The organism is Allofournierella sp. CML151, assembly GCF_027853465.1.
Classification (GTDB): domain Bacteria; phylum Bacillota; class Clostridia; order Oscillospirales; family Ruminococcaceae; genus Allofournierella.
The window spans coordinates 1-57671 of record NZ_JAPNNW010000011.1; the positions used below are offsets into that span (position 1 = coordinate 1).

49 protein-coding genes and 1 tRNA gene (1 of these 50 running past the window's edge) are annotated in these 57671 nt (G+C 53.1%); 30 read left to right on the top strand and 20 right to left on the bottom strand.

Features of this window, described 5'->3' with window-relative positions; translation table 11 throughout:
• Nucleotides 1–286: 286 nt before the first annotated feature.
• From kdpF to PH256_RS09160, 5 genes are read left to right on the top strand one after another with little or no spacing between them, the layout of a single operon-like run.
• Nucleotides 287–364 carry a K(+)-transporting ATPase subunit F gene (gene kdpF, locus PH256_RS15325; RefSeq protein ID WP_143424560.1) on the top strand — a complete coding sequence of 26 codons (78 nt, stop codon included), beginning with the start codon at nt 287–289 and terminating at the stop codon, nt 362–364.
• 21 nt (nt 365–385) lie between these two features.
• A complete protein-coding gene (locus PH256_RS09145) occupies nt 386–2128 on the top strand; it encodes a potassium-transporting ATPase subunit KdpA (RefSeq protein WP_270913885.1) in 1743 nt (580 codons plus the stop codon).
• 12 nt (nt 2129–2140) lie between these two features.
• Nucleotides 2141–4201: a potassium-transporting ATPase subunit KdpB gene (gene kdpB, locus PH256_RS09150; protein WP_270913886.1), complete on the top strand. Its 2061-nt coding sequence runs from the start codon at nt 2141–2143 to the stop codon at nt 4199–4201.
• Nucleotides 4202–4219: 18 nt separating this feature from the next.
• Entirely contained in the window at nt 4220–4861 is a 642-nt protein-coding gene (gene kdpC / locus PH256_RS09155) for a potassium-transporting ATPase subunit KdpC (protein WP_270913887.1), read from the top strand.
• Nucleotides 4862–4881: 20 nt separating this feature from the next.
• Nucleotides 4882–5871 carry a hypothetical protein gene (locus PH256_RS09160; protein ID WP_270913888.1) on the top strand — a complete coding sequence of 330 codons (990 nt, stop codon included), beginning with the start codon at nt 4882–4884 and terminating at the stop codon, nt 5869–5871.
• A gap of 250 nt (nt 5872–6121) precedes the next feature.
• Here the strand turns inward: PH256_RS09160 and PH256_RS09165 are convergent, their stop codons facing one another.
• The 3 genes from PH256_RS09165 to PH256_RS09175 all read right to left on the bottom strand — a co-directional run bounded on the left by PH256_RS09165 (nt 6122) and on the right by PH256_RS09175 (nt 9060).
• Entirely contained in the window at nt 6122–6982 is an 861-nt protein-coding gene (locus tag PH256_RS09165) for a hypothetical protein (protein ID WP_270913889.1), read from the bottom strand.
• Between the two features lie 219 nt (nt 6983–7201).
• Nucleotides 7202–7501: a DUF6809 family protein gene (locus PH256_RS09170; protein ID WP_270913890.1), complete on the bottom strand. Its 300-nt coding sequence runs from the start codon at nt 7499–7501 to the stop codon at nt 7202–7204.
• Between the two features lie 17 nt (nt 7502–7518).
• Nucleotides 7519–9060, bottom strand: coding sequence for a hypothetical protein (locus PH256_RS09175; RefSeq protein WP_270913892.1), 1542 nt, complete (start codon nt 9058–9060; stop codon nt 7519–7521).
• A 499-nt stretch (nt 9061–9559) separates the two neighbouring features.
• Between PH256_RS09175 and PH256_RS09180 the strand changes: the two genes are divergently transcribed.
• Nucleotides 9560–9751 (top strand): antitoxin, encoded by a 192-nt coding sequence (locus PH256_RS09180; RefSeq protein WP_270913893.1) that lies wholly within the window; start codon nt 9560–9562, stop codon nt 9749–9751.
• Nucleotides 9752–9838: 87 nt separating this feature from the next.
• On the opposite strand, the gene PH256_RS09185 is transcribed toward PH256_RS09180, so the two are convergent.
• The 6 genes from PH256_RS09185 to PH256_RS09210 are packed head-to-tail and all read right to left on the bottom strand — an operon-like array spanning nt 9839 to nt 17581.
• Complete coding sequence (locus PH256_RS09185) at nt 9839–13216, bottom strand: DEAD/DEAH box helicase family protein (RefSeq protein WP_270913895.1); 3378 nt, start codon at nt 13214–13216, stop codon at nt 9839–9841.
• Between the two features lie 14 nt (nt 13217–13230).
• Nucleotides 13231–14037, bottom strand: coding sequence for a DUF4393 domain-containing protein (locus tag PH256_RS09190; RefSeq protein ID WP_270913896.1), 807 nt, complete (start codon nt 14035–14037; stop codon nt 13231–13233).
• 3 nt (nt 14038–14040) lie between these two features.
• A complete protein-coding gene (locus PH256_RS09195) occupies nt 14041–14262 on the bottom strand; it encodes a hypothetical protein (RefSeq protein WP_270913897.1) in 222 nt (73 codons plus the stop codon).
• Complete coding sequence (locus tag PH256_RS09200) at nt 14256–15374, bottom strand: restriction endonuclease subunit S (RefSeq protein ID WP_270913898.1); 1119 nt, start codon at nt 15372–15374, stop codon at nt 14256–14258. Before PH256_RS09200 ends, PH256_RS09195 begins: the two co-directional genes overlap by 7 nt.
• 54 nt (nt 15375–15428) lie before the next feature.
• Nucleotides 15429–16052: a hypothetical protein gene (locus PH256_RS09205; RefSeq protein WP_270913899.1), complete on the bottom strand. Its 624-nt coding sequence runs from the start codon at nt 16050–16052 to the stop codon at nt 15429–15431.
• Nucleotides 16049–17581 carry a type I restriction-modification system subunit M gene (locus PH256_RS09210; RefSeq protein WP_270913900.1) on the bottom strand — a complete coding sequence of 511 codons (1533 nt, stop codon included), beginning with the start codon at nt 17579–17581 and terminating at the stop codon, nt 16049–16051. The genes PH256_RS09205 and PH256_RS09210 overlap by 4 nt, the downstream gene beginning before the upstream one ends.
• 520 nt (nt 17582–18101) lie before the next feature.
• Here PH256_RS09210 and PH256_RS09215 point away from each other — a divergent pair.
• Together PH256_RS09215 and PH256_RS09220 are read left to right on the top strand one after the other, a co-directional pair.
• The gene (locus PH256_RS09215) at nt 18102–20204 is read left to right on the top strand and encodes an AAA family ATPase (protein WP_270913901.1); all 2103 of its coding nucleotides are present in this window, start codon (nt 18102–18104) and stop codon (nt 20202–20204) included.
• Entirely contained in the window at nt 20185–21507 is a 1323-nt protein-coding gene (locus PH256_RS09220; RefSeq protein WP_270913902.1) for a 5-methylcytosine restriction system specificity protein McrC, read from the top strand. The genes PH256_RS09215 and PH256_RS09220 overlap by 20 nt, the downstream gene beginning before the upstream one ends.
• A 393-nt stretch (nt 21508–21900) precedes the next feature.
• Here PH256_RS09220 and PH256_RS09225 read toward each other — a convergent pair whose 3' ends face one another.
• Nucleotides 21901–22983 carry a HipA protein gene (locus tag PH256_RS09225; protein ID WP_270913903.1) on the bottom strand — a complete coding sequence of 361 codons (1083 nt, stop codon included), beginning with the start codon at nt 22981–22983 and terminating at the stop codon, nt 21901–21903.
• 168 nt (nt 22984–23151) lie between these two features.
• Here PH256_RS09225 and PH256_RS09230 point away from each other — a divergent pair, with 168 nt between their 5' ends.
• Both PH256_RS09230 and PH256_RS09235 read left to right on the top strand, forming a co-directional pair.
• The gene (locus PH256_RS09230) at nt 23152–23700 is read left to right on the top strand and encodes an AbrB/MazE/SpoVT family DNA-binding domain-containing protein (protein ID WP_270913904.1); all 549 of its coding nucleotides are present in this window, start codon (nt 23152–23154) and stop codon (nt 23698–23700) included.
• A 1-nt stretch (nt 23701) separates the two neighbouring features.
• Entirely contained in the window at nt 23702–24508 is an 807-nt protein-coding gene (locus tag PH256_RS09235; RefSeq protein ID WP_270913905.1) for a hypothetical protein, read from the top strand.
• A gap of 406 nt (nt 24509–24914) precedes the next feature.
• Here the strand turns inward: PH256_RS09235 and PH256_RS09240 are convergent, their stop codons facing one another.
• Both PH256_RS09240 and PH256_RS09245 read right to left on the bottom strand, forming a co-directional pair.
• Nucleotides 24915–25052, bottom strand: a complete 138-nt coding sequence (locus PH256_RS09240) for a hypothetical protein (RefSeq protein ID WP_270913906.1) — start codon at nt 25050–25052, stop codon at nt 24915–24917.
• A 56-nt stretch (nt 25053–25108) separates the two neighbouring features.
• Nucleotides 25109–26848 carry a hypothetical protein gene (locus tag PH256_RS09245; protein WP_270913907.1) on the bottom strand — a complete coding sequence of 580 codons (1740 nt, stop codon included), beginning with the start codon at nt 26846–26848 and terminating at the stop codon, nt 25109–25111.
• 342 nt (nt 26849–27190) lie between these two features.
• Here PH256_RS09245 and PH256_RS09250 point away from each other — a divergent pair, with 342 nt between their 5' ends.
• From PH256_RS09250 to PH256_RS09305, 12 genes are all read left to right on the top strand, one after another.
• On the top strand, nt 27191–27826 hold the full coding sequence (locus tag PH256_RS09250; RefSeq protein WP_270913908.1) for a TetR/AcrR family transcriptional regulator: 636 nt from the start codon (nt 27191–27193) through the stop codon (nt 27824–27826).
• A 170-nt stretch (nt 27827–27996) separates the two neighbouring features.
• Nucleotides 27997–29451 (top strand): DUF6138 family protein, encoded by a 1455-nt coding sequence (locus PH256_RS09255; protein WP_270913909.1) that lies wholly within the window; start codon nt 27997–27999, stop codon nt 29449–29451.
• An 11-nt stretch (nt 29452–29462) separates the two neighbouring features.
• The gene (locus PH256_RS09260; RefSeq protein ID WP_270913910.1) at nt 29463–30845 is read left to right on the top strand and encodes a DUF6138 family protein; all 1383 of its coding nucleotides are present in this window, start codon (nt 29463–29465) and stop codon (nt 30843–30845) included.
• Nucleotides 30846–30863: 18 nt separating this feature from the next.
• Complete coding sequence (locus PH256_RS09265; RefSeq protein WP_270913911.1) at nt 30864–31955, top strand: ankyrin repeat domain-containing protein; 1092 nt, start codon at nt 30864–30866, stop codon at nt 31953–31955.
• A 13-nt stretch (nt 31956–31968) separates the two neighbouring features.
• Entirely contained in the window at nt 31969–32409 is a 441-nt protein-coding gene (locus PH256_RS09270) for a hypothetical protein (protein ID WP_270913912.1), read from the top strand.
• A 96-nt stretch (nt 32410–32505) separates the two neighbouring features.
• On the top strand, nt 32506–32724 hold the full coding sequence (locus PH256_RS09275) for a hypothetical protein (RefSeq protein ID WP_270913913.1): 219 nt from the start codon (nt 32506–32508) through the stop codon (nt 32722–32724).
• Nucleotides 32725–32748: 24 nt separating this feature from the next.
• On the top strand, nt 32749–33213 hold the full coding sequence (locus tag PH256_RS09280; protein ID WP_087296255.1) for a hypothetical protein: 465 nt from the start codon (nt 32749–32751) through the stop codon (nt 33211–33213).
• 19 nt (nt 33214–33232) lie between these two features.
• Nucleotides 33233–33907, top strand: a complete 675-nt coding sequence (locus tag PH256_RS09285) for a hypothetical protein (protein ID WP_025543808.1) — start codon at nt 33233–33235, stop codon at nt 33905–33907.
• Between the two features lie 23 nt (nt 33908–33930).
• On the top strand, nt 33931–36363 hold the full coding sequence (locus tag PH256_RS09290) for a DUF6892 domain-containing protein (protein WP_270913914.1): 2433 nt from the start codon (nt 33931–33933) through the stop codon (nt 36361–36363).
• An 11-nt stretch (nt 36364–36374) separates the two neighbouring features.
• Nucleotides 36375–37379, top strand: coding sequence for a hypothetical protein (locus PH256_RS09295; RefSeq protein WP_270913915.1), 1005 nt, complete (start codon nt 36375–36377; stop codon nt 37377–37379).
• 9 nt (nt 37380–37388) lie between these two features.
• Nucleotides 37389–37637 carry a hypothetical protein gene (locus PH256_RS09300; RefSeq protein WP_270913916.1) on the top strand — a complete coding sequence of 83 codons (249 nt, stop codon included), beginning with the start codon at nt 37389–37391 and terminating at the stop codon, nt 37635–37637.
• 59 nt (nt 37638–37696) lie between these two features.
• Nucleotides 37697–42127 (top strand): suppressor of fused domain protein, encoded by a 4431-nt coding sequence (locus PH256_RS09305; RefSeq protein ID WP_270913917.1) that lies wholly within the window; start codon nt 37697–37699, stop codon nt 42125–42127.
• 207 nt (nt 42128–42334) lie between these two features.
• Here the strand turns inward: PH256_RS09305 and PH256_RS15330 are convergent, their stop codons facing one another.
• From PH256_RS15330 to PH256_RS09330, 6 genes are all read right to left on the bottom strand, one after another.
• Nucleotides 42335–42487, bottom strand: a complete 153-nt coding sequence (locus tag PH256_RS15330; RefSeq protein WP_082669600.1) for an HNH endonuclease — start codon at nt 42485–42487, stop codon at nt 42335–42337.
• 30 nt (nt 42488–42517) lie between these two features.
• Nucleotides 42518–42584: transfer RNA gene (locus PH256_RS09310), tRNA-Pro, on the bottom strand.
• 190 nt (nt 42585–42774) lie between these two features.
• Nucleotides 42775–44439: a hypothetical protein gene (locus tag PH256_RS09315; protein ID WP_270913918.1), complete on the bottom strand. Its 1665-nt coding sequence runs from the start codon at nt 44437–44439 to the stop codon at nt 42775–42777.
• Nucleotides 44439–45998 carry a hypothetical protein gene (locus tag PH256_RS09320; protein ID WP_270913919.1) on the bottom strand — a complete coding sequence of 520 codons (1560 nt, stop codon included), beginning with the start codon at nt 45996–45998 and terminating at the stop codon, nt 44439–44441. Before PH256_RS09320 ends, PH256_RS09315 begins: the two co-directional genes overlap by 1 nt.
• A gap of 577 nt (nt 45999–46575) precedes the next feature.
• Nucleotides 46576–47004: a cupin domain-containing protein gene (locus PH256_RS09325; protein WP_270913920.1), complete on the bottom strand. Its 429-nt coding sequence runs from the start codon at nt 47002–47004 to the stop codon at nt 46576–46578.
• A gap of 253 nt (nt 47005–47257) precedes the next feature.
• Nucleotides 47258–47482, bottom strand: coding sequence for a hypothetical protein (locus PH256_RS09330; RefSeq protein WP_270913921.1), 225 nt, complete (start codon nt 47480–47482; stop codon nt 47258–47260).
• A 290-nt stretch (nt 47483–47772) separates the two neighbouring features.
• Here PH256_RS09330 and PH256_RS09335 point away from each other — a divergent pair, with 290 nt between their 5' ends.
• The 8 genes from PH256_RS09335 to PH256_RS09370 all read left to right on the top strand — a co-directional run bounded on the left by PH256_RS09335 (nt 47773) and on the right by PH256_RS09370 (nt 55907).
• Nucleotides 47773–48630 (top strand): NAD(P)/FAD-dependent oxidoreductase, encoded by an 858-nt coding sequence (locus tag PH256_RS09335; RefSeq protein WP_087296246.1) that lies wholly within the window; start codon nt 47773–47775, stop codon nt 48628–48630.
• Nucleotides 48627–49502, top strand: a complete 876-nt coding sequence (locus tag PH256_RS09340) for a YitT family protein (protein WP_087296245.1) — start codon at nt 48627–48629, stop codon at nt 49500–49502. Before PH256_RS09335 ends, PH256_RS09340 begins: the two co-directional genes overlap by 4 nt.
• A 10-nt stretch (nt 49503–49512) precedes the next feature.
• Nucleotides 49513–50457: a hypothetical protein gene (locus PH256_RS09345; RefSeq protein ID WP_270913923.1), complete on the top strand. Its 945-nt coding sequence runs from the start codon at nt 49513–49515 to the stop codon at nt 50455–50457.
• Nucleotides 50458–50491: 34 nt separating this feature from the next.
• Nucleotides 50492–50806 carry a thioredoxin family protein gene (locus tag PH256_RS09350; RefSeq protein ID WP_087296243.1) on the top strand — a complete coding sequence of 105 codons (315 nt, stop codon included), beginning with the start codon at nt 50492–50494 and terminating at the stop codon, nt 50804–50806.
• A 351-nt stretch (nt 50807–51157) separates the two neighbouring features.
• Nucleotides 51158–52900, top strand: a complete 1743-nt coding sequence (locus PH256_RS09355; RefSeq protein WP_270913924.1) for an ABC transporter ATP-binding protein — start codon at nt 51158–51160, stop codon at nt 52898–52900.
• Complete coding sequence (locus PH256_RS09360) at nt 52897–54651, top strand: ABC transporter ATP-binding protein (protein ID WP_270913925.1); 1755 nt, start codon at nt 52897–52899, stop codon at nt 54649–54651. Before PH256_RS09355 ends, PH256_RS09360 begins: the two co-directional genes overlap by 4 nt.
• A gap of 37 nt (nt 54652–54688) precedes the next feature.
• Complete coding sequence (locus tag PH256_RS09365) at nt 54689–55138, top strand: hypothetical protein (RefSeq protein WP_270913926.1); 450 nt, start codon at nt 54689–54691, stop codon at nt 55136–55138.
• Between the two features lie 73 nt (nt 55139–55211).
• On the top strand, nt 55212–55907 hold the full coding sequence (locus PH256_RS09370; protein WP_158098472.1) for a LytR/AlgR family response regulator transcription factor: 696 nt from the start codon (nt 55212–55214) through the stop codon (nt 55905–55907).
• Nucleotides 55908–56011: 104 nt separating this feature from the next.
• Here the strand turns inward: PH256_RS09370 and PH256_RS09375 are convergent, their stop codons facing one another.
• Both PH256_RS09375 and PH256_RS09380 read right to left on the bottom strand, forming a co-directional pair.
• Nucleotides 56012–57289 (bottom strand): L-cysteine desulfidase family protein, encoded by a 1278-nt coding sequence (locus PH256_RS09375; protein ID WP_270913927.1) that lies wholly within the window; start codon nt 57287–57289, stop codon nt 56012–56014.
• A gap of 21 nt (nt 57290–57310) precedes the next feature.
• Nucleotides 57311–57671: the final stretch of an insulinase family protein gene (locus PH256_RS09380; protein WP_270913928.1), read on the bottom strand. The gene runs 2522 nt beyond the window's last position; only the last 361 of its 2883 coding nucleotides appear in the window; its start codon lies beyond the right edge, outside the window; the stop codon is at nt 57311–57313.

Below are 57671 nucleotides of genomic sequence, written 5' to 3' on the forward strand. Positions count from 1 at the left end.
GGCAGCTCTGGTTTCAGAGCTGCCTTTTTGTTTCAAAAGGCCTGGAGAGCGCTTTTACAAAGCGGCGGGATCGTCTTAACAGAACCTTTATACGGTGCATGAAACGCTAAGACCAATTTCACAAAGAAGTTGGTAAAATGATTTTGCAAAAACGAAAACAGGAGGATACCGTTATGATGGATCTTATTATGATCGCGGTTTTAGCGGGCTCTGTGGGTCTCATTTATTTGCTGATTGGCTGGTGCCAGAAGCAGGTAGACCGGAGCGAGTAAGGAGGAGTGAAGCCATGATTGTTCTTGGTGTAGTTGTTGTGTTCCTGGGTTGCTATTTGGTCTATGCTCTGGTACACCCGGAAAATTTTTAATACTTGCAGGAGGAATTGAGTATGCTGCAAATCATCTTGACCATTATCCTTTATTTGATAATGGTAGTTCCGGTGGGTACTTATGTCTATCATATTGCAGCCGGGAAACACACCTTTGCCGATCCGGTGTTTGACCGTGTGGACAGCGTTATCTTCAAAATTAGCGGCGTAGATCCCGCCAGCGGGATGAACTGGAAACGCTATGCGGCAGCACTGGTGGGAACCAATGCTGTGATGATCCTTCTGGGATATATTGTTCTCCGCATTCAGAGTATTCCGCTGTTCAACCCCAATGGAATCGGGGGAATGGAGGAGTCGCTTTCGTTCAATACCATCATCAGCTTTATGACCAATACCAACCTGCAGCACTATTCCGGTGAATCCGGTTTGTCGTACCTGTCGCAGATGCTGGTGATCATCTTCATGATGTTTGTTTCCGCTGCCACCGGTTACGCGGCCTGCATCGCGTTCATCCGTGGTCTGGCTGGGAAATCCAAGGACAATGTGGGAAACTTTTTTGTGGACCTGGTGCGAATCATCACCCGTGTGCTGCTGCCGTTTTCCATCGTTGGAGGACTTTTGCTGGTATGGCAGGGCGTTCCTCAGAATTTCTCCGGCAATGTTGTCGTGGATACCATTGAAGGAACCAAACAGGTCATTGCCATGGGCCCCGTTGCTGCCTTGGAGATCATCAAGCATTTGGGAACCAATGGCGGTGGTTTCCTGGGCGCCAACTCCAGTACACCCATTGAGAACCCGACAATCCTTTCCAACCTGATTGAACTGTATTCGATGATGCTGCTTCCCGGTGCCTGTGTAATCACCTTCGGCAAAATGGTTCGTGACCGCAAGAAGCTGAAGGAACAGCCGGAAAAGACCGCACATAAGAGCCTGAGCGTTTGGGTGTATGGACGGGAAGGCCGCAGCATCTTTGCTGCCATGGGGATTCTTTTTGTGATTGGTTTAAGCGTGTGTTTCTGGGCGGAATCGCAGGGTAATCCCGCTCTGGCAGATGTAGGCTTGAGCCAGTCCATGGGAAGCATGGAAGGGAAGGAAGTGCGCTTTGGCATTGCGCAGTCCGCCTTGTTTACCACGACGACCACGTCGTTCACCACCGGCACGGTAAACAACATGCATGACACGCTCACCCCTCTGGGCGGTATGATCCCGATGCTGCACATGATGCTGAATGTGGTGTTTGGCGGTAAGGGCGTCGGCCTGATGAACATGATTCTGTATGCGATTCTGGCCGTGTTTATCTGTGGCCTGATGATCGGCCGGACTCCGGAATATCTGGGCAAAAAGATCGAGGGCCGTGAGATGAAGCTCACCGCTCTGTGCATCATCATTCATCCGCTGCTGATCCTTGCATTTTCTGCACTGGCGGTGGGAACACAGGCGGGCCAGGCGGGCATCACAAACCCTGGATTCCACGGGCTTTCACAGGTGCTGTACGAATATGCTTCCTCTGCCGCAAACAACGGCTCCGGTTTTGAAGGCCTAGCGGATAACACCCTGTTTTGGAATATCACGACCGGTCTTGCAATGTTCTTCGGCAGGTATCTGTCCATCGTAATCCAACTGGCGATTGCGGGCTCTCTGATGAAAAAGCGGTTTGTCAATGAATCCGCCGGTACGCTGCACACCGATACGATGAGCTTTGCAGTGATTCTGGTGTTTGTGGTCTATATCTTTGCAGCGCTCACATTTTTCCCGGTGCTTGCACTTGGCCCCATTGCGGAGCATCTGACCCTTTGGGCGTAAGGAGGAACCCCTATGAGCAAAAAAAATCAGAAGCTGGTCACGCCGGATATATTCCGGCAGGCGCTGATCGGCTCCTTTGTAAAATTGAATCCCGTATACATGATGAAAAATCCTGTCATGTTCGTGGTAGAGGTCGGCTGTTTTATTACACTGCTGCTGTCCTTCTTCCCGGGGCTGTTCGGAGATGTAAGCACTGGCACAAACCTGCGGCTGTATAATATCATCGTTTGCGTGGTGCTGTTTATCACGGTTCTGTTTGCAAACTTCGCCGAGTCTGTTGCCGAAGGCCGGGGCAAGGCACAGGCCGCAAGTTTGAAGAAGACGCAGAAGGATACAAAAGCCCGGCTGCTGCTGCCGGATGGCACCGAAAAAGAGGTGCTGTCCAGCGAGCTGAAAAAGGGCGATGTGGTCATGGTCTGCGCCGGTGAAGTGATTCCCGGCGATGGCGAAGTGATTGAAGGCATTGCATCGGTGGACGAATCCGCAATCACCGGCGAATCTGCGCCTGTAGTTCGGGAGTCTGGCGGCGACTTCTGCTCGGTGACCGGCGGCACGACTGTTGTATCGGACTGGCTGAAGATCCGCATCACTTCGGATGCCGGCAACAGTTTTCTGGATCGTATGATCGCACTGGTGGAAGGAGCTTCCCGTAAAAAGACCCCCAACGAGATTGCGCTGAATACGCTGCTGGTTTCCCTGACGATCATTTTCCTGATCGTTATTGTTACGCTTTATCCCATCGGCATTTATTCCGGCGTTCAGCTGCAGACTTCTACTCTGATCGCGCTGGCGGTTTGCCTGATTCCCACCACGATCGGTGGTTTGCTCTCCGCCATTGGCATCGCGGGTATGGACCGCGTTACCCGGTTCAATGTGATCGCCATGTCCGGTAAGGCGGTGGAAGCCTGCGGCGATGTGGACACCATGATTCTGGACAAAACCGGTACCATTACTTATGGCAACCGTCTGGCCGCCGATTTCTTCCCGGTAGGCAGTGCGAACCGCAGTAATCTGATCCGCTGCGCAGCACTGACCAGTCTGCATGACGATACTCCGGAAGGCAAGTCCACGTTGGAACTGGCGCGTCACCTGGGAGATGACAGCCAGGAGACCAGCGGCTCGGAGTTCATCGAGTTTACAGCCCAGACACGGATGAGCGGCGTTGATCTGCCGAATGGTACGAAGGTGCGCAAAGGCGCGGCAGAAGCAATCGAGAAGTATGTGAAAGCGCTGGGCGGCACGATTCCTTCGGACCTGCATGAGCAGGTGGATAAGATTTCCAGCCTGGGTGGTACGCCGCTGACGGTATGTGAGAATGACCGTATTCTGGGCGTGATTTATCTGAAAGATACGGTAAAACCCGGCATGGTAGAACGCTTTGAGCGGCTGCGTGCGATTGGTATCAAAACCATTATGTGCACCGGTGATAATCCACTTACCGCGGCTACCATTGCAAAAGAAGCAGGTGTTGACGGCTTCATTGCCGAGTGCAAACCTGAGGATAAGATCGATGTGATCAAAAAGGAGCAGGCGGAAGGCAAGATCGTCGCCATGACCGGCGACGGCACCAACGATGCTCCCGCGCTGGCGCAGGCAAATGTGGGCCTGGCCATGAATTCCGGTACAACCGCGGCCAAGGAAGCTGCCAACATGGTGGACCTTGACAGCGACCCGACCAAAATTCTGGAAGTGGTTGAAATCGGCAAGCAGCTGCTGATCACTCGCGGCAGCCTGACCACCTTCTCGATTGCGAACGATATTGCCAAATACTTTGCGATTATCCCTGCGATGTTCATGATTTCCATCCCTCAGCTGAAGGTGCTGAATATCATGAATCTGGCTACACCGAACAGTGCGATTCTGTCTGCATTGATTTTCAATGCAATCATTATCCCTTGCCTGATTCCTCTGGCGATGAAGGGTGTAAAGTACCGGCCCATGTCTTCCGGCAAAATGTTGGCCCGGAACATGCTGATCTACGGTTTGGGCGGTGTTGTTACGCCTTTTGTGGGAATTAAAATCATCGATACCTTGATTGCCCCTCTGCTCAACGCCATCGGCCTTGGGCTCTAAGAAAGGATGCGAACCCCTATGAAAGAATTTTTACACGGCACACGTCAGGCGGTTAGTGTGACAGTTGTTTTGATGCTTATCTGTGGCCTGCTTTTTCCCTGCCTGCTCACCGGTTTGTCCTCGGTGCTCTTTCCGCACCAGGCGGGCGGCAGCCTGATTAGCGTAAACGGAACGGCGGTTGGTGCGGAACATGTGGGCCAGGAATTCACGCAGGACTGCTATATGTGGAGCCGTCCGTCTGCCTACCACTACAATGTTTATACCGAGAGCGAAGACGGCAGGAAATACTATAACGACGGCACAGAATTCGGCGGCCTTGCTTCCGGCTCCAACAACTACGCCCCTTCCAATCCGGCGCTTGTTGAGCGCGTGGAAGCTGACATGGAGGCATTTCTGGCAAAAAATCCTGACGTTGAGCGGGAAGATATCCCAACCGACCTTCTCACGGCATCCGGCTCCGGTCTGGATCCACACATTTCTCCCGAATCCGCTCAGATTCAGCTTCCCCGCATTGCACAGGCCTCTGGCTTGAGCGAGGAAAGCCTGCAGGAGATTGTGAATCGCAATACAACGGGAAAACTGCTTGGCGTGTTCGGTGAGGAAACGGTGAATGTGCTGAAGGTAAACATTGAAATCGCGCAGGCCATGGGAACTCTGTAAAAAGGAAGGAGCGGCCCATTATGATGGAGATGCATGCGTTCCAGAACGCGAAACAGCTTGAGATTCCATCCCTAGTTGGGCCTGAAAAGCCCGCTGCACAAGAGCTTCTTGCGTTTTTGTTTGACATGACCGCATGGACAAAGGCCAGCCCGCAGATCGTTTTTGGCGGGCAGGGAGAAAGCAATGTGCTCTATGCGCTGTTTCGCGGCGTTGCATTTGTCGAGCTGGATTTTTGGCAGGTATTTGGCCCGGAACTGGCGGTGCTGATGCCGCGATGGAAAATAGATGCATTTACCAATGTCGATTCAACCCAGGAAAGCGTATGGCTTGCCCTGGAACGACAAGGTGAAGTGTTGTATGGTGTGCAGAAGACGCTTTCCGGTCGAGCATCGGAAACGATGCAGTCGCTATGTCTGAGGATTGTCTGCGAATCGCCAGACCAGGCCAGGACATTAAGAAGTTTGTTTCAATCAACGGATTGGAACAATGGGATTGCAGCGCTGGAATGGGAGCATCATGCGTTTTTGGAACAGGAGAAGATCCCAACCATTTGGCAAAATTGCTGCTTCTGTTATGGCGGCATACTGGAGATGCTGAAATATTCCGATTGTGTCCAGGCGCTTGATTTTCAGCAGAAGAAAACACTGTGGTCAGGTTTTTTGAGAGATCGGTTTGATTATGCGGAATTTGAGTGGGTTTATCAACTGATTTGTCAGAATCGCCTGAACGACCGTGTTGAATGGGAGCTTTCTCTGCACGCAGCATTGCAGGATCAGGGGTACACAGTTGATTTTGCTGAATCCGAGTTTAAACTGTATAATGGTCAAAAAAGACCTTGTTACTTCAATTTCGACAGCCATCAGTATGCGCAGCGTGCGCTGCTGAAAATTATTTTCCGCTTAATTTTTAAAAGAAACAGCAAAGGGGGACGCATGAGATACATGCGTCCCTTCAAGCTGTGTAAAAGTAGGAATAAAAATCGTGGCCCGATTCTGTTGCATGCAAATTAAGGAATAAAGAAACACGGCAGCAAGACCTTAATTTCCGCCAGGAGCTGTTGGAAAGACGAAATAAAAACGCCTGAATCATTCACACTGGATAGAATGTGCTGGCGTGGACGATAACGCAAAATGTAAGCTCTCTGAGTAAACGATAGCGGTATGCTCAGAACAAAAGAGGGCCGGCGGGGTTATACACCCGCTGGCCCTCTTTATGCTGCTTGCATCGTCCTTTCGATTTGTGAACAGTGTATTCTTTGAATCAGTAACTCGTACACCAAAAGTCCTGCAGGGATGTGTAACGGTCATGAATCAGAAGGTGATTCTGATCCGGACCAATACCACACAAAAGCTTTGCTCGTTCCATCATCGAAAGAGGAGGAAGACCTTGTGCTGCTCGATAGCCAATAAGCTCGCAGGGAGTACCGCTCCGGAACACAAAAACACCTGCCGGCTTATCCGCGAAACCGTGCCAATCCAGCGCCGGGCTATCCGGTGTATCACGGATTCCTTGCTGGAAGAAATCCAGATCCGCTGCATCAGCGGAATCTTCTTCAGCAGGCATTTCCTTTTCCGCTTCGAAATCCCACAAGCCCATTGCATCCATTTCATCAAGTTCATACAGGAATTCCTCATCCGGAACAGAACGGATCCCGCAGACCAGTCCTTCTTCCTCATCAGGAGCTTCTACATCCTCCCATTCAGGCGAATCTGCCCAATCCTCTGTTACTTTTCCATTCTCAGCATGCGCACTCATGTTGATGCCCAGCAAATATTCCACTGCGCTCATGTCAATTGTGAGCCGCGGATACATTGCGGCCACCTTATACAACCAGTGCAGCGGAGGGGCATTGAGGGTTTGAAATTCAAATACAACAGACTCGCATCCTTCTGTCCACTCCATATCCTGCAATGTTACATCGTCCAGCACATCTCCATAACAGCCCCAGCATTCGTAAGGGTCTTCATCCACATCACAAGGCACAAGTGCTTCCAATGTAAAGCAAAGCTTCGGAGACTGTTTCTGCCCATTGGTCCGGTGTTTCAGCGTGGCATAAATGAATGTTTTCAGCTCTTCGCTGGGACCAGACACTTTCATCGAGACACTGCATTTGTTTGCCATTGTTTTTTACTCCTTTTCTTTTTAAAAATCATATAAAAAAGCCATTCCATGACAGTCCGGCAATGCCGGCGCAATCACAGAATGGCTTTTTATCATAATATTGCAAGCTCCAAAGGGCGCACTTAGAGCGGGTAGTTTCGTTGCTCAAAATTCGCGTTGGATTCCTGCTTACCTGTATTATATGAATTGCATCTGCAGATATCAATCTTCTGAAAAATTCTAGAAGATATCATGTGCAGCTGCATCAATCCGCTTGCGGAGAATTTCTTGAACCTCCTGCATCAGCAGCAGTCCTGTGGAAAACCCGTATTGAAATGCATCGCTGCATTCCGTATCGCAGATAATCAGTGTCTGTTCCAGCATCTGGTCCACCAGTGCCATATCCTCCTCGCTCAGATTGTTCCGCAGGTCTTTCAGGAGCTGTTCAATCTCCTTGCCCGCCTGTTTGTGCCGACCGTTTCCTTCCATGTTGTTTTCACAGGGAAGCAACTCTCCCCGGTAGATTGCATCCAATACCATGCGGATTTCCTCCTTTATCACAGAAGCTGCTTTTCTTTGTGGGTGGCCAGCGAGAAGTTGTAGGGCGCACTGGGCCGTCCGTCCGGGAAATTGGGCGTGGGCAGGGTGTTCAGAATGCGCACCATCTCCTGCAGTCTGTCAGAATAGCCGTTTGTCAGCAGGATTCCCCGGGTGGGCTGAATTCCTTCCAGAACCAGACCGTCCCAGTACATCCGCAACTGGTACAGATCCTTCGGCTCTGCCTTTCGAGTCTTCAGCTCATAGATATCGCATTTTCCGTTTTCACCTTTGTCCACCACATCCACGCGGGTACCGGTGGGCCAGACACAAATTTCGCTGGTTACCTCATCCTCCGGGTTTGCTGCCTTGAGAATTTTCATCCACTTCTTTTTCAGTTCATCTTCGCTAAATGTGGCGGCGTTTTTCTGCGGCGGGAACTCGGCCAGCGCTTCAAAGACCTTGTCCCAGTCCGGGTCGTTGCGGTCGATACCGGTCTTGTTGTTCAGGGTGGCAAGAACACCACGGGGCAGCTCCGGCAGGATCAGCTCGCCCACAAAATCGTTGTAGCTGTTGTGCCGGGAAATGGGCGTGCCGTCTTCCTTGTGCCAGATTTCGCCCAGCTGAGCAGTGGCAATCACCCGCTTGCCCAGCCGGATATCGATGCCCTGCGTGGGCTGGGTTCCCTGATAGTAATACCGGGACTTGCCGCCCAGTACCAGATGATCCCGCTTGGATTTATCGAGGGTACCGTGGACGTAAATCACCGGTACAATCTGGCCACCCAGTTCCACTTCCAGCTTTTCGGTGCGGGCCATCATCATGGGAACCTGGATGGGCGGAACCAGCATGCTGCTCTGGCCTACCGTTACCGCGATCTTGGCGCTGGGCTCCAGCGTGACCGGATCCAGTTCCAGGTAGCCCCGGTAGGCAACGCCCAGATGCTCGATCAGCCACAGCCGGAGAGTGGCCAGATCGCTGAGCTTCCGGTTGCCCTGCCGCTGCAGGGTGCGGGCAATAGCCATCGGCACCCGCACATAGATAACCGTGGAGGGATCAGGCCACTGAAGATTCAGGCCCTCGGGCAGCTGAAGATTGTTTTCCTCGGTTACGGTCATCTTCAGGTCAAAGGGGCCGCTCACTTTGTAATAAGGGCCGGGCTGACTGCGGGTGTAGATGCACCAGTCACCGGTGCCGCCGGACAGACAGGCCAGCGCATTGTTGAGACCATATCCGTGCTCATTCAGGCGGCTGTTGGTCAGCGGAGCACTGCCCAGCTGAAGCGCATTGGTGAGTGCGGCAAGATCCATGCCGCAGCCCCAGTCGGCCACTGCCAGGTGAATATAGTTCTTGTCCGCATCAGGGGCCAGCGCCACACAGATCCGGGCTTTTTCACCTGCCAGTGCGGCGGCAAGAGCATCATCGCACCCCTCGAGGATACCCTGATGGAAGAGCATTCCCTGACGGGCCAGCCCGACAAAAGCCTTGCGGGTGATGTTGATGGCGATTTCGTGGCTCTCGTTGGTGCAAGCGGTGATGTTGTTCATGTTCTGGTTGTTCATATTGAATCCTCTCTTTCTTATTTATAAGGAATGTGGTTGGTTGACTGCCCTTTCCCGGCTTGTTTTGTTGCAGCCGGCATGTTATGATGAGAGGGCAGAATGGACTTATTTAACAGTGGGTTGGTTTTGCATTTGCCGTGTCTGAGTTGCCGCTCAGATACGGCTTTTTTGTTAGAAGGGCAGGGGACTTTATCACGGCCAGCAGGCAGGGACAATGGCCGAACTGCCTGCTTCGGTGATCCGGGATGTTGTCCACCTCATAGATGAAGTGGGTGCGGATGTGTTTCATGTTGATACCTCACGTTATTTTGATTAGCAAGAGCGTGTCTCCTGTCTATGGTTAAATTATAACATACTGGTACCACCATGTATATTCGCTGATTCCACAAATAATACTGGTACCACTATGCGGGCATTTGTGCATATTGCATACTGGTACCATCAAAAACGGTGTGTTATACTTAATTAAATATATTTTTAGAAAAGGAAGTGATTATCTGTGGGGAAAACCTCTGCTGAAGTAAAGGATCGCTATAACAAAAAAGCATACGATGATGTCCGGGTTCGGGTGAAGAAAGGGCAGAAAGAAATCATTCAGAAGCGGGCAGAACAGCTGAACAAGAGTGTGAACGGCTATATTACGGACCTGATTGAAGAGGATCTGGCCGGCAGCGATTTGCTGGAAGAGTAAATCGAAAAAGCACAGCCATACATATTAATAAAAAACCAGGCACAGAGTCACCTGTTGAGGTGAATCTCTGCGCCTGGTTTTCTGTTTTTATGATGCCGTGATCTGAACGGCGTTTTCACGAACCTGATTGATTGTTTCCAGCAAGGAGGTTCTGGTTTTTGCGTCAAACAGCTTGATGAAGCTGACCGGCTTGTCAAAGGGCGGCCTTGTCAGCTCTGCCACATTCTCCATGTATCCGTTCAGTTCAATGTGATGGATGATTTTGTTTACAAACGCAATCTGCTGCTGATTCAACGACTGGTCATTGATGAAGGAGGAAAACGCCTGCATTGCCGCTTCATGGTCCAGCTTGGCGATTTTACGAATCAGCAAACCGAAGGGCGTATCACCAAACTCGCGGGCATAGTCTTCTTTGCTGCCCAGCTCACTGGTCAATATCCGCTCCAGCTCCTGATAATCGCCCAGCGTCAACGGAATGTTGTGCGTCAGCTTGTGAATTGCCAGCGTGTCGCCATGCTCGTTGACATACCGGTTGACCTTTAACCGGTAATCCTCGAAGTCATAGGCGGCGTCCAACTGGATGCCCTCCTGACTGTCGATGATCGGGTCGGTCAGTTTGGTGACAATGCGCTTTTGTTCTCCGCCACCCTCGTCCAAAAAGCGAATCAACTCCCGTAGCTCTTCCCGGACCCGCTCAAACAACAGCACATCGCCGGCATCCCAGAACCCATCGGTCTGGATTTCTCGCAGCAGCGGCAGTTTTTCCTGAATCTGCGGAATGCTGGCTTTGCGTTCCAGCAGGGAAGCGGTGTCACACAGCTGCTTTTTGGCATACTTGAACGCGGGCATCTGTTCGATGTGCGCCAGTATCAGGCCATACATGAAGTTGTCAAACCGTTTTGCAAACTCGTCCGCTTCTTCAGAGCGCACCAGCGGTGCAATCTGCGTCAGAAGTTCGCCCTTGTCGCCCTCGCTGATGGACACAAGCGATTCCGGTTTTTTGTATTTCTCCACCGACTTCATCCGCAGTTTTACCGCAATCAGATCGGGGCTGAGGGCCAGAATCTGCCGGTGACAGGTGTTGACAATCTCCTTACGCCATGCCTGATAATCCTCCCCTGAAAAGGCGCTTTCCTGCAGCGCCATGGCGATTTTGATTTGCTTGCCGAAGATGTTTTCCGACAGCGTTTTGGTTTCTCTGGTTTCGTAGCCTTCTTTGTGTTGCCGGAAGTATTCAAAGTTGCCGCAGTAGTCAAAAATCAGAAAGCGCCGCTTGTCAGTATAGGTTCCGTCGATCTGGTCCACGCAGGCCAGCCCTTTGCACAGCCGGGTGCCGCGGCCAATCATTTGCCAGAACTTTGCCTTTGACCGAACCTTTTTGAAAAACACCAGATTGACGCATTCCGGCACGTCGATGCCGGTGTCCATCATGTCCACCGATACGGCGATGTGCGGTTCTTTTTCCGGCTGCTTGAAATCGTCGATGATGGTCTGAGCATAGGCATCGTCGCAAATCACCCGCTGGGCAAAGCTGCCCCGGTACTGGGGGTACAGCTTATTGAACCGCTCCAGAATAAACTCCGCGTGTCGCTTGTTCTGGGCAAACAGGATGGTTTTCCCCAGACGGTCGCCGCCCGCCACCTTGATGCCCCGGTCCATCAGGTCCTGCAGCACGATGTCCACGGTGGTTTCGTTGAACACAAATTTATTGAGAGCAGCGGAGGGGATAAAGTCCGGCAGCTGACCGTCCTCGATGAAATCATCCTCATATCGCTCTTTGTCCTCTTCGGACAAATCATCGTAGGAGATGCCTTCCTCCAGAAAACGGGTCTTGACCTCGTAGTTGTAATAGGGCACCAACACATGGTCCTGCTGCACTGCCGTTTCATAATCATAAGCATAGGTGGGCACACCGTGTTCCATATCGAAAAAATCGTAGGTGTTCCGATCCACATCGGTTTTCGGCGTGGCGGTCAGGCCCACCATGAAGGCGTCAAAATATTCAAAGATGGCCCGGTACTTTTTGAAGATGCTCCGGTGGCTTTCGTCAATAATAATCAGGTCGAAGTGCGCCGGAGTAAACAGCTGCCGCCCGTCCTTGGATTTGGTATCGTCAATGGCGTTGAGGATGGTGGGGTAGGTGGAGAACACAATGCGGGCGTTCCGGTCATCCTTGTTAGAGCAGAGGTTGCACAGGGACATATCCGGCAGATAGTTCTTGAAATCGTCCTTTGCCTGTTTCACCAGCGCAGTGCGGTCGGCCAGAAACAGAATATTGGTTACCCATTTGCCGCGGCTGAGCACATCGGTCAGGCTGGACGCGGTTCTGGTCTTGCCGGTGCCGGTGGCCATCACTAGAAGGTGCTTGCGGAATCCCATGGTCATCTGTTCGCACACCGCCCGGATGGCTTCTTTCTGGTAATACCGGTCGGTGATTTTGTCATCAATGGAAACGCCCATTAAATCCATCCGCTCGGTGCGGCGGTTCATCAGCTTTTGCAGGTCGTCCTTGCTGTAAATGCCGCTGACCTTCCGCTGCGGGGCGGTCCGGTCGTCCCAGAAATAGGTTTCAAAGCCGTTGGTGGTGAACATCATGGGGCGGCGGCCAAATTTCCGTTCCAGACAATCCGCATACAAAACCGCCTGCTTGCGCCCGATGTTGGGGTCCTTGCTGGTGCGCTTGGCTTCCACCACCGCCAGGGGCAGGCCGTCCTTTCCAAACAACACATAGTCGCAGAAGCCCGGCTGACCGGGTACTCCGGCCATATCCTCCACGCGATACTCCTCCTGCACGTCCGCATCCGGGCCGGTGAACTTCCAGCCCATCAACTTCAGATCCACGTCGATGTAGATTTTGCGGGTCTTGAATTCCGAGAGGTCCTCCGGCTGGAAGGTGCGTTCCTTCTGGTGTTGCTCCTTTTCGGCGGTGTACCGGGCGGACATCTGCTCGATTTGCTTGCGCAGCGCCTCGATCTCCGCGTCTTTCTGGTCCAGCAGGCTTTCCTGTTCCTTGATTTTTCGGGTGTCCACCGCCACCTTTGCGGTGGGGACAAGGTTCTCGTCAAAGGTGCGCTCCTGATAGTCCGCGCCATAGCAATAGTCAATCCACTGCACAAACTCAAACAGACCGCGCAGGGAAGCAAGCGCATCGCTCGGCTGAACGCTGCGCTCAGTATGTACCGCCAGATTGCCCAATTTGATGATAAACGGCATCTTGCCCCAGGTGTCGGAATCCACAGCGAAGCGGAAGGTCGGCTCGTGAATGAGGGATTGCAGATTGTCCTTGTAGGGCATTTTCATGGACTTGTCCGCCGCATAGACCCACTTCACCGCCAGCTCCAGCGCCTTGCGGCAGCCCACCGCACACATGGCCGGGGCAGAAGAATAGATTTTCTCGGCTTCCATGCAGGCGGGGGCGAAGAGGAAGTATTCTGGTCTTAACTGAAGAAAGGAGAAATTGAACATAAAACACCTCAAACTCAAAAATGAATTTGAACAGTATTTACGGGTGATGGGGGCACACAAACTCTGCAAAAAGATTTTCCAAAATCTGTTATCCTTATATAACCCTCAATGACTTTTGTTTCTTTGTACCCATTTGATACTGCAAGAGACTGCTTATTCTTTGAAGCAATATACTCATTTTTCTTTAATACACCATACTCGAATTCTGCCTGTAAGTGTTGGCCCACAATGGATTTTTCTAACAATCCAAGTCTAGCCAAATTATCAAAATACTGATTGGTGTTATAAGGATATTCGCAATGAGTAAATACCCCTACATCAGAAAAAAACTTTACAGCATCTATTCCGTATCCGTTCCCACTTTCGTAACGCAATGTAATAGTTGGAATAGCTTCGTAGGACATTAAGTGCCTAAGTATTTTGGCTTCATCAGTGCATAACTGAGAAATGATCTCAACATAACTTGGATGCACAAATCTTTTCTGTTGACTATCCATAGAACTAGCTAGTAACCGTGCATAATATTCTCTCAGTTCAGTTTCCTCAGTGATGCTGGCGTTTTGTAATACTGGAACTGCAATTTTTGGTGTCGGAGGTATTATATTTTCTTGCGGAATGTCGCGCAAAAAAGCAGATAACATTTGTGATACTTCATCCAGAGCTTCCTTCCGCAATTGCGGATAATACTCTCGAAACATTGAAAATGCCATCTGAGTTACATCTGCTATGGAGAGTCCTGTATAATTATGTTGTTCAGCGATAAAAGTGTTTCCTTGCGAACCTAGTGTAGCGTTTTGATGTATAGTGATTTCATTATCCATTCTCTAACCTTCCTTGTTGTTTTGTACTCCAATAAAAGTATTATTGTTTCCGCTGGTTGACTGAGTAATATTAATACTGGAGTTTTTTTCGTTACCTTTTTTCTTTGCATTTAAAAGTTCCAGAAATTTAGGAACACATGAAATCAAAATACCGATAATGCCTGCACATCCAGTAATTATTGCCGCTTTTACAGCGGGGTCCTGTTGTGAAAACCAGTTTAACATATTTTTTCACCAAAATGTTCTTGCATCAGCGCCTTTTTCAGTGTTTCAAGCTGTTCAAGGCTACGACTGATAGTAGTTTTTGTTTTTTCGACTTGCTCAACAAAGGCGGAAAACTGTTGCTGTAGATTAAAAGCAGGAATATGAATATAGATTTGTTTCAGCTTCGTTACATTGATTCCCGCCATTACAGCACCAGAACTAACCATTTCTATTTGGTGTGTCACAGCTTTACTAAAATGAAGCTGATACATCAAAAAACAAGGATTTACTCTGCTATTATCTACCCTGATACGCAAAACGTCGGAGTGAATGATGCCTGGAGCAAAACCTTTTGGAAACAAAGCACAGCGCCCTACATTGCCTTTTCGAGACATTGCAATGTCTCCAGGTATTAATGAATAAGCATCCAGCTGCTTTGCCTTTTCACTAGTCAAAAAATGTGTAGGAAGAATTTTAAATTCGCTATTGATTTGTGGTATCTCCCATACTGCGATCCCATGCTCTTGATACTCGTTTTTGTTTAATTGTGTGCCAAACGGACCACACTTAATATCATCTGAACTTATACATATTTCTTCTAATTTGTATCGCATATATTTGCAGTCTGGGTCAGCTAAATCCCCAAACATTTCCACAAACCTTGACTTAACCATCTCATCCAGCTTATCCAGCTGCTGGCGGCGTTTGGCAATCAGGTCGCTGACTTTATCCAGCACCGCCGCAATTTTACGCTGTTCGTCAAGAGAAGGGAGTGGAAGTTCTTCTTTTTGATAGTCTTTAAAATAGATATGCGGAATAGTTGCCCCAGTAAAATACTTGGAGAGATTCATGTGTTCCATTGCATAAGCCAAATAGCTAATGTCTACCGCATCGTTTGGAATAATGTACTGCATGGTTCCGATCACAGATGATTTTGCAGGTAGCTTCATAACACGCCCAATTCCTGCACCATCTTTTACGACTGCGATATAAGGGGATTCTTGTTGGTAAAAATCAACGTTTTTTATAAAACCACTGGCCCCATAGATAGGATAATCGCCATTATGTTCTGCTAAATCTTTTTGTGCTATATTGGAAGTTGCTTTTTTACATACATCCTCTAATCTCGCCATTAGGGAATCTGCTCCTGTTCTGTTAATTTGAGAGATATACTAAATGCGGAAAAATTATTTTGCTTTTTTAGTCCGCTTCTTATTTTTAATATTGGATTTGTTGCTCTTTTTGCTGTTTTTTAATTCCTGTGGGGAACTATTAAAATAGTCTATCCACTTTAGCAGTGTTGTTTCTTTTAATCGGATACGTGCATAAATCTTGCCTTTCCGTGTGCTCTCAAAATAGTAAATCTTTTGTCTGGAACTTAAAACTTGACAAAAAGAGCCGTGAGCAAGAGCGTTCCTTATATAATAGAAAACGGAACTGGTTTTATTCATGTCAGACCTTTCGGCCATAACGACCATCTCAAAATGTTGATCGGATAAGGAACATTCCTTTTCTATAGTATCTGTTTTCGCAGAAATATCTTCTCCAACCGAAAAAACGTGGTATTTCAAAGGTCCGTTGTCTGTTTTTTTCATAGCAGAAAGCAGCGTATTGAGATTTCCACCAGTCCATCCTTTTTGACGGAAAGTAGTACCTCGTTTAGAAACTGCAGTATAGCGCTTATTCCCTTTGCTTTCAGAGCCTTGTTCTATTTCGCAAGGACACTCAAACAGATAGAAGTTTATGATTTTTTGAAAATTGGCTTCATTCAACGGATTAGTGTCAGCTTTTTTCCACCAAGTCGCCATCACAGCATCCCCTCCAATTCCGCCAGCCCTGCAGTGATTTCCATTTCCAGCTCGTGCAGGTCGGCCATCAGTTCCGTGGTCGAGGGGTACTCCACCGGCACATACTCTACCTTTTTATATTTGTTGATGGACAGGTCATAGTCATTGTCCGCAATTTCCTGCTTCGGCACAAAGAAGCTCTGCTCGGTGCGCTGGCGGTCGGTTTCCTTGTCCAGATGGTGGAACCGCTCGATGATGTCGGGAATATCGTTCTCCGCAACCTCGCTGCGCTTGTCATCCAGAGAAAAACCATCGGCCTTCATATCGTAAAACCAGACGTTTTCGGTGCCGCCCGCGCCGGTCTTTGTGAACACCAGCACCGCCGTGGATACGCCCGCATAGGGCTTGAACACGCCGGAGGGCATGGAAATCACCGCCCGCAGCTGATGGTTTTCCACCAGCTCCTTGCGGATGGCCTTGTGCGCCTTGGAAGAGCCGAACAGAACGCCGTCCGGCACGATACAAGCACAGCGCCCGCCCTTTTTCAGCATCCGCAAAAACAGCGCTAGGAACAGCAGCTCGGTCTTTTTGGTGTTGGTCACGGCTTTCAGGTTGTCGTGGATGCTCTCCGCGTCCACAGTACCCTTGAAGGGGGGATTCGCCAGGCAGATGGTGAACCGGTCGCTGATCTGGTTCTGCTTGGAAACGCTGTCGCTGTAATCAATTTCCGGGTGGCTGATGGAGTGGAGCATCAGGTTCATGGCAGAGATCCGCAGCATGGTGCGGTCGGTGTCAAAGCCGGTGAAGGCGTCTCCGGCAAAATGCTCCCACTGCTCGGCGGTCATGGTGTCCTCGTAATGCTTGCGGATGTATTCCGCGGTCGAGACCAGAAAGCCCGCCGTGCCACAGGCCGGATCGCAGATGGTATCGTCCGGCGTGGGCTGCAACAGCTCCACCATCATCTCCCGGATGTGCTTGGGGGTGCGGAACTGGCCGTTCTGCCCGGCGGTGGCCAGCTTGCCCAGCATATACTCGTACAAATCGCCCTGCATATCCCGGTCGGCAATGTCATGCTCATACAAATCATCCAGCCCGGTGATGATTTTTTGCAGCACCTGGGGCGTGGGAATCAGAAACATGGCGTCGCTCATGTAGCGGGCGAAGGCGGTCTCGTTCTGCACGTCGCTGGCGGAATCGTCGCCGGCCTCCACCAGCCCGCCCTGCTCGTTGAAGTCCGGCAGACGGCCGTGCTTCATGCTCTTGATTGCAGGAAATACCCGCCGGGAAATCACATCGTAAATCTCCCGGGGGTCGTTGTTCTTGAATTTGCTCCACCGCATGGACTGCCCCACAGCGGACTGGGGGAAAATCTTGTCCATCTTCTCGCCGGTCATATTCTCGAACTCTTCGGTTTCCAGCTCTTTCTCATCCAGAGAACGGATGAACATGAGATAGGTCAGCTGTTCAATGACGGTGAGGGGATTGGTGATACCGCCCGCCCAGATGTCAGTCCATATTTTGTCAACCTTATTTTTAATCACGCCTGTTATCATGCGTTTGTTCCTCCGTTTCCTGGCCGGGAGTAAAATCCCACTGAATGAACCATGGGCAATGTCCGCAAAAGTGGCCCATCCATATTGTTTTATAAGTTTAATTATAATATATCGCGCTTCGATTAACAAATGAATTTTTACTTTTTATAACAGGCTGAGGTGCAGGTAGAATACCCGCATTGGGTGGAAGCTGAAAACGTTTTTTTGTGAAGCGTATATGCGACTAAAACGAATAAGCGCGTTTTTCTAGTGAAAATGTGCATTTTATTGTATAATAAAGATATTTCAGAGGTGGATTTATAGAGTTCTGTGAGGAATTTTCTTGAAGGCAAGAAGCCTTTTATGGGCCGAAGCGAATGTGTAATAAGGGCGAACGATTATCCGCTAATCAAGTTGACAAAGAGAATGAATTCTGCACCTTCTATTCTCAAAAAGATGAACCTTAAAACGTAATTGCATCCAAACTTTTTGAGAAGGCTGAAAATATTCTTGAGACAGAATCACATAGGAGGAGACAACAATGGCGATTCCAAAAGTGAGCCGGGAAGATATTCTAAGAGCACTCGAATTTATAGATGAAAATGGGGTTCCCTATCATAATCAGAGTATGCGGTATTTCCTGCTGGGCGAGAACGGAAAATTCTATCCGCCCAAGTATGTCATTGCCGTTGCAAACCATCTTGCAAACGAAGTTGCCATTGATACCTCTGGTTACAATGCGATAGAAGCGAAAAACTATCTCAAAAATAAAGGATTTACTATTACCGGCAACCAGGAAAAGTATGAGCTGACGATCACAGCTGAACAAGTCACATCAACGGACGAGTGCTTTGACAAAGACAGCTTAGGATTGGGAGATAACTTTGTCCCACTTGGCGTGTATTTTCAAGGTGCGAACGGGCAAACAATCAAGCGAAACTACGCCAAAGGTGAGCGAAGAAACTCCAATCAGACGATGCCAAAGCTGGCCTTCCAGATTTACGAAAAGCAAATCCGGGCGTTGTCTGTAGAAGAAAAGGAGAATTTTCCGGTATGTCAGTATAGCCCGGATAGTGGAGTGATTCGAGGAATTTTTTCAAGTGCAGAGGAATATCGAAAATACCACAATTCAATTGAGTATCTTACTTACAGTTATGACAATGATCGCAAATTCGTGATATATTCCTGGAACATTTTCTCCACCATTGTATTTGTTCAGGAATGTCTGAAGCGGTTTGGTGAACCCGGTGACCGATTTGTACTTACCTATCGAGAGAAGCAGGATAAGGAGGAAAAAGTCTCTGAGCAAAACAGCACAGAAACTCTCTCTCCGCAGCAATCGGAGAAGGAATGTGTTTTCAATGGTTACCGCAATCCGTATTCGGATAAGCTGATTGAGTCCAGAAATATCATTTTCCGTGGTGCGCCGGGAACCGGTAAGACTTACCTTGCAAGAGAAATCGCCGCTGATATCATCAGCGATGGATATTTCGACGATTTTTCTATGCTCACGGATGAACAAAAGGAGCAGGTGGAGTTTGTGCAATTCCATCCCAGCTACGACTATTCAGATTTTGTGGAAGGCCTGCGCCCTAAAATCAATGCGGATGGTTCCATGGGGTTTGAGTTGAAGGACGGCATTTTCAAACGGTTTGTTGAGCGGGCCAGAAAGAATTACGAGAATTCGCAAAAATCCCAGGAGACAGTCGAAAAAGAAACATCTGCACAGGAAAGCATTGCAGACTTTTTCTCCTCTATAGAATTTGGCGTAGATACATTTGAAACCGTCAATAAGAATGTGTTTGCCGTCACAAGCGCCGACGATGAGCATATTGAGGTTGCGATTCCGGGCAATGCTACGGTAAATAAACTACGTCTTAACACCGACGAACTTCGTCAGATGCTGGAGTCTGATACAACATTTACGAAGGTAAGAGATGTCACGGCTTTCTTCGGTAAAAAGTTCGCAACACAGGCATACTCTTATGACTTTGCATTGTACAAGGAAATCATCAAAAAGAAGCCAGCTCCTGTTTCACGGCAGGCGATTGCACCGGAGAAACTGAAGAAGTATATTTTCATCATTGATGAAATCAATCGTGGCGAGATCTCCAAAATATTCGGCGAGCTGTTCTTCGCACTCGACCCTGGATACAGAGGCCCGGCGGGTGCGGTGTCCACCCAGTATGCCAATCTGCACACAGATCCCAGTAAGAAATTTTACATCCCTGAAAATGTCTATATCATAGGCACGATGAATGATATTGACAAATCCGTAGATAGTTTTGATTTCGCGATGCGGCGCCGGTTCCGATTCATCGAAATCAGAGCGGACGAGCGTCTGGAAATGCTTGCTGCGCTGGATGATGAACTGGAATCCGAAGCAATCCGCAGGATGACCGCACTGAATCAGGAAATTCTTAAGACGGAAGAACTGAATGAGAATTACCAGATTGGTGGGTCGTATTTCTTGAAACTGAAGGAACTCAACTTTGACCAACTCTGGACGGATTACTTGTGCCCCCTGCTGCAGGAATACATTCGGGGAATGTACGATGAGGCTGCTATTATGAACCGGTTTGCCCAGGCATATGGGTACAGCAGCGACAACCAAGAGGTCGAAAATGAAACTGCTCAGAGTTAAGGACAATCGCTTGATGCTCAAAAGCGATTTTGCTCCGATCCAGCGTGTTGTGGATAAAATTGCTGATAAAACCTTGAGTGAACTGGAAAAGGAGGGCATTTTTGTTTTCCCTGAAAAAATCCATGATGCCCCGGATATTGAGGAAGAGCAAGTCGTTCTGCAAAGCTACAATAATTGTTATCGTACGGGTAATATTATGGGTTTTTTAGGCTGTGGCAGTGAGCGTTTGGCGATTGAATCCAGATTTTCTTCCGGAGAGAAGGACTATTTCTTCCAGTATCTGCTGGAGCGCGTAATGAACTTCCCCAATGTTGTTGACCTAAGCGTTGACGCGAACCAGGAAAATATGCTTTTCAACCTGATGCTCTTCCTGTTTCCTCGATATCTGAAAGATGCTCTGCGCAAGGGGCTATTCAAAACCTATATTCGCAACCAGTACAATGACAGCCATGTTGCAGGGAGTATGGACATCCCACGTCATATTGCCCAGAATACACCGTTTGTCGAAACTATCGCTTACAGTCAGCGGGAGTATTCGTATGACAACGACCTGACGGAGCTGGTGCGCCATACGATAGAGTTTATCCAGAGAAAGCCTCATGGGCGAATCCTCCTTTCCAAAGTGAAAGAAGAAGTGTCCCTGGTCGTGGATGCAACTAATCGGTATCGCGTTCACGATAAACAAAAGGTTATTGCAGCAAACCAGAAAACACCGATTCGACATGCATATTATCGGGAGTATCGTCACCTTCAGCACCTGTGCCTTTTGATTTTGCAACATCAAAAGCATCAAATCGGTACAGGAACAAAACAGGTGTACGGGATTCTGTTCGACGGAGCCTGGTTATGGGAAGAATATATTAATCTACTTGTTGGAGATATATTTTATCATCCGATGAACCGCGCAGGGCAAGGAGCTCAGCGTTTGTTTGCGGGCAATATCGGACTGATATACCCGGATTTTATCAGCAAAGACAGCCGGAACCGCGTGATCGGTGACGCGAAGTACAAACCGGCCGAGAATATCGGAAACAAGGACTATCTGCAGGTTTTGGCCTATATGCTGCGCTTTGACGCAAAAAACGGTTTTTACTTCTATCCCAGCACGGATGATACTCAAGAACACAGACTGCAGGTGAATAAAGGCTCCACTTACGAGAAGAATGTAGTGCCCAGAAATGATGTGTGCGTTGTAAAATTAGGACTGGGCATTCCGGAGTGCAATGGAACTTACGAAGAGTTCACCCAGAAGGTCAGAATTGCAGAGACGGTTTTCCAAGCAAGGTTGGCTGAATGTGTATAATCAAAAGGGGCAAATGCTGATGTGGAACAAAATCATTTTGGAATTTCAGAAAAATCCTCGTGATGTTTGCACTTGTCCAACAAGAGGAAACGGCGTATGGTTTTATGTATGGGTCGAAGCTGGAAATTTGTATGTATCCAGAAGCAAGGCATGTACACCTTCCAGCAAGATTAAAGGGAAACGTTGGTTGAATCCATCCGAGTGTGAGTCGATGCTTGACTTATATAAAAGACGGTGCCGTGGAGAATCAGTATCACAAGAGGCTACAGCATTAACCAGAAACCAAGTTTATTGGTATGGAATTTTTTGTGAGATGAAGAACCTTATATAAACGAAAGAGGAGCCTACGCAGTGCCATGATTGGCACTGCGTAGGCTCCTCTTTTACAATGTATCAAATCAACTGCTGTATCTGTCCATTCACAACACTGCTCAGCTTCTCCAGCCGATTATCCGCCACTGGGATTTGCGGATGCTCCCGGAACGCGAAGCCATACAGATTTTTCAGATCATTACGGATCTTATCCGTCATCAAGGCTCTCGCAACGACGATAAAATCAGATCCGAGCCGTGGAGTCAGCCGAGCAATATAACGTTCTGCATGCTCCAACTGGTAGGCATCCAGGTCAAACAGCAAGCTGCGGTTGTTATCAAATACCGGTGCCATAGTTGTTACCTGCATCGTATCCGTATCAAACAAAACACCGAAGTTACCCAGATGCCGGTCCGTATTCAGGATAATGGCGTCCAGAATCATCATGCGGCGAAAGGCGTCCTCGCTGCCGATGGAACGGAAATACTCCAGCAAGCCAGAGATAGACCGCTCTTCACGGGTAATAGCAGCCGTTTTAGCAAGACCGATGGATTCACTGGTGAACAGGGGACAAGTAGACACCAGTCTTCCATGATGGAATTGCATATCATATGGAACTGCACCGGGGCACAGGATGCTGGAAATCTGAGCAGCCAGATATTCCGACAGTGGCTCCAGCTCATAGGTGGCGCTGCCAGCCTTATAGAGGTAAATACCATCCGATTCTCGCTTCCAGCACTTGGCATAGTATCCGTCAGTGACAAATTCCGGTGAGGTGGAGGAAAGACTCTGTTCACTGAAGGAGCCGTTCAACGCGGCTTCGGCAATGATCTCATCAAAGTCGTTCTGATACAGGGAGACATCTCGCCAGCACAGCTGGGAATCTGCCGGTTTTACCCAAAAGGTATCGTTGAGTGAAAGCGTATGACTGACCTGCAGAAAACCGTCCAATGTGCGGCACCCATATTGCGCCAGAAGCTGCTCGATATGCTTTCGGTGCTTGGGAGCGCGCCGCCCCTCCAAAAAGCTCAGAAGAGATTTATAGCCAATGGGGCGCAAAGACGAAAACCAGGTCCTTTCTAAAGCCATCACATCGCCAAATTCATCCTCTTGGGTAGAGAATTCCAGAAAGGGAGTGTCTTTGTTCAGCAAAATCCAGTCCATCTCGGCCCCTCCCTTCTGCTTTTCATTATACCACAAAATCATTGTTATGCATCCCGCCTTTCTTTATCTGCAAAAGGGGGAGCTCCCGTTTCCTGTTCTCACAAGTGTGGAAAATATTGATTTGTTGGTGTCCAATAAGTATAATGTTTTCGAAGAGGTGATGCTGGTATGACGCTGGAAGAACGGCGGGCAAAAATTCTCATCAACAAGGCTGGTGGGACAGCTGGGCCAGAAGGAAAAAGCTATCGTGTAGTGCTGCCCCCTGTATGGGCCAAACAACTGGGTGTTATGGAGAATAGCCGTGATGTCATTCTGCAATTTGACGGCGAATGTATTACCATCCGCAGAGCTGGCACGGGAGAATATCATTCCTTTATCAATGAGACGAGAGAAAAAAAGCACGATCTATTGATTCTTCACTACTATGATGGGGAGACTCTTTGCACCAAAATCTGCCTGGATCGGACCTCCCGGCGGTTGGTTATCGAAAATGAGACGGACGATATTCTTTCAACCGCGTTTGGGGTCAACCAGACACCCAATTGGGAGGACCTTATGACCTTTTTGGAATCTCGCTGTATTCCGCGGCAGCGGGATGGATTGAAATACTATCTGACACAGCTGGGGATAGAGAAATACGATCCGATGGAGATCATCCGCAAGACTGCCGGCCGCATGGCAGAAGATTCCTGCTGGATTAAGATTGTGGAGGGGTAAGATGGCAGTCAGATTAGTGACCGGAAATCGCATTGCAGAAACGTCCTCCAAGGGAAATCAGGAAAAGTGGCTGGAAAATGACCGTTGGTACAAACTTGACCTATTTGGATATGAAGGGTTGGCAGAAACCGTAACATCCCAATTGTTGCAGCACTCTAACATAGAAGAACTGGGCTTCCGCTATGTGACTTACTGTATGGAGCGGATGAAAGTGCATCAACGAATTCGGAATGGCTGTTCCAGCTCCAACTTTCTGATGCCCGGAGAAATCATCCTGACCCTTGCTGACTTATTTCGCAAAGGCGTTGGACCAGACTGGCAAGGTGTTGTAGCCCGACAGCCTAACCTCGCCGGGAAGGTTCGCTGGATGGTAGAACAAACGATACGCCTCACCGAATTGGAGCAGTTTGGAAACTATCTCACGTTGTTGTTTGAAGTGGATATGCTGTTTGGCAACGAGGATCGCCATCTGAATAATATTGCTGTTCTGCGCAGAGGAGAGAAGTTCGACTACTGTCCCATTTTTGACTTTGGTGCGGGACTTCTTTCCAATGTGCGCGACTATCCCATGGATATTGAACCTCGTTCCCACATGAAGCTGCTGCGGGCGCAGCCGCTGAACACAACATTCACACGACAGGTCCGGGCGGCCAGATCCCTCTACGGTCCCCAATTGCAATGGACTTTTACGGTTGCCGAAATAACTGCTGCACTGGAGGAGCCGCTAAAGTTCTATGCCGAAAGGGACCGGGCATACATTGCCAACAGGATAAAAACCTGCATCCACTGGCAGGCTGCAAAATTGTGAAGAGGGTGTGGGCAGATAACCGTCGGCATGTTTCAGCAGTACAGCGCCTTCGCCTGCCACCTGCTTATTCAGAGCCCGTTCGGCGGCTTTCGGTTCATCGTTGGCAGTGGCGGGGGAATCGATGGTGAAATTGCAATTCGTACGCTATGCTCTGCCCAGAGATATTTCGTAACCGGTCATTTGAAATTTGTCTCTTGAAAAAAGATTGATGCTGCCCGCGTTTTGGTTCATACGGTCAGGCAAGATGATATATGTTGATGAAGCCATAACGCAGCTGCACAGAAAAGAAAAAGAAACAGGGCGCAAAACAGAAAACTCCCTCCCGATCCATTCCTGCGGAATGAAAGGGGAGGGAGTTTTTTGCAAGCAGGGTATTCTTTTGTTCACAACGCTGCTGCTTGGGGGATCAGAACTGTGACACTTCGTAGTCGCTCCAAGTTTCTGCGGTGGATGAGCCGGAAAGATCCGCGCTGTCGGAATAGGTTTCCACCGTAATGGTGAAATCACTGGTACCGGTCACATAGACGGTGCCATCCGTTCCCACGACTGATACAGAATTCCCGGCGGTGTCCACAATGGTTCCTGCGCACTGAAGATTCGTCAGAGTGCTGTCACCGGTGACTGCCCAGGTGCTGTCGGAATCGATATAGAGGGTGGCATATCCGTCGCCGCCATTGCCGGCATAGCTTTCATCCTGAAGCACAGCGCCGGTGAGCGTGCTGCCCTGCGTGAGATAAAAGTCCAAGCAGCTGATGGAATCCCAGATGATATCACCCTCCAGTGTCTGTTGGATGCCGGTGAAGTGACAGTCTGCGCCGTTGGCCCCGGTGGTTCCCCAGCCGCGGTCGTTGGCGTTTCCGGTGCAGCGCAGCAGAACTTCACTGTCGGCGGCGTTGGTGATGTCCACATCGGAGAGAACGAGGTGGATTCGGTATTGGTGGTGTAGAACATACCACCGTTTTCTGCGGTAAGGCTGCCGCCCACCATTTCAAAGGTGCTGTTGCCGACCTCAGAGTCGCCGGACATGCTCTGGTAGAGAATCACGTTCCAGGTGCAGTCATTTTGCTCCAGATCGCTCATGTTTCCGGAGAGGTCACAGTCAAAGAGTCGGATGGTATTGAGTCCTTCAATACAGATGGCTTCGGAGCCGGTGGCGGACAGTGCGGCGTTGTGGATGGTGATGTCCGCTGTGCTGTAAACAGCGGGTGAGCCGGTGCCGTTGGAGGTGTAGCTGCCACCATCCACCACCATGGTGCCGCTGCCCCGGTCGGAACGAATGGCCGCGGCGGATTCGCCTTCGGTCACCACGCTCAGATCCCAGGCGTAGAGGGTGCCGCCACCGGCCACATGGATACCGCCGGAGGTGTTCTGCGCAGTGGTGATGGAGGTGTCGGATACATAAGCGATACCGTCGCCATAGGAAAAGACGCCTGCGCCGCCTGCGGCATCGGTGGTGATGGTACTGCCGGAGATGACCAGTGTTCCGTCTGTCACCAGAGCTACAGCACCCACGCCGTAAAAGCTGGAGCTGTCGCCGCCGGTGCTGTCGTCAGACTGGCGGGTAATGGTCACATTATTCAGCTGAGCGGTCACGCCCTCTGTGGCAAGCAGAACGGCATTTTCATCGGTGCCGGTGGAGGACAGCTGGCTGTTGGAAACCTCTGTATCCTCGGTATATTCACTGGCATCGTCATAACTGTCCGGTGCAGAGGACTGGCCGCCCATACCACCGCCCATACCGCCACCGCCGGGCCCGCCGCCGGAGAGGGTGACCGATGTGGCAATACCATCATCGCCCACTTCCACGGTTACCGTATCGCCCTGGGAAATATCCTCATAGCTCAGGGAGGGCTGCGCCATGTCTGCGGGGGCCGAGCCTTCCGGCATTTCCGGAGGAGTCTGCCCGGAAGTTGTTCCGTTCTCCGGCATAGCGGGAGGTTCTTCCCCTCCGGAAACGGCACCATCCGGGATATCAGGGGCGTTCGCCTCGCCGGAGGCTGCGCCGTCTGGTGCAGCCGGAGGAGTTTCGCCATTGCTCATTGCACCGTCCGGTGCGTCCGGCGGAGCTTCGCCGTTGGGAGCAGAGCCACCGGGAGCCTGACCGCCTATGCCGGGCTGCCCTTGCTGAAATATGGTGTCAGGGGAAAGGGGAATGATCACCGTACCGGAGTCTTCTGTGGTCAAGGAAATTTCATCGGCACTGATGGCGTTGACCGTGCCGGTAAAGGTCTGTTCTGCAAGGCTGACCGTGACACTTTGTTCACTTTCGCTTTTGCCGCAGGCGGTTGCGGAAAGCAGAAGTGCACCGGCGGTAACCATTGCAAGTAGCTGCTTTTTCATGGGGAGGTTCCTTTCTCATTGTGGATTGTTCGCTTGAGAACAGCATTATCATATTCCCTGAAACTTAATTGAAACTTAAAATACAGAACACCGGGGGGCGAAAGCATCGCTTTGCAGGATGCCGCGCTGTGAACACAGGAAAAGGAGTATGGAGACAGCGTCGAGGGAAGTGGTGTCACATAGCTGCTTTTTGGCATACTTGAACGCAGCCTGCTATGCCCCCGGTGCAGTGCACTGGGGGACTTATTTTTTTGAACAGTCTTGCATTTCAATAGAGTTTCGCTATAATACAAATAAAGACTATTTTTTGATTTTATACTTTATATGAGAAGGTGACAGCTTGTGGCAAGAAAGGCGTACTCCGATGAGGAGAGGGCGCAGGTAAAGGAAGCCCTGATGGTCACCATGATCCAGTGTATCGCGGACCGGGGGCTGATTCATAGCAGCATTGATGTTCTCTGCAAAAAAGTGGGGATCTCCAAGACCTTCTTCTACAGTTTCTTCTCATCCAAGGAGGAACTGGTGCTCTACGCCCTGCGATATCAGCAGCCCAGACTGTTGGACTATGCCCGTCAGCTGATGGAAGACCCGGAGCTCAGTTGGCGGGCGGGCGTGGAGACCTTCCTGAAAAACTGCTGCTACGGTGCCAAAAGCGGAGTCGCTGTTTTGTCCATTGAGGAGGAGCAGCAAGTACGCCGTTGCCTTTCCGAGGAGAATTTTCAGGCCTTCCGACAGGATCAGGTCAGTTTTTATGGGAAACTGCTCTCCATCTTTGGCCTCCCCACAGACAGTATTGACTCACGGCTGTTCGGTAATCTGGCTCTGGCCATGATGATGGTGCACAAGGCCATCCCGGACACCATGCCCTTCCTGTTTCCGGAGGTGGCGGAAGATATGGTGGAATTCCAGGTCAGGGCTCTGGTGGACGAGATGGAGCGTGCAAAAGAGGATGCGCGGCAGGTGAAAGCGGATGTATAGCGGTGGGTTCCTACGTCCAAACGGACGCGAAAGACAGCAGAATATCATTGAGCACGGGGCCTTGGAAAACAGGTCTCGGGTCTGTGCGGCCTTTTTATGCCTTGCGTCAGCCTGTCCAAGTGACAGGGTGTCGCAGGGCATTTTTTATTGTTCGGAAAGAGGTGCCTGATATGAATTTACCAAAACGAAATAGTGCGGACGGGCGCTGTTACTGGATGAAGCCCGAGGTACAGGAGGAACTGCAACCGCTCTTTGATCAGTGCATCCAGGATGCCATTGACGGGAGAATCACGCGGCTTGATTCCCTCTGGCCACCGGTAGTGGTCAGCAGCGAAGGCGCGCCCTTTGAGGTGCACGCTCTGGTGAGAAAATGGACCGAAGCGCAGCGGGCTGAAACGCTCGATGCGGAACAGGCCATCGCCTTCAGCGAAAACCTGCGCCGCCAGAGCAGGTGGGGTGAAATTGACCACCATTTACTTGATATGCTGAAACGGGAGCTGCAGGAGAAGTATTTTGTCGTGACAGGCAACGAAGATGACCACTTCTGGGATCGGGAATACTCCCTGAAACCAGGCATCCGTGCAGAGCAGATCCCGGAGTCGCTGCTGCGTTTCGCCTGCTATGTGGCGGTGAGCTATAAAGTGTATGGCTTGGACTTTCAGTATCTGGACGCCAATTACCTCTTTGGATTGGTGGAGAAAGTCCGTCCTGATATGGTGAAAAAGCTCCGGGAACATGGAACCGGCAGGCTGCCGATCTCTCTGCAAAAGAGGAAAACAGAGCACTTCACCGCATCGGCCAACGACGCCTTTGCTGCGATCCGTATTACTGCCAGGGACAATACGGAGGAATGCTGCCGTGAAGTGCTGAACTACCTGTGTGAGCTTCTGGAGCAGGAGGATTTTCCCCGCAGCTATGGGGTGGAGTTCAAAGGACCGGAAAAGAGGTATCTTCCCATCACAGGTCTGCCCAAAAAGGGAGTAAACCAGCTCTTTGCCTGTGCCGTGCAGTACCCTGGCCTCCACCCCCTGATGGAACGGTACGCCCGGCTTGCCATGCGGCAATATGAGCAGTACACCAATCTCAGAGATGAGCAGTGCGCACTCCCCGGAAGTTTTGCCGTGTTCGCCCTGGGAATGCTGGGGCAAGAGTGGCGGCAGCTGGTATGGGATTATCTCGATCTCTGTGATGATGAGCACTCCCACTTACAGGAAAAATTCCTCCGGGAGTATGTGAAACAGTTCGGATTTACCGCCGATACCGTCCCTGTATTTGTCCGTGGGGTGCTGTCCATGCAGAACATGAAGTATTCCAAGGACTATGCCGCGTGGATGGCAAATGCAGAAAGTCTGGACGCTCTGCTGGAGGCAAAAATCCACCTGTCCGAGATTGTTCCAAGCGGTTTTTCCTCCGACGAGGATGATGACGAGGACGAGGAACCCACCCGGGAAACAGAAGCCAGCCCGGAGGAAGTGCTGCAATCCGCATGGGAGACGGTCTGCTATGTGATCTGGGGCAAAGCCAGCGCCAAAGGTGGTCAGAAGGTGGTGGAAGCAGCTCCGAAGGAGCTGAAGGAGCGCTACCGGCAGATTTTTATTCCGGTAACAGAGAACACGGAAGGATGAGGTGACTGGCAGTGAGTTTACCAAAACGTGACGGCGTGCATGGCCGTTATTATCTGATCCATAAACCGGACACGGCCCCCGAAGTGCTGGAACACGCCGATCAGTGCATTCAGAATGTGTTGGATGGAACCGCAGAAGAAAACCATTCCGGATACCCGGTGGTTGTTCGGAATCAAAACGGAACCCCCTTTCTTCCCAGCCAGCTGCTGGAGCGGTATCTGTCCAAGATGCCCTTGAAGGGATTTCCCTGCGAGGAGGCGGTCACCTTCTGTGATGCCCTACGGCGGCTGGCGGGCTGGAAGGAGATTGATCATACGCTGCGGCAGTACATCGAAAAGCAGGTGCGGGATCGGTATTTTGCGGTTGGAGAGCGGGAGGATGGTTTTACGGTTTTCCCTCCCTGTACCGTGTGGCCGGAACTGCGCCCGGAGGATGTGGATGAAGGGCTGCTGCGCTTTGCCTGCTATGTGGCGGTCTGTGATACGGTATATGGAGCCAGCTACGACTTCCTCACCACCGAGCACATTCTCGGCCTGGTTTCCCAGCTCCGCCCAGACATGGTGAAGCAGCTGAAAACGGGCGGCAGCGGCAAATTGCCAACGGACATTCAGCAGCGGAAAACGGAGCGTTTTACCGCATCGGCCAACGACGCCTTTGCGACCATCCGCATCACCGCCAGGGGCTCCACGGAGGAGTGCTATGCTGAAATCCTGGGCTACCTGTGCGCGGTGCTGGAGCGGGAGGAATTTCCCCGCAGTTACTCGGTGGAGTTCCGTGGAAAGGAGAAACTCTATCTGCCCATTCCCGGCCTGCCCAAGAAGGGAGTCAACCAGCTCTTTGCCTGCGCTGTGCAGTATCCCAGTCTGCATCCGATTATGGAGCGATACGCTCGTCTGGCTATGCGGGAGTTTGAGTGGTACCAAAACCTCGCGGATGAAGCCTGCGCGATGCCCGGTACTTTCGCTGTGTTTGCTTTGGGGTTGGAGGGAGAACCGTGGGTGCCGCTGGTGTGTGACTATCTGGATTTATGTGATGATGAACATTCCTCTTTGCAGGAGAAGTTTATCCACACCTTTTTCAAGAAATACGGATTTACGGCCCAGACCATGCCTGTCTTGGTTCATGGCGTCCAGTCTATGCAGGGTATGAAACCGGCTAAGGAGTTCCGTACTCTAATTGCCAATGAGGAGAGCCTGAACGCTCTGCTGGAGGTCAAGAGGCATTTAGAGGACTACCTGCCGGAAGAAAATTGCCAGGACAAAAGATCCCAGGACTTTCTCTGGCAAGATGTGCTCTGGGGCATTTGGGGGCAAGCTGCGCAAAATGGCGGCGGCAAGGTGATCAAAGCAGCACCGGCGGAACTGAGAGAACAGTATCAGAAAATTTTCCAATAGGATGGCAGGAGGATTCAGATGAGTGAAGTAAGCTATTCCAATGTACCTCCCATGATGGCTGCCATCCGAGGTGGCGACATTGAGACACTCCGTTCCCTGCTTCATGCGGGGCATTCGCCCAATGAGCCGCAACGCTATCAGGTAACGATTGGAGCGTGGCCTCGGGAGGAGGAAACCTCTCCGCTGGAACTGGCGGTGCTGGAAAACCGGATGGACATGGTGCGGCTGCTGATCGAAGCCGGAGCGGATTTGACCCATAACCCGGAAGAATTGCTTTACGGCTCCCTGCGCAGTCGAGACCTGACCCTGTTTTCTTTTCTGATCCATGCGGGAGTCAGAATCCCCGCGAAACAAGAGAACATCTACCGGCTGTTTCTCCATCTGGAAAATCGGCGCGATCCTGATATACTCTCCATTTTGAAAAGGATGGGCATGGATTTGAAACAATACGGCGGTGAAGCCCTGCGCAGTATGGCGAGCCATGGAAATCAGCTGCTGGTGGAGTATCTGATTCAAAACGGGGCGGACATCAACTATCACAAGCCAGATATGGTGTTTCCCTACGCTTCGACTCCTGTCACTGAAGCTGCACGGCACAACGATTTTTCTATGGTGCGCTGGCTTGTGGAACAGGGTGCAGACATCACCATCCCGGATAAATACGGTGACCGGCCCTACACCGTGGCAGTACAGAACAAAAATCAGGAAATGGCCGCCTACTTAAAAGCTCTGGAGCCGGAGGAATGGCATAACGAACAGGAAAAGGCGCGTCAACTCATGCCTTACAAGCTGCCTGCCAAGCTGGTGGAATACTTAAAGACCGGCCCCTTGCGTCTGGAATTTCCAGAGCGGGAACTGGTGAAATGGGCGGAACTGTACCCCTACATGGATGTACAGGAGATGACCTGGAAACGGAAAAAGTTGCTCTCCCTTATGGCGAAAATGGACAATTACAGCGACTATTTGCTGCTGTGGAGTCCCAGAGATAAGAAACTCTGGTATCTGGACATTGAGCATAAGGAGTTTCATCCGTTAGCCAAATGGGAGGAATTTATTGCTGATCCCGGAAAATATCTTAATGGAATGATTGAGGGCGAGTTTGAGGAATAAGGAGAGAAGCAAAATGGAACAGGCATACTGCACCGCAGTTTTCTGGCGCGGCGGAGAAAAGATTGATCTGAATGGACTAAAACCAGATGCGGTACGGTGTCTGTCTGTGACAGGAGAGCGGAAGGTGAATCTGTCCTTCCTGCGAGATTATCCCAATCTGGAGGAACTGACCCTGATGGAAAAGTGTGAGGGTGTAGAAGTTCTCTCCGAGCTAAAGCAGCTTCATACACTGTCCCTATGGCTGTCGGCCCCTGTTTCCTGGGACAATGTTTCTCTCCCCGGCCTGCGTGTTCTCCACCTGCGTGGAGAAAAGAATGGCGACATCACCCCACTTCTCACCAGCATTACCTATCTCCATTTGGAGGAAATGCGGAAAACGGAAGATCTTGCCCCTTTCCTGACTCCAGCGACCCGGCTTCAGAAACTCTATCTCCAGTCACTACCAGCTGTGTAGAAACTACCGGCTCTAGATGGGCTTCCTTCCCTTTATGCCCTGAAACTCTATGAACTGCATAAACTCAGCGATTTGTCCGCCCTCTCTCACAGCCATTTGCGCTACTTTGCCGCCTCTCTGATCGGGGATAAACTCTCCGCCCAGGCGCTGGCAGATGCTGTACTGGCAATTCCCGGTCTGGAGGCAGCCGCGCTCCAGCTGGTAGACCGCTCCGGGCGGCGCTATGGCAGTATCCAAAAAGCCTTTGTCGCCGCTGGGAAATCCGGATTGCTGCGGGAGGAAATTAGTGCTTTGACCACATGGCTGTCGCTGTAACCTGGGGATTGGGGCAAGAATGATATGGAACAGTTTTTTGAACATTCCGATTTGGGATTGGGAGCACTGACCTTTCAGAAAGGACCAGGGACCATCCACTGCTGGACTGGAAGAATCGCAGACACAGAGATCCTGTTTTCCATTATTTTGAACACATCTGAACTTCAGTCGGCAAACCTGGATTTTATCCGTTCTGTGCTTCAAAACTGGCGGGAGTATCTTTCAAAAGCGGAGCATGAGATTCAGGCGCAGATTGGTAAAAGCCCTGAGAAGTTTGGATTGCAGCGCGCTCCATTCCCTGAAACGGAGATTCCCGCCGAGCAGCCGCAATTTCTGTTTTATGATGAGACAGAATGGGGCCTGCACTTTGAGATTTGTACCCTTCCTGTGGGGGAGCCATTTGGACTTATGGTTGAGTTTTCAGGGGATACGCCAACGGATGTATATGGCTTGTCGGAAGCGGAAGAAATAGAAGCGGACATGGAATAATATAAAGGAGCCGATCAGATTGTGTGAGAATGCGAAAATTCTTTGTCCTTACTGTTTGACGAGAGAAATTGACCCGGCACAGGCGATATGCTCTGCTTGTTATTCAAAAGAGGATAAATGGGAGCGAGGCAGTTGGGATGACCTACGCAAGCGCAAGAATGCCGATGAAATCCAGATGTTTACCATAGCCAAAAAAGTAGATGAAGCGTTCCAGATACCAGAAAATGAAGCTTATGCCTGTATAGAGAAACACGAAATGATTCAGGCTGAGGCCTTGGAACGGGAAATGGAGGCGTTTCACCGGCGGCGCATCCTTTGTATGGTGGAGATATTTTCCAAGATTGATTGCGGCATCCTCTTTTCTGGCTATGTAGAACTGGATACCTATTTTAAGAATGTGTGGGATTATGCCCATCAGCGCATTGCCGCAGAACAGCTCAGAGAGGTTCAGGAGTATCTGCGGTCACAGATTCCATGGAAATCCCTATCCAGTCAGCGGATGGATCTGGGGGCAGAACTTCTCAACTTTTGGTGCGGAGAAGATGAGTTGGATTGGGGCTATTCTCAATATTTTGAGATTGCAGCAGGTAATCTCAAGCCGTTTCTTGCAATGACCTTATTCACAGAGATTCTGTGTAAGCATTTTCCAGATGTAATGTCTGCGCCAGTCAAGCGGCTGAGCAGCAAACTTTGAGGCACTAAAAAGGGGGTACTTTCATGCCAGACTGGGCACAAATCATATCCGATGCGCTGGACATTCTAAAATTTGACGGAGCCGTACAGGACACTCTGGCGGAACTTCGAGGGAAATGGGGCGCACAGGTCCCGGCGCTGCTGGATGAACGCTTTGACGCCATCGGCATCCAATATATGAAATTGCCCCATGAAAAAGGAGCGGCGGCCTTGGGGCAGGAACTCTCTGCCTTCGGCTGGGCGTTGTATAACCTGGACGATGAGGACGAGTATCTGTTTGCCTTGATCCCAGAAGAAGAACGCAGCGAATGGGAACGCTACTGCAAAAAGCAGGGGCAATATTGCCACCTGATGAAACAGCAAGGGCGAAAATGGGGCGACCATGCCAAGGAGCAGGACCCTGGGAAGCTGATGCCCTGCGAGGAGTACATACTTCAGGATGAGTACGATTATTTCTTCAACTCCCTGGCGGGTGATTTTGCGGCGGGCGAATGGAAAAACCAGGATGCAGAAGAATGGAAAAACGGCTGTGTGGCCGATCTGCGCTACCGTCCGCCGCAAGTAATCCGCTCCCACAGCTTGCCGCACTTTGGGTGCCTTACCTATTCCCCGAAACATGAACTTTATGCCGCGTCCAGAGCCACTGGCAGCGGGACGATTGGCCGGGCATTACTGAGCAAGAATCCAGCCACGCTCAACTGGGCCGAACCGTCCCCCGTTGGATATGACGGTCCACCGCAGACCCTGTGCTGGGCTGGCCATTCCCTCTGGGTGGGAGATCCAACCAACGCTACAAGGATCGAACTGACTGACCGGGGCACCTGCCAGGATGTGAAAAACTGGATTCTGCCGGAAGATGGATGGAGCACCAAATACCATTGCGGCATCGTGACAGACGGTCTGGGCCGGGTCTACTTTTCCAACGAGTGGTACAAGGGGCAGATTTACCGATGGGAAAACGGCAAGGTAACAAAACACACCTTCTCTCTGAATGGATACGACCATCTCTCCGAGGCCGTTCCCGTTCCCGGCACAGGCCGCATTACCATGATCCACGCAGTCAGCGGCAAGGGGAGAATGGAAGAATGCCTGCTGGAACTGGACATGGACACCGGGCGGTGCCGCATTGCCCCGCTGCCCGGAATGGGCGAGGGACTGAAACTGCGCTGGTTTACCGGGGACTGGCTGCTGGTGCAGGGGAACGGCGAGATCCTCTCCGATGACTTTGCCCAGCTTATCAATAGGAACACCCGTGAAGTGCTGCGTATCCGTCCGGGAATGTTCGGCGGGGAGAAAATGCAGCACATTGGAATACTCACCGATGGCACGGTGGTGATCGTCACCCGGCGGGATAGGGTTGGGCCGGTGTTTCGTTATCCCATCGACTTCTGGGGTTTCCTTCGGACGGCAAACAAGCCCAAAAAGCTGGAATGGCGAGAGTACAAAGAAGTGTACCCGAATCTGCCAATCTTTCTTCCGCCCAAGACCACGGAGCGAAAAATCATTCTCAAAAAAGACAGCCTGACTATTCTGGGGTCGGTATTTACGCCGCCGTTTACCCTGTCGCAACTTGCGGAAAAGCTGGGGCCTGCCCGCATTGTCCTGCAAAATGGAACACGGAAAAGCCCCATTACAGGCCGAGAGAGTCCCTATACCCAGGCCCTTGCTCTGTGGGACGAGCTTGGACTCCAGGGCTGGTTGGATGAAGATGAGCAGACCATCAAAACCCTTGGTGTCCGGGTAGCGGCGCAGGGAGAGTATGCGGTTCGGCAGATATTTGACGGAGCGGTTTGGATCGGGTCCAAGGACTACCGGGAGGCCAGCTGGAAGGATTTCGCCGGATTTGCCCATACCCTCAAATTAGGTGGCTTTACCGTTTATACTCGCTTGCCAGGGCCTGTTCCGGAGGAGCAGTCAGTGCAGAAAGCAAAGCTGGAGGCCCTCTCCGCCATGGTACAGATCAGCTGGAAAGAGCCAGAGAAAAAGGCAGCGAAAGCACAGAAATACAAGTTATCCAAACCGACGGAACCAGTGCTGCACTTTGATACCTTCAACTTCAAGCTCGCGGTCATGGAAGTCCTGATGTACGAGAAAGGCTTACTGGCGCCTAAACTGGATGCCCATGAGTTTGCCAGAGAATATAGCCGGCGCAAGATCGACATTGACGCGGAAGGGTATGAACCCATCCCGGAGATTCGGAAGTGGCTGGAGAAATACCAGATCCCGGAGCGGCTGGCCCGGTCGGTCACAGAAATCGAGATGGATGGCGGCAGCGAGATTTATACCCAGCTCTGTCCGTTCTGGGATGGCGAGGATGGAGCTTTTGATCTTAACACCATTACGGAGGCAGAACTGCGCCAGTTCCCCAATCTCAAACATATTACCCTCATGTCCTCCAAGCCGGAACAGGTGCTGCCCATTCTGGAGCGGTGCGGCATCGAAGTGGACTTGCTGTGAGGTGCGCTGCTATGAACGAAAAACTATTTCGCCCACAATTTAATGCACTGAAACTATCCGATAAGCTCTGGCTGATGCAGACGCTGGCGACTCGTTATCATTTGACATTCAAGGAACTGTACGCCTTTTCCCGTTGGGGACAAAGCTGCACCACCGGTCTGTTTGAAAAAGGTGGCCGGGAGTTTGTCTTTGTCCCCGGCGATACCGTGATTCTTGGCTGGGAGAGCTTTGTCCAAGGGATGGATAAGGCCAACCAGGAGGAACTGGCGGATACTTTTGCGGAAATCGAATACGAGGGCACTGCGGAGGAATTTCTCCGGCAGGGAATGACTCCAGTACGCCAGGTGACCATCGGCCCCATGTTCGTGGGCAGAAAACTGGAGGAGATCGGTTGGGAAAGCGTACCCATGAACGATCTACGCATCACCGCCCACCCCGACTGGCTGGAGAACTTGCAGAAATGGGCAGGCCAGAACAGCCAGAGTTTTGAAATACACGAAACGGTCCGCTTTGAGCGCAATGGTGATAGCTGGCGAGCTTGGCTGTGCCATCCAATGACCTACCCGGAGTTTCAGCGATCCCTGTTGTGGGAACTGGCAGCCAGCCTTCCCACGCCGGATGAGTGGGCCTATCTGTGCGGAGGTGGATGCCGTACCCTGTTTCCATGGGGGGATGGACTGGACTACTCCATGCATCTGCATCACTTTGAAAGCGAGGAAGACCAGGGCAAGCCATACGACATGGAGCAGGCAAACTTCTTTGGCCTGTCTATTGCCTATGACCCTTATAAGCGGGAGCTGGTAGACGGGAAAATATTGACCACCTGCGGCGGCGACGGCGGCTGCAATATCTGCGGTGGCATGGGTCCTTTGCTGGGATATTTGCCCTGTTTCCCTCACTGTAAACCGGAGGTTCGGGAAGATAATGAGATCCACAATGACTATGACTTTTTCCGCCCTGTGATCCGGGTGCAGACATCCGGGTGGAGAATGGTAGCGCCCGGAGATGAGAGGTGATATTCCCAGATGATCGAAGCAATTACGAAAATCCACACCACTTCTTCTTCGGTTACATTTGAATGTGGCGATATAGCCGTTATTGGAAACGGTGAGTTTCGGGCTTCATCAGGGAAAGTGGATGGTTTTATCCTGTATGCCGATACTTTGCGGTATGAAAACGGGATAAAGCTTTCCCGGGATGAACAGGGGAATTTGAAGTGCCTGTATCAGCACTTTGTATGGAACCGTGAAGATTTCATAGATTGGGATATTTGAACGATGATTTACGGTGAAAGAACAACCGTATAGAAAGCCGAAATAAAGGAGGTACGGATATGGATTTGTTGAAACAATGCCAGCTCTGGTTTGAGCAGGACGAGGTGCAGAAGGTGATCGATACCCTGGAAGCGATTCCCGCTGAGGAGCGCGCCCCGGAACTGGACAGTGAACTGGCCAAGGCATATATCGCCGTTGCAGGCATAGGGGAACGGGAGCCTTTTGAAAAGGCGCTGGAACTTCTGGCCCCCCATGAGGAGTATTTTGCCGAAGATCACTGCTGGAATTATCGAATTGCTTCGGCCTATTACTATCTGGATGAGGAAGGCCCCGCCCTGCGTTACTTTGAAAAGGCCTTGAAAGCCCGCCCGGGCGACAAAGATACCCAGGAGTACATAGACGATTGCCGCCGTCGTTTGTCTCTGCCCCGGTTTGAAAAGAACTTCCGGGAAAGAACGCAGGAAGCGTGGGCGGCCTTTGCTCAGATTGAGGCAGAACTGCGTCAAATCATAGATACGGACGAAACACACCAGCGCGGCGAAGAACTGGTTGAAAAATGCGGGAATGCACTCAAGACGGCCCTGCGTGATACTTCCTTCGAGCTGGGCTTCAATGGCGAAAAGCATGAATTGATCCTCAGTCCAGAGGGGCTTCGCTCCCGCCTGTTCCCGTTGGTGTACTTCCAGAAGCAGGCCCCAGAATCGGTGCTGGAGCATTGGGATATAAGGGTAGGCCGTCAGCCCTGTGAGGGGTTCGAGCTGCGGGCTGGAGAGATCAAGGTTCGGGCTGAGGATGTGCAGATGTGGGCCGAGAAAACCGACGATCAGCGGGTGAGTCTGGTCCTTTGCTGTGAAAAGCTGACGCCGATCCTGAAAGAGAACACCGACAAGGTCTGGTGGGCGCTTTCTATGCTGGTGGATCAAACCATCGGAGAAGTTTCCGCGATCGCCTTTGTTGCCGGGTTTGATGTTTATGCTCAGCCGAAAGACGAACCGGCCATGCGCCTTTCCCAGCTGCCGGAGTTGCTGCAGAGCATGGGACTCTCCCTTTGGAGGGATGGCAGCGACTATCTGGAAAACAGCTACCTTACCTACGAGCTGGAACCGGTGGAGGACCCGGAGGCTGACTGGCGGTTGGATGTCTATACTGGAAGCTGCCGTCTGCCAGTGCTCATCAACGACTATCTGGCTGCCCGCAGCGACGCGGTGGATGAGTACCACAGGGATGGCATCGTAGCGGGGTTCCTTTGCTACCCATTGGATGGATTTACCGGAGAGGAGCGGAGCAAAGCCATTCTGGACTTCCGAGATGATTTGAGAGATGCCATTCTGCGGGAGGCAGGAGCGGAAGCCGTGACCTTCCTGGGTGGGGCTACCGGTCTGTACCATGGGTATCTGGATTTTATCGCATGGGATCTGCCCGCTGTATTGACCGCGGCACAGGCATTCTTTGAGGGAAGCAACCTGCCCTATGCGCACTTCCATGTATTCCGGCGAGATGTGGGCGGTGTGCCGCTGCTGGATGAGGCGGAACCGGAGCCTGATATTCATGAGGAAACCGGCTCCCTGCTTTCAGCAGAGGATATTGAAACACTGGAATCTTATGATGACGGAATCTCCGGCTACTTCTGGAGAATGCTTCAATGGCTGGAGGATTTCATCAAAACTGGCATTGAAGAAGGAAGATTCACCGAAAAGCAGGCACACCAGGACCTGCAGATCGCCCTCTGGTACGCCTTCGCCTGCCTTAATCTGGATGATTATATCCATTATTATCAGGCAGCCCAGTGGATGAAGGATTCTGAGAAAAATGCCACAGGCTGTGCTACCTGGTACTATCGGTATTCTGTGGCGCTGATGTACTGCAGCAGGCTGGAAGAAGCGCTCAACTATGCGGAGAAGGGGGCTCAGGAAGAGCCGGACTACCCCTGGATCTGGCTGCAATTGGGGAAACTGAGAGCGCATTTTGGTGACAAAGCTGGTGCGCTGGATGCTGTTAAACAAGGATTGAAACTGGAACCCGGTGATTATGAGTTCCTGACCTTGCAGCAGGAGATCAAATCCGGAGCGACTTTGGAGCAGATGGAATATCATTGGATTAACCCGGATGCCGACCAAACGCTCCAGCAGGGACTGGACGAGGATGCGGATGGGAAACAATATGCTCTGGCGTGTATCCGAGTAGACAAAGCAGGTCTTGCCGAATTTTATGAGCTGTTCCACCCGGAGAAGTATGGCTATGAGAAAAATTCACCCTGCTGCGAATTTCGATACATGGTGAAGGAACATCTTGTGGATCTTTCCTTCCGTATGAACGAAGCCGGACTCTCCAAAATGGGAACGGACTGGCTGCGGCAGCTCAAAGAACGGTTGGACAGCGGGGAATGGTTGCTCCACACCCCGGAAGGGGAATCGGAGGGGACTTTGGTTGCAGTCTTCGTGGAGCAGAACCGTCGCATCAGTCTTGTCTATCAGCAGGCGGGAGACGATCAGTATTTTCAGATTTTTCTGAATCCGGACGGTACAAAGGCGGATGCCATCTGGTCCTCGGCGGACAAGCGTGAGCCTGAGGTTTATTCGGAGGATGAGATGTCTGCGATAGAGCAGCACATCAAAAACATGTTTGGTGAGTTTGAGAATGTATTCCATGAGCTGGTTTCTCCCGACATCCATGTGGACATCTGCATTGTTCCTCCTTCTGAAGAGCGGGATTATTACACACTGGTAACGATGGGGATGGGTGCTCACCGGATGAATGTGCCGAAGGAGCTGGAGGAATACAAGCTGGAGCGGGCGGAACTGGCCATCGCTCTGCCGCCGGATTGGAAACTGGATGAGGAATCCCTGAAGGATGAGCGGTGGTACTGGCCCATTGGCCTCTTGAAAGTGTTGGCCCGCCTGCCCATTTCCAACGATACCTGGTTGGGCTTTGGCCATACAATGGACAAGCAGTCGCCATTTGCGGAGAACACGGCACTCTGCGGCGCACTTCTGGTAGGCCCGCAGGATGTTGTCTGGAACGGAGGAGAAGTCTGCACTTTGCCCAGCGGCGAGGAGGTCAACTTCTATCAAGTGATCCCGCTCTATCGTAATGAAATAGAGTATAAGATGGAGCATGACGTGGACGCTCTGCTGGAAAAGATGGCAGGCATCAGTTTTGTGGTCAACCCCACCCGCCAGAATGCCATCACCAGAGGAACGCTTGCAGAGGAGTTCACCGACGATATGGACGATGCCGACTGGCATCTGGAAACCATTCAGCAAAAGGGCCTGCCGGTGGACGAGATCAATGCCTACAACCACATGGCAATCTATCTGCGCTGGTGCATGGAGCATGATCTGATGAGCGCGGAATTTATGGAGCGGTACTGGGAGCAGGTGCAGCTGTTTATGGCAGATCTGAGCCGCGCTGATCTGCGTGGCTTCATCCGGGACCAGCTGAAAGGGCAGCTCTTTGGGGCTCTGTTCAACAAGGAGGGCGCAGCCTTTGCCGGATATTACTATGGCGAGGCGGACAGTCCGTACTTCCCCAGCGACATTGACAACTATGCCTTGGAATATTTCGGCTCGGAGCAATATTATTCCGATAAGTTCCAGGATGAAGCCTATCTGTTCATCCCATTCGATGAAAACTATTATCAGGCTATGGCAAAAGTTATGGAAAAGCGGTTTGCCAACTGGCAGGGACAGAGTTTCGATGAGGCCACTCTGGAGCCTTCGGACCTTGCTAAAACCATGATGGAATATCTGGACTGTGAATGTACCTATTTTCCCTCAATGACGGATGATGACCCCATTATGTCGGCATACAACTACGCCAAACGGGAAAGTGTCAAGGAGGGCTTTGTGCCGGTTCTGCTTAAGGCGGATGACGAAATCCTGTGGGAATGCCTGATTCTAAATTCCGATCCGGACAGCGATAGCAAGGACGACTATGCTTTCGACCCGGACAAAGTTGCCGCATACCGAAAGGAAATGCTCTCCGCCCCCATCAAGAACAGTAAAGCAGTTCTGGAGGAAATGATTGGGCAGCGCAAAGAAGAAGCCGAGGATGACGATATGGATTGGGTTGAGGAGATCCTGGGCGAGATGGAAGGCGGATATGAGAACCGTCGTTTTTCAAGCTACTGGAACTCCGATAATAAGATGACATATCCTCTCATTCTGGCTAAAATCCCTGTGAAGAACCCTTGGGAGATTTTTGCCTATCTGCCCTTTGGTGGCTGGAATGAATGTCCTAACACGCCGGAATTAATGGCAGTTGCGAAATGTTGGTTTGAACAGCATGGGGCGGTGCCCGCTGCCATGAGCCATGACGAGTTGGAGTTTCTGCTCCCGGCTCCTGTTTCCGAGAAAGAGGCCATAGATGTGGCGGTGGAGCTGTACGGCTTCTGCCCAGATGTGATTGACCAAGGCCCGCAGGACGCCACCGTGGGCACTCTGGCCGATGTGCTGCGGCAGTCAACTGTCTGGTATTTCTGGTGGGATTGATGAGAGCTTGTGTGGACAAAGGAGTTCTGCGCCACCTTTGTCCACCAGACGGACATTACACGAACACCTGTTTTTTCAAAGGCGGGTTTGCCGTAAGAGTGTGGCTGTGATGTCAAAACAAAAGGGGCTGTTGCGCAACTTTCGTTTTGCAACAGCCCCTTTTCTCATTTACGTAAGAATCTTCTTGCTCTTTGTACGGTTGCACTTTCAGCATAGGGTCTGTAGATTCGTTTCTTCAGTGCGGCCACCCTTTGAGACGGGGATAATATGCTGCCTTATTTTTGACCAGCCTTTCCATTTGAAATTTTGATTTGCAGCCTGGATAGATGCAACAATTAGACTAAAAACGCAGAAAAACACCTAAAAAGGTGGTTTTCCTAAGAAAGGAGGTCCGAGCGACAGAACTGGCACCATCTTGCTCCCAAAGCAGGCGCGCTACCAACTGCGCTACGCCCGGATATAAAGTCGTAGAATGGTCCGGGCGTATCCTCCCAAAGAATGCGTATTCTGTCCCGAACAATTTCTGGAACATAAAAAAGCAGGGCGGCCCTGATCGGTTGGTCGGACCACCCCGCAGTGAATCTGAAAAAGGACATAAGAAACTTCAGGAATCAGCAGCTCTTCAATGCTGAATCAAAAACCAGCCATCAAGAAAAGAGCTTGCTCTTTCTGCGCACCATGTACATGTCGGGATCAGCCAAAAGGGCGTATGGATAGGGACCAGGCGTGAAATCATCCTGACGCACCTTCTGTACGGTAAGGGTGCCGGAGAAATGCAGCTCGTTTTCCGGATCCATATCATCAACAATCAGGTCATAACTGCTGTGAGGAGGCAGGGTCAATTCCAGGGCGCAGGAAGGCACTTCGCTGCGTTTGAAGTTATCCGCCTGGTAGCGCAAAGGCTGTGCAGAATGCAGCAAGGATTGAGAGACATATCGTCTCAGGCACATGCGGTATATCTCGCTGGGAGTCGCCCCGTATGAAGTGGACGGTTGTTTTCGGGTTTTGTCTGCATGTCCCATCAGTTTGGGGATTTCCGGAGCATCGAAACCGCTGTGACAATAAAGGAAGGTGCAGAAGTTGCGTCGTTCCGAGTGACCGGTCAGTCGACGGTATACGTGTTCGTTTTGCTGCTTGATATTGAATACATACTGTCTGGCAGCGTACAAGGACTGGAGCATGCCCTCATTGCGCAGCAAGTCAGTAATAGCGTTCGACAGATGATCCCGATAAATGCGCATCGTTGCGGGATCGGTGAGGAAGGCGTCACCTTCCGATTGACCGCAAAGCAGCTGCAGGGAGAGGTCTCCATGGATTGCACTCAAAGTCATCGCCCGTTGATACATGGCTTCGCCTACCTCTGGGCATAAGGGGATGATGCGATAGGACGGCAGAGTTTTGGGCATTTCGGTGCGCTTGCCGTCTGGCAGCAGCTGGCCGGAAACACGCAGATAATACATCCGTCCCTGCGATCCATCCAGATAGCCCAGCGAGCAAAACAGCAGACCGGTAAACTCGCCGATGCGAAGGCCGGTATCGGTGAGAATGCTGATCACATCGGCAAGCGGGGAGGTTTTGCACAATGCGAGCAGCTCGTCAGGCGGCAAGCTGCGAACCCCATCCACCTGAGACATAATCGATGACAGGTGGGATGTTTTGCCGTCGAGGTCCGGGGGAAGACAGTCAATCTGTATGTCATCCTCTTCAATCAGGTAACTGATCAGCTGTTTCAGCAAACCGTAACGCTTCTGTGCCGCAGATGGCACCTCCTGATACGGATCATCCTTTTTGCCTTTTGTCGCTTTGCGTGCAGCATCGCAGATGGCTTTGAAAACAGCGGTATAAATCTCATCGTTGATTGTAAGCGCGTTGATACCATCCAGATGAGGAATCAGTTTATCGAATTGATAACCATAATCCTTGACCGTGAGCGGAGCCCAGTTTCTTTCGCGCTGTGAAAAGGCAAAAAATGCATCCCGGTAGGTGCGGGCCAATTCTCCCAGATCGACCGCGGGAGCGGTGGAAGCCTGCCCGGAATCAAAAAATCCAGCCAGATGCATCTGTGCAATGATACCGTCAGCAATGGACGGGAAGAGGTTCTTTCGGATATCCTCAATGTCCCTGCCGAAAATTGCTGTTTCGGCGGGTTTGTCGCTGTCGCTGCCGCGGAGCTGCCGTTTTGTGATCGCCTTTCCGGTTTTCGGATCACGGGGTGTAATGCGAATACGGCAGGGTGTGTCACTTGCTTTGTATGAGGAGGGATACGACAGGTTTGTTTTAAAATATACGCCGTTGTGTTCAAAATCTTCCATTAATTATTGGACCTCCATGATGCCAGAATGGCATAGTTGCTGTTGATGCGGATGGTTTGCGCTGTATCGGTGTTGTTTTCTATATGGAAAATGCGACGCTGCGGAACAGACTGGTCTGAAAACGGTGTGTACCGGCGCAGTCTGAGATAGCGGGTAACGGCATAATCGTCGCACAGGGTGTCCAGGTAATGTTGCTCATCCATTGTCGTAGCGGGCAGGCCGAACATAGCGTGGACCATGGCATCATCGGCCCCGCAACATTTGGCGATGTATTTGGCATCCCGCTGTAACAGCTCAATGTCCCGCTTTTCGGTCTGAAACCTGGATTTGCCGCTCTTCTTCGTGCGTGGAATGTTCGCTTTGGGGATGCCGGCCTGCTGCATGATCGAGTTGATGCGATCACGGATATCTTTTGCTCCAACGATTTTGCCCGAAATCGTGCCAGAAAGACGCATGTCAGCAATTTGAGCATCGGAATACCCGGAGCTGTGCAGATACTCAATATACTTCAGCATAACGTTTGCCACCCATGGAGCAAGAACGACACGCCGCAAACGATGAATCGGGAAATCGTCATTATCGGCACTGATTGCACGGCAAACAGTGTTTGTGTCCCGGATCTGTTTGGTCACCGTGATGGTGTAGCAGTTTTCATCACGCAGTTCCAGCTGATCGATGTCGCCAAAACACAGAGCGGGAATTTCGTTGGGGGCCAGACCGGTGTAGATCAGTGCAACCAGCCAGAGATCATAAAGACGATCGGCGGGGGCAAGAATGGAAAAGAGAGCGGCGCGGAATGTATCGTCCAGATGATTTTCACGGCAGCTGTTGATGATCCCACGGTTCTGGCGCTTTATGCGGGTGATTTCATCAGAGAGTCGCACTCCTTCGCGTGCAGCAGAATATCCGTTTTGCACAAGCGATTGGAACAACAGTCTGTATGCCGCCTGTGTATGGGTTTTTGCAGTTAGCGAGATGGTTTCATCGTTTTTAAGTCGACTATTAAGCCGCTGAACGATTGCCTTCTGCCGATCGGGCGACAGCTGATGAAGCTGGATGTCGCCGATCATCGGCAATATAATTCTGTTGATACAAGACCGCAGTGATGCAGCTTCTTTGAGAGATTTGTCTGCGTAAAGGGTGTCGCCCACAAAATGGACGTAATCGCGCACGGTCACGTTTCCACATTTCAAATTACTTTTCCAGAGGGGGCGAAAAAGCAATTTGGCGATGCGTTCCAGTATCGGGTAGGCTTCCTGGTGAAGGAGTTCTTCTGCCTTTTTACGGCTTTTTCCGCGGCGTGCGAGTTTGAATTCGGCATTGGGATGGGAACGTGCCTTCTTTTGAATTTCCTCCAAATCCGGGCTAATCAGTTGGGCAAGGACAGAATATTCCTGCTGGCGATGTTCCAGTTCTGCAGCCAGCTCGGCATTGGTATATGGCTTTTTGGTGTTGGGGTTGATCAACTTATAGAAAGCGTCGTAGCTTCCTCTATATGGTTTGGTGACTTGGCGGCCGGTTCCGCCCATGATCGGAAAGTCGTTTTTGGAATGGCTCATATGCCGAATCCTCCTGAGGTTATAAGAATTTGTGTTGTTTGGTTCTTATGAAACCCCTTTTTCGGATTCTTTCCAGTTTTTATGCATATGGCTGCGTACAAATTTTTTCGGCAAGTTCGAAGGGGAGACTTATGGTCGTGAAGGGCTTGTCCCTCCGCTCATCGGGTTTTCCCTATTATAGAAAGATTTTCGGGTTCATTTAAGACAAAACCACCTGCGTTTTTCATTATGGATTGTATGGTGGTACATTCGTCCTTTTTTCGGTAGAAACAAAGCAAGGGAAGAAGCAGAAAATGAAGCTGCTTTTTCCTTGGGTGCGGTTATGCCCTGGCATGCTGCTTTGCCGGTTCCTTGTTGGACAGTGAAAGTTTCTTCTCTTCCTTCAATTTTTACCTTGCGTGAAGAAGCCGGAGGCTTCTTGAATCGGACAATCTCCTGCAGGGAGAACGCCCAAAACAAACAACGCCCCAGACATGGCAGAAAGCTCTGCTGAGTCTGGGGCGTTTTGTGGGGGCACTTCTCATTGGTTATTGAGAAGCGCCGCTTTGTTTCAGTAAGCCGTCAAAAAGGTGTTTTTTTAGGAGTCGGCGTCCTCCTTGTTGGGTTGGACAGTACCCCAGGGGTGGTGAGGGGGCGCATAGATGGACGACAGCTTCAGAGAGCAATCGCCATCGTTGAAAATGTTGTGCCAGGTGCCGCAGGGCACAAAGACAGCGTCACCAACATGCAGGGTGTACGTGGTGTTCAGATGACATTTGTTGGAGCCCATCTTGACAATGGCTTTGCCGGCCTCCACTCGGATGCACTGGTCCGTATCGGGATGCATCTCAAGGCCGATGTCATCGCCAACAGGGATGCACATCAGGGTCATCTGAAGATGATGACCGGTCCAGAATGCAGTTCGGTAGTTTTCATTTGCACGTGCGGCACAGAGAATGTTGGCAACATAAGGGTTGGGGCCGTGGTCAGTCTGGTCGCAGTTGTTGAAACAGGAATCGTGGTTCATGGTTTTTTCCTCCATTTCGTTATGTGATGTTTCATGATATGCAGCCTGCCACCAGAGTGTGAATTCCCCCGATCTGTGTCGATGGCAAAGTATATGATATTGCAGCAGTAAGTACAATGCACAACAGGGAAGTCTGCTTTAAGAAGTTCCATCAGATTATCAGCACGGCTTAGTAACCTCTCCTAACGCTTTTTTGTATGAGTTCAACCTGCTCTTTTCGATGAAGCGCCGTTTCATAAGAGTGATAGGTCTCTCAATGCTGCTTCTGTTTTTTGCCTTCGTATGAGGTGTAAACCACGCCAAAACTTTTGTTTCGTTTTACGATAGATGCCATATCAATTCCTCTTTTTTGAAATTTATCATAGCAGTTCTGCATATCGAAAAGGGGAGCATCGCTCAAATGTGTTCCTGGCAAGCGATTTGTCAAGGGGGCTTTTTCTTTCCGTGACAAAATATGCCCGCCCCATTGGATAACCATAGCAATTCGGTAGCTTTTCCAAATCGGCCCGCATGTCCAAAATGTCGGCCGATGCCTGGTGGGCAGGGCGCTTGTGAGGAAAGGTGGGAGACTTGACAAAATATGCGCCATACAGATCCGGCGCCGAAGGGCAAATCGAAGGGCCAAATGAAAAAGTTCAAACGCTGGCGGCCCCTGAGCCTCGCCCCGGCAAAATAGGCCGGATTTCGGACGAGATAGACAATCCCCCTTGAGCTGCGGCAGCGGGCCCTGTATACTGCATAATAAAAGATGGACAGGAGGCGCCGTTCATGTGGGATTTGCTGATCGTGGGCACCGGCCCGGCCGGGGTATCTGCCGCGTTGACCGCCAGGGCCAGGGGGCTTTCGTTCCTCTGGTTTGGCAGCCGGCGGCTCAGTGACAAGGTCGAAAAGGCAGAGCGTATCCTGAATTACCCCGGCCTGCCCCGGGTGACCGGCCGGGAGCTGCGGGACGCTTTTCTGCGGCAGGTGGATGATCTTGGCATCCCAATCCAGCAAGCACGGGTGGCGGCGGTCTACGAGATGGGCGGGCACTATGCTGTCTGCGCCGGGCCGGATTTCTATGAAGGGCGCTGCCTGATCCTGGCCACCGGCGTGGCGGCACGCGGGCAGATCCCCGGCGAAAACCGGCTGCTGGGCAAGGGGGTCAGCTGCTGCGCCACCTGCGACGGCGAGCTGTACCGCGGGCGGAACATCGCGGTGGTGTGCGAAAGCCAGAGCCTGGAGGAGGACGTCCGCTTTTTGCAAAGCGTGGCGGGCCATGTGGAACTGTTCTGCACCTACGCGGGCGGCCTGGCCGATACACCGGGCTGCCACAAAGGCCGGCCCCAGACCATCGAGGGGGACGACCGGGTGACCGGGGTGCGCTGGGCGGATGCGACCCTCCCGGTGGAGGGCGTGTTCTGCCTGCGGGAAACGGTGGCCCCGCAGGCGCTCCTATCCGGCCTTGCCATGGAAAACGGCCATATCCAGGTGGACCGGGCCCAGCGCACCAACCTGCCCGGCTGCTTTGCCGCCGGGGACTGCACCGGCCGCCCCTACCAGTACGCCAAGGCAGTGGGCGAGGGCAATGTGGCGGTGCACAGTGCGCTGGCTTTCTTGGCACAACCGCAGGAGGAGCCGCGATGAAACCCGGCTGGCTGGGCTACCTGGGGCGGCTGGCGGGCGTGCTGGCCGGCAATGCGCTGCTGGCCTACGGGGTGGCAGCGGTCTACCTGCCTGCCGGGCTGGCGGTGGGCGGCGCCACTGGCGTAGGGCTGATCCTCCACACACTGTTTGGGCTGGACACCGCTGTGTCCGTCTTTGTGCTGAACCTGGGCCTGCTGGTGGCCGGATGGGCCTGCATCGGGCGGGAGTTTGCCATCAACACAGCGGCCGGGTCGCTGGCCTATCCAGTGTTTCTGGGGCTGTGCCAGCGTTTGCCTGCCTTTTCCCTGCTCGAAACCGACCGCTTCGCGGCCCTGGTGTGCGGGGCCTGCTTTGTGGGGGCCGGCGTGGGGGTTACACTTCGGGCCGGCGCTTCCACCGGCGGCAGCGACTCGCTGGCCATGATCCTGCACCGAACCATCCGGCTGCCGGTAGCGGGGGTCAAAATGGCCGCTGACTACGGCGTGATGGCCATGGCGTTCTGGATGGCTGGCGGGCGCAACCTCTGGTTCAGCGTGATGGCCCTGGCCATCGAAACTTTTGTGATGAACCGGACCATGCTGGCGGGCGCCGCCCAGCTGCAGCTGCTGGTGATCTCCGACCACTACGAGGAGATCCGGCAGGCCCTGCTTTGCGAGGCACAGGCCGGCGTGACGATGCTCCACGCAGACACCGGCCTGCGGCGGACGCCGGGCAGCGTGGTGTTCTGCGTCATCCCTAACAAGAAGCTGTACGGCGTCAAGGCGGCCATCCGCCGCATCGACCCCGGCGCATTTTTGACCATCGCCGCCGTCCGGGAAGTGCAGGGCCAGGGGTTCACCGCCGCGCGCATCCCCCTGCCGGTGGGAAAATAGGAGGAAACGTATGCAATCCAAACTTGTTGCCGCCAAGGACTACCATGAAGTGGCTCTGGACATCCCGGCGTTTGTGCCCGACCAGGCCGCTTTGCAAAAAGAGCTGGACCGGCTCCGCAACCCGTATGTGACCTGGAAACCGGGCGACGCGGTGGCTGCCGGCGATATGGTCCGCTGCTCGCTGCGCTCCGCGCTGCCGCGCTTTCAAAAAGACAGCATCCGCTTTGTGGCGGGCAGCGGGATGTACAATCCAACGCTGGAAGCCCTGGCCATCGGCATGCAGGCCGGCGAGACCCGCACGGCGACCTTGCCGGAGGGCGAGGTCGCCCTGACCGTGCAGGCCGTGCAAAAGCGGGTTGTGCCCGCGCTGACCGACGAGATGGCCGCCGCGTGCAAGCTGCCGGGGGTACGCACGGTGGCCGGGTACCGGCGCTACCTGCTGGCGCAGCAGCGGGACAAAGCCGCCGCGCAGGCCGCCTGGACGCTGGCCGCCCGGATCAAGCGGGCGGTGCTGGACGAATCCGTGTTTGTGCTCTGCAAGGCGGACTGGAAGCAGGCGGTGGAGCGGGAGCTGGACCGCTGCCGGGCCATCGCCCGGCAGAGCGGCATGGTGCTGGAACAGATGACCCCCGAGCAGTTTGCCGGGAACATCCCGGTCAAGAGCTACGCCGAACTGGTGGCCATGACCCAGGACACCTGCTTTGACAGCCTGCGCTGCTGCCTGCTGGGGCAGCATTACGCCCAAAACGATGGCTTTGCCGTGACCGAGGCGGGCTACGCCGCGTTCCTGCAGGACTACGCCGCCACCTGGCATACCACCGCGGAGGAGGCCCGGGCCGCCATGCCCAAAGAAACCTATACATTCAACCAGTACGCTGCCCATGCCGAGGAGGTCTGGCGCGCCCACGCGGACCGGCTGTACCGGGACAAAAACCCGCTGCCCGACGCGGAATGACCCATCCCCATGAAACACAACAGGAGGCACCCCTATGATTCAACAGGCCAACAGCGAAAACTTTGAAAGCCTTGTCCAAGACGGTTTTGTGATCGTCGATTTTTACGGCACCACCTGCGTGCCCTGTAAGCTCTTTGCCCGCATTCTCGAGGATTTGGACGCCGAGATTCCCTTTTTGAACATCGTCAAACTCAACACCACCGAGAACCCCGGCCTGGCCGAACAGTACGGCATCCGAGCGGTGCCCACCGTCCAGTTTTACAAGGACGGCAAGCTGGTCCACAGCCATGTGGGCGTGATGCAGCCGCAGCAGGTCAAGGATGTGATCGCCCGGTACATGTATGACTGAGCCCTGCGGCGGAAAGCGGCAGAATAGACCCGCAACCGGACAAAATCGACACCGCTGCTGTTTTCCCGTGTAAAAATGTGGTAAAATACAGCCAATAACCAAGCCGGTCGTCTGGGAAAGGATGTGTGCAGGATGAAAGCGGCAGCCCTCACACAGCCAAACCCGGCGCCGCCGGCCCCTGCCGCCCGAACGCTTGACCGGGCGCAGGCAGGACAGTAAAGTCAATGGAGACCTAGCCAGTTTTGTGCGCGGCTGCGGCACCCCCGGCCACCGGGCGCGCCGCGCTCCCCGCAAAACCGGCGGGTCTCTCTTGCTTTCCGGGGCATTGCCGGAAAGGGAAGGGAGGAACAAATGGAACAGAACGCATTGTTCCGCAAGCGGTACGGCAGTTTCCGGCGCTTTTTTGCCATGCTGGGCAAGGCGCGGCTGCCTTATCTCTGGATCGTGGGGTATCTGGCGGTATCGGCCCTCATTGCCAATGTGAGCGTCAGCACGACCGAATACAGCGCCGCGCTGTTCGCCGGCCAGGTGGGCCTTTTCGCCGTCGTGCTGCCCTACCTGTTTTTTACGCTGCTATCGCTGGTGATCGGCTCCATTTCCAGCCTGACAAGCAACCTGTGCCTGGCGCGGATCGACCGGAACCTGCGGCGGATGGTGTGGAAAAAGGTCGTGCATCTGCCGCTGCAATTCTATGAGGCCAACAACCCCAAGGAGCTGCTCAGCCGCATCACCACCGATGTAACCAGCATCAGCACCCTGATCATGCAGGTGCTTTTGCCGGTGTTCACCACGGCGTACTCCAGCCTGCTGATGCTGGGGCGCGTTTCCAGCTATGACCAGCGGCTGATGTGGGCGCTGGTGATCGTGCTGCCCGTCAACATCCTGATCTCCTTTGTTTTGGGGCGGATGCGCTTCGGCGTGGCGGACCTGATCAACCGGCGCAACGCACAGCTGACCGCGGCCATCGCGGAGCGGGCCAACAATATGCTGCTGATCAAGTCGATGGGCACCGAGGAAAAAGAAGCGGTCGCCGGCGAAGCACGGATGAAAGCCTCCTACCAGGCCGAGGTGACCGACCTGTGGGTGCGCGGCCTGGCGCTGCCGATCAACGCCATCGCCAGCGCGCTGCAAAGCGTGGCGATCATCTTGGCGGGCCGCGCCTTTTACAGCACCGGCGCACTGGACCTGACCCAGTGGATCGCCTACTATGGGTTTGCGATCCAGCTCACAAACATCCTCAGCAACTACTGCAATTCCTGGTCCAACTTCAAGGGGGCGCAGGGGTCTGTGGACCGCGTGTCCCAAATCATGGACGAGCGGGAGGAGCCGTTGGACGAGGGCTGTGCTGCGGAAGTGCTCCGGGGGAACATCTCGCTGCGGGACGTGTGCTTCTCCTACGGGGACACAGCGCTGTTTACCGGTCTCAACGCGGAGATCCCTGCCGGAAAAATTACCGCGATCGTGGGCCCTTCCGGCAGCGGCAAGACGACGCTGCTGAACCTGATCGACCGGCTGTACCCGCTGGCAAAGGGGACCATCGCCGTGGACGGGCGGGACATTGCCGGTATTTCCCTGCACAGTTTCCGCCAGGCCGTGGGCTATGTGACGCAGGAGAGCGTGATGTATTCCGGCACCATCCGGCAAAACCTGCTGTATGGTTTGGACCGCACGCCGGACGACCGGGAACTGGACCGGGTCTGCGAGGCCGTGGGCATTCTGGATTTTGTGCGGGAGCAGCCGGAAGGCTATGACACACCGGTCGGGGAAGCCGGGGCCAGCCTGTCCGGCGGGCAGCGGCAGCGCTTCTCAGTGGCGCGGGCGCTTTTGCAGAAGTCGGATATCCTGCTGCTGGACGAGGCGACCGCCGCCATGGATATATCCGGCAAGGACTGTGTCTGGAAGAGCATCCGCACCCTGATGGCCGGCAAGACGGTGGTGTATGTGGCCCACGACGCCCAGACGCTGCAAAACGCCGACTGGATCCTGGTGCTGGAACACGGGACGGTCACCGCGGCGGGCGATCGCCAGACGGTTTTGCAGCAAAGCGCGTTCTGCCGTGAAATGATGGACCTGAAAGGAGGGGCCTCCGCATGAAAAACAAGCAGAAAGCCAAGTTCTCCTTTGGGGCGTACCTGTCCTTTTTTACCCGCTTCCCGATCCCGTGGTGGCTGTTTTTGCTCTCGCTGCTCCTGGGGTTTGCCAACACCGAGGTCGTGCTGGCCGTCTCCAACTATCTGATCCGCATCAACAAGGGTGAGCTGTACAACGGGGTCATCATCGGCTATGCGCTGATGAACGTTTTCAACGCCCTGCTCAGCATGCTCATCAACCTGACCGGCGGGTACGGCAGCGCCCTGGTCACACTGCGGGCGCGCAAACTGCTCTGGCGCAAGATCCTCCACCTGCCCATGCGGGAGGTGGAGCGCCGCCAGCCCTCCGCCCTGATCTCCGGCCTGGTCAACGACATCACCCAGGCCAGCCTGGTGGTCCAGATGGCATTTAACACCATCGTGTCCCTGTACAGCTTTTTCCGCTGCTGCTGGGAGATGTACCGCTTTGACGGCACGCTCTCGCTGTATATGCTGCTGTTGCTACCCATCGCGGTGCTGGTGTTCGCGCTGGTGGGCCATCTGCAATACCAGATGATGCTCCGACGGTACGACAGCCTGAACGTGATGACCACCTTTTTCTCCGAGCATATCTCGGCGGCCAAACACGTCAAGGCCCAGGCGATGGAGGACCTGGAAGTGACGGAGGGACTGAAAGCCATTGATTCGCGGTACAAGGCCGACCTCTACTACGCCTTCATGGTGGCGGTTCAGACGCTGTCCAACTCCCTCTACAACACCATCGGCACCATCGTCATCGCGTTGTGCGGGTCGGATTTGATCCGGCAGGGCAAAATGCCCGAGACCGGTATCAACGATTTCTCCACCTACAAAGGGCGGGTGGACCAGTATACGGCGGAGGTGCTGACCCACTACCAGACCCTCAAGGGCACCCAGGGCGCTTTGCAGTATGTGGGCGTGCTGCTGGACGGCCCGGAGGAGGACCCCCAGGCCGGCGATCCGCTGCCGGACAAACAAACGGCGCAGGATATCCGGCTGGAGCGGGTCTCGTTCGGCTACATTCCCCAGCAGCCGGTGCTGCACGATTTGTCCTTCACGATCCCCCATGGCAAGGTGACGGCCATCATCGGCAACAACGGCTCGGGCAAATCCACCCTGCTCAAACTCCTCCAGGGCATCTATGCGCCGGACAGCGGCCGTATCTGGCTGGGCAGCACGCCGGTGGACGAGTCGAAGCCCTGCGAACTGCGGCGGCAGTTCGGGTATATCCTGCAAAACAACCCGCTCTTCTCCGGGTCGGTCCGCGACAACATCGCCTACGGCGAAACCGGCTCGGCCGACCAGCGCCGGGTCGAGCAGGCGGCCCGCCTGGCCGATGCCGACAGCTTTATCCGCCAGTTGCCAAACGGCTATGACACCGACGTGGGCGCGGCGGGGGCGCTGCTGTCCGGCGGCCAGCGGCAGCGCATCGCCATTGCGCGGGCCCTGTACATCCGCCCCACCTACCTGCTGATGGACGAAGCCGGGGCCAGCCTTGACCACCGCAGCGACGCGGCGATCTTCCGCACAGTGCGCGAGGAACTCAAGGGCCATACCATCATTGTGGTGGCGCACGATATGCGCACAGTGATGGATGCCGACCTCATTGTTGTGCTGAACCACGGCGAACTGGAAGCCACCGGCACCCACGACGAATTGCTGGCGGCCAGCCCGACCTATCGGGACTATCTGAAAAAGCAGGGCTTTGCCCTGCCCGGGGAGGAGGCGGCGAAATGAAACGGTTTACGGTGATCTTCTCGATCCTGCTGGTGCTTTGTTTTGGCGGCACCCTTGCGTATGTGGCCGCCACGCCGGATTTCGTGCCGCCTGCGCCGCCGTACCGGCGGCGCAGGCGGAGGACCCGGACGCCCCGGTCTGGAACGAAACGATGGACAGCCTTCTTGCCTGTTTGGAAGAGAAGGGGCTGATCAGCGGGGAGCGCCTCACGCTGGCCAGCGATGGGCTGTGCTCGCTGGCCGTCTCGGAGAGCGGGGCCGAGTTCTACTGGTGGGACCTGGATGCGCTGGACAAGGACAGCGCCGAGTACGCCGCCTATGAAAGCCTGAAAACTGAGGGCAGCATTGACCTGTTCAACAGCGGCAGCCTGATCTCCCCGGCCAGCAACGGCCCGTTCGCGCTGCTGACAACGGGCTACACCGGCGACGTGGACGCGCTGACCGATGCGTTTATGGCCTTTGGGCAAAGTGAAACAAAAGCGGGGTGAAGAGATGAAAATGCGGGCTCTTCTCGTCGAAAGCGATCAAAAACGCAGGGCGCAACTGTGGAACCTGCTGCGCATGTATCAAGTGTTTACACTGGCAGGCGAGGCGGACACTTCGGAGGAGGCTGTGACCCTGCTCCAGAAGCAGAAGGTGGATGTTGTATTTTGCAACCACCAGCCGGCCCCGCCCAACCGCACCAGCACGGGGGATTGGTTGGCCACGGTTCTCGCCCAAAACCAGCCGGACATACAGGTCGTGATGTACGCCGACACCACAGAGTGGGCGTTTGAAGCCTACCGCAGCCAGTGCGCCGGCTACCTGCTGCTGCCCTTCGACCCGCTGGCGCTGCAGGCGCTGGTCAACCGCCTGCGCTATGTGTTCGATTTGCAGCAGACCAAGCGGGAAGCCGCCAACCGCAGCCTGCTCATCAAAACGCGCAGCGGTTACCAGCTCACGCCGGTCATCGACATTTTGTTTGTCGAGCGCAGCAACCGCAAAAACCGCATCGTCACCCAGTCCGGCACCGAGATCCACCCGCTGGGCTACACGATGAACCAGTTGGAACAGATGCTGGAGGGGTGCGGCTTTTACCGGTGTTACCAGTCCTTTATCGTCAACCTGTCCAAGGTTTCCTTCATCCGGGCGGATGGCAACAGCAAAACCTATGCCATCCAGTTTGACGGCTATGACGGCGAAATCCTGCTCAGCCGGGACAAATACCCCGAACTGCTCACCCTGCTGAAAGAAAAATACGCCAACATTGACTTTTGAAAAACCGGCCTGCCGGGGACATCTCTCGATCTCCCGGCAGGCCGGTTTTTATTGCTATTCGTTTGGGTTTGGCGCCGGCGGCGAGGCTTTGGCTGGCTTGCCTCTCAGCACATCCCGCTGGTCATCAGCCGGATGATCGTGCGGTCGGTCTCCCGCATTCCCTCGCTGGCCAGGGTGCCCACATTGCGGATGGTGTTCTCAACGCCCTTGACCACAATGCCGTCGCCGCCGTAAAACTGGCTGTGGTGCTGCTGCATCTTCCAGCCAAGCAACCCCGCCTCCACCGCCGAGGCGATCTTGGCCGCGCAGCTGGCCTTGGCGCCGTCGCAGATCATGCCCGAGTCGATGGCCACCGCGTTGACGATGGTGTGGGCGATCTCCTTGTACCGGCCGCCGTGCAGGTAGCACACCCCGGCCCCGGCACCGCACCCGGCGGCGGTGGCCCCGCAGTAGGCGGACAGGCTGCCGATGCCGGTTTTCAGGTGAATGGTCACCAGGTTTGAAACCACCAGCGCCCGGTAAAGTTCCTCCTGCGCCGAGCCCAGCGCCCGGGCGTAAATGATGATCGGCAGCGAGGCGGTCAGCCCCTGGTTGCCGCTGCCCGAGTTGATGACCACCGGCAGCTCGCAGCCGTTCATCCGGGCATCCGACCCGGCGGCGGCCCAGGCCTTGGCCCGATTGTGGGTGGAGTCGCCGTAGGATTCCAGCAAAATCCGCCCGATGTTTGCGCCCCACTGCCCCCGCAGGCCCTCTTTGGCAATGGCGGTGTTGCAGTCGATCTGCCGCTGCAGCACCGACTGCACGTCGGCGATCTTAACGGCGTCCGCAAACTCGACGATGCGCTCCACCGTCAAAAGGCTGCGGTCGGTGGCGTGCTTGGGGCCTTCCTCGGTGTAGGGGCGGTCGAGCAGCACGGCGCCGTCCTGTTCCAGCCGGATGACGTTGGTGTGGAAGCCGGCGATCTCGGCAAAGGCGGTGTGCCCGGCGGCGTTCACCCGCACCTGAATGTCAAAGATGTAGTCTTTCTCCGAGGGGTGGACGTGGACGATGCCTTGCTTTTCATAGGCGGCGATCTGTTCCACCTGTTCCGGCGTGATGCCGGCCAGCACCTGCAATTTGGCATCGGCGTCACCCGCCACAATGCCCGCGGCGGCTGCGACGGTCAGCCCCCGCTGGCCGCCGGTGTTGGGCACGACCACGCTCTTGACGTTCTTGATGATGTTGGCGCTGGCGTACACCTGCACATCCTCCGGCAGGCAGCCCAATGTCTTGCGGGCCAGCGCGGCACAGTAGGCCACGGCGATGGGCTCGGTGCAGCCCATCGCGGGCTGCAGCTCCTCGGCCAGAATGGCACAGTATTCGCTGTAGATTTTGTCCTCCATGGTATCCTCCTCAGTGGCCTTTCAAACACTCTCGATGCTGTCCAGCCCGCAGGCTTCCAACTGGGGCCGGCCGCCCACTACGCAGACGCCGCCTTGCAGCGCCGTTTCAAGCGCGTCGGCCAGGGCCAGCAGCGTGTCCGGCGTGGCGGACAGCAGCGCTTTGCGGCGGCGACAGCGCTCGGCGTAGTCCACGCCCTGCCAGTACCAGGTGTCGGCGGTGGTGCCCTGGGCCTGGGGCGAGAGCAGCGGTTCGCTGTCCGACACCGCGCCGATGATCAACCCGGTCAGGTCGCGGCTCTCCCGGCAGAACTGGCGCAGAAAGTCGGCGCAGCGGCTGTACGTTTCCAGGCTCTGCACGCCCCGCGGGTCGCGGTAGGACCAG

Coding starts and splice junctions, on each gene's coding strand:
- PH256_RS09325 (WP_270913920.1), bottom strand. CDS start 47,004: ATGAACCACGATTCCTGTTTCAACAACTGCGACCAGACTGACCACGGC.
- PH256_RS09210 (WP_270913900.1), bottom strand. CDS start 17,581: ATGATAACAGGCGTGATTAAAAATAAGGTTGACAAAATATGGACTGAC.
- PH256_RS09305 (WP_270913917.1), top strand. CDS start 37,697: ATGGATTTGTTGAAACAATGCCAGCTCTGGTTTGAGCAGGACGAGGTG.
- PH256_RS09350 (WP_087296243.1), top strand. CDS start 50,492: ATGATTCAACAGGCCAACAGCGAAAACTTTGAAAGCCTTGTCCAAGAC.
- PH256_RS09195 (WP_270913897.1), bottom strand. CDS start 14,262: ATGTTAAACTGGTTTTCACAACAGGACCCCGCTGTAAAAGCGGCAATA.
- PH256_RS09335 (WP_087296246.1), top strand. CDS start 47,773: ATGTGGGATTTGCTGATCGTGGGCACCGGCCCGGCCGGGGTATCTGCC.
- PH256_RS09345 (WP_270913923.1), top strand. CDS start 49,513: ATGCAATCCAAACTTGTTGCCGCCAAGGACTACCATGAAGTGGCTCTG.
- PH256_RS09330 (WP_270913921.1), bottom strand. CDS start 47,482: ATGGTTATCCAATGGGGCGGGCATATTTTGTCACGGAAAGAAAAAGCC.
- PH256_RS09370 (WP_158098472.1), top strand. CDS start 55,212: ATGTATCAAGTGTTTACACTGGCAGGCGAGGCGGACACTTCGGAGGAG.
- PH256_RS09265 (WP_270913911.1), top strand. CDS start 30,864: ATGAGTGAAGTAAGCTATTCCAATGTACCTCCCATGATGGCTGCCATC.
- PH256_RS09175 (WP_270913892.1), bottom strand. CDS start 9,060: ATGAACAACCAGAACATGAACAACATCACCGCTTGCACCAACGAGAGC.
- PH256_RS09255 (WP_270913909.1), top strand. CDS start 27,997: ATGAATTTACCAAAACGAAATAGTGCGGACGGGCGCTGTTACTGGATG.
- PH256_RS09225 (WP_270913903.1), bottom strand. CDS start 22,983: ATGGACTGGATTTTGCTGAACAAAGACACTCCCTTTCTGGAATTCTCT.
- PH256_RS09300 (WP_270913916.1), top strand. CDS start 37,389: ATGATCGAAGCAATTACGAAAATCCACACCACTTCTTCTTCGGTTACA.
- PH256_RS09235 (WP_270913905.1), top strand. CDS start 23,702: ATGGCAGTCAGATTAGTGACCGGAAATCGCATTGCAGAAACGTCCTCC.
- PH256_RS09165 (WP_270913889.1), bottom strand. CDS start 6,982: ATGGCAAACAAATGCAGTGTCTCGATGAAAGTGTCTGGTCCCAGCGAA.
- PH256_RS09170 (WP_270913890.1), bottom strand. CDS start 7,501: ATGGTATTGGATGCAATCTACCGGGGAGAGTTGCTTCCCTGTGAAAAC.
- PH256_RS09220 (WP_270913902.1), top strand. CDS start 20,185: ATGAAACTGCTCAGAGTTAAGGACAATCGCTTGATGCTCAAAAGCGAT.
- PH256_RS09185 (WP_270913895.1), bottom strand. CDS start 13,216: ATGTTCAATTTCTCCTTTCTTCAGTTAAGACCAGAATACTTCCTCTTC.
- kdpB (WP_270913886.1), top strand. CDS start 2,141: ATGAGCAAAAAAAATCAGAAGCTGGTCACGCCGGATATATTCCGGCAG.
- PH256_RS09160 (WP_270913888.1), top strand. CDS start 4,882: ATGATGGAGATGCATGCGTTCCAGAACGCGAAACAGCTTGAGATTCCA.
- PH256_RS09270 (WP_270913912.1), top strand. CDS start 31,969: ATGGAACAGGCATACTGCACCGCAGTTTTCTGGCGCGGCGGAGAAAAG.
- kdpF (WP_143424560.1), top strand. CDS start 287: ATGATTGTTCTTGGTGTAGTTGTTGTGTTCCTGGGTTGCTATTTGGTC.
- PH256_RS09355 (WP_270913924.1), top strand. CDS start 51,158: ATGGAACAGAACGCATTGTTCCGCAAGCGGTACGGCAGTTTCCGGCGC.
- PH256_RS09290 (WP_270913914.1), top strand. CDS start 33,931: ATGCCAGACTGGGCACAAATCATATCCGATGCGCTGGACATTCTAAAA.
- PH256_RS09340 (WP_087296245.1), top strand. CDS start 48,627: ATGAAACCCGGCTGGCTGGGCTACCTGGGGCGGCTGGCGGGCGTGCTG.
- PH256_RS09280 (WP_087296255.1), top strand. CDS start 32,749: ATGGAACAGTTTTTTGAACATTCCGATTTGGGATTGGGAGCACTGACC.
- PH256_RS09360 (WP_270913925.1), top strand. CDS start 52,897: ATGAAAAACAAGCAGAAAGCCAAGTTCTCCTTTGGGGCGTACCTGTCC.
- PH256_RS09295 (WP_270913915.1), top strand. CDS start 36,375: ATGAACGAAAAACTATTTCGCCCACAATTTAATGCACTGAAACTATCC.
- PH256_RS09200 (WP_270913898.1), bottom strand. CDS start 15,374: ATGGCGAGATTAGAGGATGTATGTAAAAAAGCAACTTCCAATATAGCA.
- PH256_RS09215 (WP_270913901.1), top strand. CDS start 18,102: ATGGCGATTCCAAAAGTGAGCCGGGAAGATATTCTAAGAGCACTCGAA.
- PH256_RS09315 (WP_270913918.1), bottom strand. CDS start 44,439: ATGGAAGATTTTGAACACAACGGCGTATATTTTAAAACAAACCTGTCG.
- kdpC (WP_270913887.1), top strand. CDS start 4,220: ATGAAAGAATTTTTACACGGCACACGTCAGGCGGTTAGTGTGACAGTT.
- PH256_RS09190 (WP_270913896.1), bottom strand. CDS start 14,037: ATGGATAATGAAATCACTATACATCAAAACGCTACACTAGGTTCGCAA.
- PH256_RS09245 (WP_270913907.1), bottom strand. CDS start 26,848: ATGAAAAAGCAGCTACTTGCAATGGTTACCGCCGGTGCACTTCTGCTT.
- PH256_RS09230 (WP_270913904.1), top strand. CDS start 23,152: ATGACGCTGGAAGAACGGCGGGCAAAAATTCTCATCAACAAGGCTGGT.
- PH256_RS09145 (WP_270913885.1), top strand. CDS start 386: ATGCTGCAAATCATCTTGACCATTATCCTTTATTTGATAATGGTAGTT.
- PH256_RS09375 (WP_270913927.1), bottom strand. CDS start 57,289: ATGGAGGACAAAATCTACAGCGAATACTGTGCCATTCTGGCCGAGGAG.
- PH256_RS09320 (WP_270913919.1), bottom strand. CDS start 45,998: ATGAGCCATTCCAAAAACGACTTTCCGATCATGGGCGGAACCGGCCGC.